The organism is Labrys sp. 22185 (genome assembly GCF_052045555.1).
GTDB lineage: Bacteria > Pseudomonadota > Alphaproteobacteria > Rhizobiales > Labraceae > Labrys > Labrys neptuniae.
Window position 1 is genome coordinate 1 of record NZ_JBQEPH010000024.1, and the last position, 56,614, is coordinate 56,614.

Below are 56,614 nucleotides of genomic sequence, written 5' to 3' on the forward strand. Positions count from 1 at the left end.
ATCTATGGACGGCTCTCCCGGTGCAAGCGATTTGAGCGGTTTCCCGGCGGACTTGGGTGCCAACATCTATCCGGCGTCGCCAGGATGTTGGCGCGCCCAAATGGGTAATCCGCACGGCGTGAGCCTCAACAACTGGGCGGCTTCGAAGAGCCATTATAAAAGTCAGGTTCCTCACGCACCGATCACGTCGGCCGGTACACTTCTCTGATCGTTCACACCTCTCCGGACGTCCGTCAGGCCGCCCGGTATTCCGTTCCCCTGTTCAACATCGCGAAGATCACACGCGCGTTCTTGTTCGCTACAGCAACGATCGTTTTGGCGGCGCCGCGTCGAACCTGAAGATCCCTGATCCAGGTGCTCTGGGCATCATCGCGAGTTGCCGATGTGCGCACTACAGCTCGTGCGCCATGGATCAGCAGGGTCCGCAAATGGCGATCTCCGCGCTTGGAGATACCGAAGAGACGCTGCCGGTTGCCGCTTGAGTGCTGCCGAGGCACGAGCCCCATCCACGCCGCAAGATGTCTGCCATTGGTAAACTCGGCTCCGTTGCCAACGGCAGCGACAAGTGCGGTCGCGGTTTTTGGACCTACCCCTCTGATTTTTGCAAGGCGGCGACAGGTCTCGCTCGAGCGGAAGATTTTCTCGATCTCTCTATCGAACCAGGCAATCTGCTTGTCGAGTGAGAGAAAGACAGCGTAGAGCTGCGCCAGCATCGACCGGAAGACAGCGCTGATCTCTGACGCACCATCCTCCAGCAAGATCCGGATCTCGCGCCGAGCGCGGGTGATGGATTGGGCAAATGCGATGCCCCTGTCGAGCAACAGGCCGCGCATCTGGGCGACCAACGCAGTTCGGTGGTTCACCAGTCGCTGTCGGCCGCGGTGAAGCGCCTGGATGTCCTGTTGCTCAAGTGTCTTGCCGGGGACGAACCTCATATGGGGTTGTCTCACGGCACGGCAAATTGCAGCGGCATCGTTGCGATCATTCTTCTGATGCTGAGCAAACGGCTTGACGTATTGCGGAGCAATAATCCGGACCCGATGCCCTGCCGCCTCGAACTGACGCTGCCAATAGAACGCACCAGTGCAAGCTTCAATCGCGATGGTGCATGGCGAGAGCGCCTGAACTTCAGCCATCAACCGATCGCGCCGGACCCGTCTTTGCAGGACTACGTTGCCTTCAGCATCTTCGCCATGCAGCTGGAAGACGTTCTTCGCCAGATCGATGCCTACGAATGCCACATCCATGTTCCATCTCCTTCTGGTTGAGGCCTACAACCTCGGGCGAATAGGGAGAGCCGTCCATCCCATTAACTGGAGAAGCGCTTAAGTGGCCCCTCAGTCTTGATATCTCCCCCGCAAGAGCCGGGAGAGGGAGGCATAGGCGCCGCGTTTCATCCTCTACTTCATCTCCTCATGACCTGACCGGTACCTGCCCGTCCGGGACGCCATGCCCCTCGAACAATCGCTTCTCCGCGGCGAGACCGTTGCCGACCAGATCGAAGAAGGCGCGGATACGGGCGGTGTTCTTGAGGTCGCCATGGGTGACGATCCACAATTCGCCCGTCAGTTCGGGCATTGGTTCGGCAAGGGCACGGGCGAGGCCGGGGTCGCCGTCACCGAGATAGCAGGGCAGCAAAGCAAGACCGAGCCCGGCCTTGGCAGCGACGGCCTGGTTGACCAGGCTGTTCGAGCGATAGGCAATGGCGTCGGTTGGCAGGTGTTGCGCCAGCCAATCGGCCGCACGGATTCCTGCCGTCCCTTCCTGCCAGCCGACAAAGGTCCGGCCGGCGAGATCGGCCGCGGCAATGGCCGGGCCGCCATTCGTCGCAACGATGGCGGGCGAACCATAGAAGGTCCAGGCCATGCCGGCGAGCTTCCTGCCCCATAGATCGCCTTCCCTCGGTCGCACCGGCCGGAAGGCGATGTCCGCCTCGCGGCGCGACAGGCTGAGCACACGGTTGTCGATGGCAAGCTCGACCACGATGCCCGGATGGACCTGGCAGAAGGCGGCGAGGTGCTGTGTCAGGCGGCTATAGGCAAGCGTTTCGGAGGACGTGACGCGCAGCCGGCCCGAGAGGCGATGGTCGCGGCCGGTGATGTCGCGGTCGAGCGCCAGCGCTTCGTCCTCCATGCGTTCGGCCGCAACGGCCATGCGCTCGCCGGCGGCCGTCGCCTGGTAGAGGCCGCCGGGCAGTCGCTCGAACAGGCGCAGGTCCAGGCGTGCTTCCAGGGCGTTGAGGCGCCGGAAGGCTGTCGAGTGATCGATTGTCAGGGCCTTCGCCGCTGCCGTGAGGCTGCCCGCGCGCTGGATTGCCAGCACCAGACGCAATTCGTTCCAGTCGTCCATGGCTTCTTCATAGCATTGCGATGGCTTGCAGTCACGCAAGCGCCACTGGTGCAATCCCAATTGGCCATGCGTACGCGCATTACCCTAACCTTTGCGTCGAACAAACCGCAGACCTGCCGGATACCGGCGGGGCGGTCGCGTCAAACCGAAGGGAAATGGAACATGAAACTCTACTACGCCACCGGTACCTGCTCGCTCTCTCCCCATATCGTGGCGAAGGAGGCCGGCATCGGGCTCGAGCTCGAACGCGTCGACCTGCGCAAGACGCCGCATGTCACCGAACGGGGGGTGGATTACACCAGCGTCAATCCCAACCATTATGTGCCCGCGCTCGAACTCGATGATGGCTCGGTCCTGACCGAAGGCGCGGCGATCAGCCAGTATCTCGCCGATCTCAAGCCCGAAAGCGGCATGGCTCCGGCCGCCGGCACGGTCGAGCGTACCCGGCTGCAGTCCTGGCTGAACTTCATCGCCTCGGAACTCCACAAGATGTATAGCCCGTGGCTGTTCCATCCCGAATATGGCACGCAAGCCCAGGATGTCGCCCGCACCAAGATCGCCGAGCGCCTCGCCACCGTCGAGCGCCATCTGGCTGAGCGCGGTCCATTTCTCCTGGGCGAGATCTTCACCGCTGCGGACGCCTATCTCTTCACCATCGTCGGCTGGTCGCCCTACACCAAGGTGGACCTTGCACCCTTCCCGGTGATCCGTGCCTTCATGGCGCGTGTCGGCGCGCGTCCGGCCGTGCAGGCCGCCATGAAGGCAGAAGGCATGAGGGTGGCGGCATGAGCAGCGAGTTCCGTCCCGCCAGGCTGACGCTCGTCAGCCATCATCTCTGCCCCTATGTGCAGCGCGCAGTGATCGCGCTGATGGAGAAGGGAGCGCCGTTCCAGCGGCGTTTCATCGATCTTGCCGCCAAGCCTGAGTGGTTCACGGCCCTGTCGCCGCTCGGCAAGGTGCCGTTGCTGCTGGTGGAGCCGGCGGGGGCGCCTCAGGCCGTGTTGTTCGAGAGCAGCGTCATCTGCGAATTCGTCGAGGAGACCGTGGAGGGGCCGAAGCTGCATCCCGACGATCCGCTGGAGCGCGCCCGGCATCGGGGATGGATGGAATTCGGCTCCACCATCCTCGCCGATCTCTGGGGCCTGGAGACGGCCACCGACGCGGCGGGCTACGAGCGTGCACGTGCCAGGATCGTGGACAAGTTCGCCCGCGTGGAGGATGTGCTCGGCAACGGACCCTATTTTGCCGGCGACGCCTTCAGCCTGGTCGACGCCGTCTTTGCGCCGATCTTCCGCTATTTCGACCTGTTCGACACGCTTGCCGATACCGCCGTTTTCGCGGCGCTGCCGCGAGTCCAGGCCTGGCGCCAGGCGCTCTCGGTTCGCCCCAGCGTGCGCGCGGCGGTCGAGCCTGACTATCCCGATCGGCTGCGCGACTTTCTCGTCCGGCACGATGCCTTCCTGCTGAAACAGGCAGCGTGAAGCGAGCGATAAAGGGTCTGTCATCCCCGGCCGAGCGTAGCGAGGGGAAGGGGATCCAGGGGCTCTGAACGCGATCTATGGCTCCTGGATCCCCTTCCCTCGGCCTTCGGCCTCGCCGGGGATGACAGATCCGTCAGCCTAGCGAAATTGGAAGGCACCGCCACGCCCGCCTCCTCACACCAGTCGGCGCGGGATCACCTCGTGGAAGCCGCGGTCAGCGATCTCGACCCAGTCCTGCAGGGCGCGGACCCGGGCGCTGATCTCGAAATTCTCGTCATCGGCGATCATGCGGGCCTCGGCCTCGATGCGGAACTCGATGCCGTCGCAGGTAAGCGTGCAATGATGCGTCACCGTCTGGCAGGCGCTGTGTGGCTCACCGTCGCGGATGGAGAATTCCCGGCGCAGCTTGTGGGCGAAATCGGTAGCAATCTCCTCGAACCGCATCGGCGCCGAGCCGAAGGCGTCGCCGTCGACCACCAGATAGGCGGTGCCTTCGATGAGGTCGAGGCTGAACTTGCGCTCGGCCTGGGGCGTGCGGCTCGCATGCACCGGGCCGGTTTCTGCCATGCTGACGGGCGGGAAGGCGAGGGCGGCATCCTCGCGCCGCGGACGGCGCACCGGCAGGATCAGGGCGGCTTCCCCGGTGCGGACCGTCAGCGTCGCCTGGTCGCGCGCCGGCCAGGCCATGGGCCAGGCCGAGGTCGCGATCGACAGGCGAACGCGGTTGCCGGCGACAAAGGCATGGGCGCAGTCATTGAGCCTAATCCTGACGGTCTCGAAGATACCTGGGGTAAGGGGCTTGGGCTCGGCATGGCCATCCCGGTGGGTGAGGTTGAGGATGGCGTAGGAGACCCGTTCGGACGAGCCGTCCGGCGCGACATCGCAAAGCCGCACATGGATCTGCGCCGTCGGCTGGTCGGAGGCGATTTCCAGCACGAGTTCGGGCGCGCCGAGGATTTCGGTGCGGTCGGCGAGCTCCTTGGAGTCGAAGACGAGGGACAGGCCGTCGTCGAGGCGCTGGTCGGCGGGCGCCTCGCCCGGCAGGCCCGAGCTCATCCATTCGCCGCTGCCGGCACCGCACCAGAGCGGTGAACGGATGGCAAGCTCCGCGGCGGGGGCCGGCCGCCACCAGAGCTGGCCGGGCGACAGGAACATCGGGCGCCGGGTGATCAGGCGCGAGGGCCAGGAGGTCTCGCCGATCCAGCGGCCGTTGCGGCCTTCGTCCGACGTGCCGCGCTCCTGCATATAGGCCCGCAGCATCGGCTCGGACATGATGCCGTTGTGCTGCCCCTTGAGCCAGTGATCCCACCAGCGCAGGGCCTCCTCCAGGAAGCCGATGGCAGGACCGGGCGTGCCCTGATGCGGATAGTGATGGGCCCAAGGGCCGATCAGGCCGAGGCGCGGGCCGGGAAGATGTTCGATGAGGCGGGGTATCGCATTGGAATAGGCGTCCGCCCAGCCGCCAACCGCGAAGACCGGCACCGCGATGGCGGACCAGTCCTCGCACACCGAGCCCTGGCGCCAATAGGCGTTGCGGTGCTGCTGGCTGGCCCAGATCGCCGGAAAGAAGGGCAGGTGGTCGAGGCGCTGCTCCCAGGCCTCGCGCCAGCCCTCGCCGTGGAGCGAAGGCGTGGGCGGCAAGGCCTGCCAGGCCATCATCGCCGAGCCCCACCACAGATTGTCCGCCAGCAGGGCGCCCCCCATGAAATGCACGTCGTCGGCATAGCGGTCATCGGTGGAGCATACGCTGATCACAGCCTTCAGGGCCGGCGGCCGGCGGGCAGCCACCTGCAGGGCGTTGAAGCCGCCCCAGCTCTTGCCGATCATGCCGACCTTGCCGTCGCACCAGGATTGCTGCGCGATCCAGGCGATCACGGCGCAGGCATCCTCCTGCTCCAGCGGCAGATATTCGTCGTCGAGCAGGCCCTCGCTGTCGCCCGAACCACGCATGTCGACCCGGATGGCGGCGTAGCCATGCGCTGCGAACCAGCCATGCATCGCTTCGTCGCGCGAACGCGTGCCGTCCCGCTTGCGATAGGGGATATATTCCAGGATGGCGGGAACAGGCTTCGTCTCCGCTCCTTCCGGCAGCCACAGGCGCGCCGCCAGCTTGACACCGTCAGGCATGGCGATCGTCAGATGTTCGATGATGCGGACGGGATTGGGCATGGTTCACTCTGGATTGGCTGGACCGTTTCTCATAGCACGGTCGGGGAACGCAGGGCGACCACGGGCATTCTGTGACTTTGATCATCACGAAAGACACAAAGCGCCCAGGATGTTTCTAGACTACGCTGGCATTGAGGAGATGGCGGCGCAGCAGCGCGGCTGCGACTTCGAAATCGGCGGCCTCCAGCCGGTCGAGTATTTCCATATGCTCGCGGCATGAAATTTCCACGCGATCCCGGCCATAGGTCCAGTCATAGTTCGACAGGCGCCGCAGCCGCGACTGGCGCCGGACCGCATGAGCGAGGTAGCGGTTGCCGGATGCGGCGCCGATGCCTTCGTGGAAGGCCGCGTTGGTTTCGAAAAAGGCGATGCTGGCCGAAGCGCTCCACTGGCCCGCCCGGGCAGCGGCGAGGGCGGCGGCATGGCGTTCGCGCATGTCTTCGGCCCATCCAGGTCTCAGCTTGAAGCCGGGCTCGAGGATGGCGGCCGGCTCCACCAGCATGCGGAAACGATAGCTTTCCTGATTGGCGCCATCGTCCTGCAGAAGATCGGCGAAATGCCAGCCATAGCCGGCCTTGCGCTCGACGATATCGAGTTCCTCGAGCCGGGCGAGGGCGTCCCGCACGCGCTGGCGGCTGACGCCGTAGCGTTTCATCAGCTCGGCTTCCGAAATGTCGACCGGCAGGCTCTGGCGTTCATGGTCGTGGGCGATGCGCACCAGCAATTCATCATCGAGGTCGGTACTGCGCGAGGGGGGAGGTGCCGGCTGCGGCGGCAGGGCGATGAGCTCGACGCCCCGGTTGGGCCGGCGACCCACGAAGCCTCCTGCGGCGAGCTGGTCGAGGGCGGCCCGGATCGGCGTGCGGGAGACACCGAGCTCCTGGGCGAGGCGGTTCTCGTTCAACCGCGCCCCCGGCTGCATCGCCTCGTCGTGGATCAGCCGCACGATGCGATCGAGCAGATCCTGCCGCAGACGGGTCGACGGCTCCTTGACATCCAACTCAGATTGTTTCATGTAATCACAAAATACAATTTATGATGCGTGGACCTGTTCAGTTCTGATGTATCAGGTCCCGCTGCGACAATGAAGGCTCGGCCTTCATCACAGGCACATGCAAAGTGGGAGACGGTGGAAAATGAGTTCGCGAAACGCTGACGGCGCGGCGTCCTATCAGCCGCGGGTTCTGCCGCTTCCCCTGATCGAGGTTGCCGGTGCTCCGCGGGAGCGAGGCCGGCAATATGGCGAGCAGGCCGCCGCACGCATCCGGCGCGGCATCGAGCATTATTCGGCCCAGTTGGAGGCGGCCAGGCTGCCCTGGCACGAGGTGGAGGGGCTGGTCTCGCGCTTCGAGCCGACCATCCGCGATTTCGCCCCGGCCTATATCGATGAAATGCGCGGCATCGCCGAGGGGGCAGGGCTGCCCTACGCGGCCATCGTGCTGCTGAATGCCCGCACCGAAATTCTCAAGCTTGCCGAAATGCGCGAGAACGGCATTGTCGCGCCGCTCGAAGCAGACGGCTGCACCGGCGCCGTCGTCCTGCCGCAGGCGACCGCCTCGGGCCGCCTGCTCCATGCCCAGAACTGGGATTGGAAGGCCGAATGCGCCGAGACCGCTATCGTCCTGAAGATCCGCAGCGAGGACGGTCCCGACATTCTTACCTTCACCGAGGCGGGCGGGCTTGCGCGCAGCGGCTTCAATTCAGCCGGCATCTCCATCACCGCCAATTATCTGGAAACGGATCGCGATTATCGCCGCCTTGGCGTCCCGCTGGCCCTGATCCGGCGCAAGGTCCTGGAGCAGAAGCGCCTGGCCCTCGCCATGCATGCCGTCTACGCCACGCCGAAATCGGCGGCCAACAACATGATCGTGGCCCAGGCCAACGGCATCGCCATTGATTTCGAATGCGCCCCCGACGAGACCTTCCAGGTACTGCCGCAGGCCGGGCTGATCGTGCATGCCAACCATTTCCAGAGCCCGGTCGCCCTGTCCAAGCTGGTGGATCGCGGCATCGCCGACACGCCGGACTCGCTCTATCGCGACCTGAGGGTGAGGGCGCTGATCGAGCCTCATCTCGGCGCAGTCACCATGGATCATGTCAAGGCGGCTTTGTTCGACGATTTCGAGACGCCCTGGGCCGTCTGCCGCCCGCCGCATCGCGAAGGCTCCACCAATCTCTCGGCGACCGTCGCCATGATTGCGATGGAGCCTGCGCTCGGCGTGATGGAAGTGGCGATGCTGCCGGCCCTCAACCGCAGTTTCGAAACCTACCGCCTCGACATGAACATCCACATGCCGAGCAGCGGCATCCTGCCCCGGCGCGCCGCCTGACCTGCCGAGGCGGCGAAGACCGCCCGGTTCATCCCACCATCCCGACGACAAATCGCATAGGGAACTGACATGACGAACTTTCGGACCCTCGCCTGCGGTCAGATCTTTACTTGCGGACTGGCAGCCCTCGGGCTGCTGGCCGTAGCGCCGGCCGTGGCCCAGCCACAGGAAGTGCTGCGCATCCAGCTCAATGCCGATATCCGTTCGACCGATCCCGGCATCAATCGCGACGCCAATTCCGACGCGGTGGTGATGAATGTGCTCGAGGGTCTGGTCGCCTTTCGCGAGGATGCCTCCGTCGGCCCCATGCTGGCGGAGAGCGTGGAGACGTCGGCGGATGGGCGCAGCTACACCTTCAAGCTGCGCAAGGGCGTCACCTTCCACGACGGCACGCCGCTGACCGCCGCGGATGTGGTGTTCGACTGGCAGCGCTACATGGCGCCGCAGAACAATTGGCGCTGCCTGCCGGAATTCGACGGTAGCGGGCGCATGAAGGTCACCGGCGTCGAGACCGTCGACCCGCTCACGGTGCGCTTCACCTTGGCCGAACCCTCGGCTCTGTTCCTCACCACGCTGGCGCGGGTCGATTGCGGCGGCACCGGCATCTATGCGCGCAGCTCCGTCGGCGCCGACGGCAAGTGGATCAAGCCGGTCGGCACCGGCCCGTTCAAGTTCGAAGCCTGGGTGCCCGGCCAATATATCGACCTTTCCCGTAACGAGGCCTATGCCCCCTTGCCCGGCAAGCCCGACGGCTATGCCGGCAACAAGACGCCCAAGGTCGCTGGCGTGCGCTTCATGATCATTCCCGATCCCTCGGCGGCCAAGGCGGCCCTGCTCTCGGGCGGCATCGACGTCATTCCCGATATCGCCGTCTCCGACATGGCCGAATTGCGTGAGAACGCAGATGTGAAGGTGCAGAGCAAGCCGACCATGGAGCTCAACGCCATCCTGTTCCAGGTCAAGGATCCGCTGCTGTCGGATCCGCGCATCCGGCAGGCGCTCGCTCTCTCGCTCGATGTGCCGCAGCTCGTCCAGGCAGTCACCGAAGGCGAAGGCAAGCCGAACCGGTCGCTGATCCCCGTCAGTTCGGCCTATTACGGCGAACCCGAGGCAAAGATGCCGGAGCGCGACCTCGACGCCGCCCGGAAATTGCTGGCCGAGGCGGGCTATAAGGGCCAGCCGATCCGGATGCTGACCTCCAAGCACTATCAATATCTCTATGACATGGCCGTGCTGGTGCAGGCGATGGCAGAGGAGGCCGGCATCAAGATCGAGCTCGAAGTGCTCGATTGGGCGACGCTGCTCGACCACTACACCAAGGGTGACTATCAGGCCGCGGCCTTCTCCTATTCGGCTCGGCTCGATCCGTCCCTGTCCTTCGACATGGTCAGCGGCGACAAGGCCAAGGCGCCGCGCAAGGTCTGGGACAATCCTGCAGCCCTCGCTTTGCTCAAGCAGAGCACGCAGATCGCCGACAAGGCCCAGAGGCAGGCGCTGATCGACCAGATGGAGGCGATGTTCCGCACCGACGTGCCGATGATCGCGCTCTACAACCCAGCGGCCAAGGGGGCGACACGCGCGAATGTCCAGGGCTTCGAGGTCTGGTCACTCAGCCAGCCCAGGGGATGGGGCGTGACGCTGAAATAACAGCCCGTCCGACACCCCCCCGCTTGGCGAGGTAGTTCAGCAATGAAAGCACTGGCTCTCTATGTCGCACGCCGGATCCTGTGGGCGATACCGACGCTCCTGCTCGTGGCCATCATGGTCTTCGTGCTCGTCCGGCTGATCCCGGGCGATCCGGCCCAGGTCGCGCTCGGCGACAATGCCAGCGAGGCGCAGCTGGAGGCGCTGCGCATCGCCATGGGGCTCGACAAGCCGATCGTGGTGCAGTTCTGGTATTGGCTCCAGCACATGCTGCAGGGCGATCTCGGGCAGTCCATCACCAATGGCCAGGCGGTGCTGCCCTTGATCGTCGATCGCTTCAAGGTCTCGGCCATCATCGTGCTGGCCGCCGTGTTCCTGGCAGCCCTGCTGGCGGTGCCGGGCGGATTGCTGGCCGCCTGGAAGCAGAATCGGGCTGCCGATCTCGCCATCGTCTCCAGCGCCACGCTGCTGCTGTCGATCCCGAGCTTCTGGCTCGGCATGATCTTCCTGCTCGTCTTCGGCTCGAAGCTGCACTGGCTGCCGGTGGTGGGCTATGTGCCCTTCTCGCAGGATGCCGGCCAGGCCCTGCTCTATGTGATCCTGCCGATCGCCACGCTCGCTTTGATCGAGACCGGTGTGCTGACCCGCATGTCCCGCGCCAGCGCCATCGAGGTGCTCAGGCTCGAATATGTCATGCATGCCCGGGCGAAGGGCTTGAAGGAAAGCCGGGTGCTGCTGCGCCACGTGCTGCCCAATGCCTTCGCACCGACCTGGACCGTGATCGGCCTCACCCTCGGCAATCTGCTCGGCGGCATCGCGGTGCTCGAGACCGTGTTCACCTTGCCGGGCCTCGGCCGGCTGATGGTGGATTCGATCTTCTCGCGCGACTACCCCGTCATCCAGGGCTGCCTTTTGATGACGGCGCTGATCTATGTGCTGGTCAATCTGGTGGTGGACCTGTGCTACCCGCTGTTCGATCCGAGGGTCTCGGCGACATGAGCATGCTTCGCATCCCCCGTTTTCGCTTCAATGCCGTGCTCGGCGGCCTCTTTCTCGGCGTCGTGGTGGCGATGGCGCTGCTGTCGCTGGTCTGGACGCCTTATCCGCCGATGAAGGTGCATTTCACGGCACTGCTCAAGCCGCCCTCGGCCGCCCACTGGTTCGGCACGGACAAATATGGCCATGACGTTCTCTCCGGCGTGATGGCCGGGGCATCGATCAGCCTGGGCATCGCCTGCCTGTCGGTCGGCTTTGCCGTGGTGCTCGGCACCGCGCTTGGTCTTCTCGCCGGCTATCTCAAGGGAACGGCCGATCGCGTCCTGATGGTGGTCAGCGATGCTCTGCTGGCCTTTCCCGGCCTGCTGCTGGCGCTCGGCGTCATCGTCATCGTCGGGCGCGACCACAGCGTTGGGGCGATCGTGCTGGCCCTGGGTCTCGCCTATACCCCCTCCGTGCTGCGAGTGGTGCGCGGCACGGTAATGTCGGTGCGCGAGCGCGAATATATCGAGGCTTCGCGCGTCATCGGCAATTCCGAATGGAAAACGATGGTCAAGCATGTGCTGCCCAACTGCCTGGCGCCGATCATCGTGCTGGCGACCTCCATGCTGGGCTGGGTGATCCTGTCGGAAAGCTCGCTCAGCTTCCTCGGCCTCGGGGCGCCGCCGGAGATGGCGAGCTGGGGCAACATGCTGGCGGCGGCCCGGCCCTATATCGAGCGGGCGGCCTGGCTCGGCATCGCGCCCGGCCTTTGCCTCGCCGTCACGCTGCTCGGCATCAACCTGATGGGCGATGCCATCCGCGACCGTTTCGATCCGCGCATGGAGGGACAGCGATGAACGAGACGATCGCAAACCCGCTGCTCAGCGTGCGCGGCCTCACCATGGAGGGGCCCGGCGGCCTGCGCATCCTCGATGACGTCAGCTTCGATGTCGGGGCCGGGGAAATCGTGGCGCTGGTCGGCGAATCCGGCAGCGGCAAGACCATGGCGGCGCGCTCCGCCTTGCGGCTGGTGCCGCCGCAGGTGCGCCGCATCGCCGGCGAGGTGCTGTTCGAGGGCCGCGACGTCGACGGCCTGAGCACGGAGGCGATGCGCCGGCTGCGCGGCGGCTCGATCGGCATGATCTTCCAGGAGCCGATGGTCTCGCTCAATCCGGCCATGACCATCGGCGCCCAGCTTGCCGAGGGCCTGATGCTGCATCGCAAGGTCAGCGCGGCCGAGGCCGACAGCCTGGCCTGCGCAATGCTGGCGCGGGTGCAGATCAAGGATCCCAAGGGCTGCCTGAGCGCCTATCCGCACCAGTTCTCCGGCGGCATGCGCCAGCGCATCATGCTGGCCTCGGTGATGCTGCTGAAGCCGAAATTGCTGATTGCCGACGAACCGACCACGGCGCTCGACACGCTGTCGCAGCGCGAGGTGCTCCGGCTGATGGTGGAACTCACGCGGACCGAGGGCACGGCGGTGCTGCTGATCACCCACAATCTCGGCCTGGTGGCGCAATATGCCCATAAGGTCGTGGTGCTGCAGCGCGGGCGGCTGGTCGAACGGGGCGGCGTGGCCGAGGTGCTGACCCGGCCGCGCCAGGCCTATACGCGGGCCCTGCTCGATGCCCTGCCGAGGCGGGAGGACAACCGTAAGCCGGTTCCCGATGTGCCGGCCCTGATCGAGGCACGCGCGGTCAGCGTGCGCTTTCCGGGGTCCGGCGGGATGTTCTCGTCGACACCGCCCAAACTGGCGGTCGACGGCGTGTCGCTGGCCGTTCGTCCCGGCGAAGCGGTGGCCGTGGTCGGCGGCTCGGGCTCCGGCAAGACCACGCTAGGGCGGGCGATGATCGGCCTGCTGCCTTTGGCTGGCGGCGCGGTCGCCTTTCGCGGCGAGCCGATGGCAGTGGCGGAGCGGCAGCGCCGGCGTGATTTCCGCCTCAACTGCCAGCTCGTCTTCCAGGATCCCTATTCTTCGCTCGATCCACGCCAGCGCATCGGCGACATCGTTGCGGAGCCGCTGGCCCATGGACCACGGCTCGGCCGGGTGGAACGGCGGGAGCAGGTGGAAGCCATCCTCGCCGAGGTGGGGCTCGCCGGTTTTGCGGAGCGCTTTCCGCATGCCCTGTCGGGCGGCCAGCGCCAGCGCGTCGCCATTGCGCGGGCCGTGATACGCAATCCCGCCTTCGTGGTCGCCGACGAACCGGTGTCGGCGCTCGACATGACCATCCAGAAGCAGGTGCTGGAGCTATTTCGGCGCCTGCAGGACAAGCATGGCTTTGCCTGTCTCTTCATCTCGCACGACATGGCGGCGGTCTCGCAGGTCGCCGACCGCATCGTGGTGATGAAGGACGGCCAGATCGTCGAGCAGGGCAGCGTCGCCGAGATCTTCGACCGGCCGCAGCACGCCTATACGCGCGCCCTGCTGGAAGCGACGCCATCGCTTGCCGTCCCGCAGGCGATGTCGGCCTGAGGTCAGCGGGGCAGCCACGCTGCCACCGCCTGTCGTGCTGTCGTCAGCAACTGCGATGGGATGGACGGCGCAGATACTCGACCTCTGCATCGGCCATCTCCGCCTGGTCGCTGCCCGTCGACCAGGCCAGCGGCGAGGCCGGTGGCTCGACGTCGAAGAAGGGCTGGCCGATCAGGGCGTTGGCGATCACAGCGCTGCGCCATGCCATCAGGCTGAGCTGCGGTTCGGCGATGCCATGGCTGATCAGCCCGGCATTCAGGGCGAAGATGCGGTTGTCGGCGGGGCCATCCCATTTCACCGAGAAATCGGCTTCCAGCCGCAGCCGGCCCGTTCCGTCGATCGCGATGCGGTCCTGGATCGGGGCGAGGCAATCGGGCAGGCGATAGCTGTAGCCCGTGGCCAGCACGATCACGTCAGCCTGGCTGAATTCGATGCCGCCGTCGAAGCCGTTGCGCATCACCAGCCGGAAGCCGGCGGTGTTCTGCTCGACATCCAGCACTTCGCGATGCGGCATCAGGCGGGCCTGGGGACCGCCGCGCTCGATATGGCGCAGTGTGTAGAGGCGGCGGTAGATCTCCGACAGCGTGGAGGCCGAAACGCCGTCACCCGCCAGTTTCTCGCGCTCCACGGTGGACAGGCGTCGCCCTTCGGCGAGATTGTGGAAGTTGCGCACGTAATGCGGCGTGAACAATTCGTTGGTGAAGGGCGTTGCATCGAGCGGCTGGAAGTTCGGGCGCAGGCTGATCCAGTCGACCGAGGCCGCGGCGGCTTCACCCGCTCCGAGCAGATGAAGCAGGATCTCCGCGCCGCTCTGGCCGCCGCCGATCACCGCCACGCGCTTGCCCGCGGCGCGGGCGAGTTCGAAGGCGGCTCGCGAGGAGTGGAAATGGTTCTGGCCGGTCAGCTTGCGTACGAAGTCGGGCTGGTAGGGCTGCAGGCCGATGCCGAGCGCGACATTGCGGGCTTCGATCGTGCCGTTGCCCGTTTGCAGGATGAAGTGGCGGCCATCGAAGTCGAGGGCCTGGACGTCCTCGCCAAAGCGCAGGCTGTCGAGGCCCTTGGCGACCCAAGCCAGGTAATTGGCGAATTCCTGGCGCGGTACGTCGGCGAATTCGGCATTGATGAAGTCATAGAAGCGCCGATGCGCGACGAGATAGGCGATGAAGCTCCACGGGCTGGTCGGATTGGTGGCCGTGACCAGATCCTTTAGAAAGGAGGTCTGTAGCGTCACGTCGGGCAGCATCATGCCCGGATGCCAGTCGAAGCGCTCGCGCTTCTCGAAGAAGGCGGCTTCGACGCCGTCGATGGCGTCGAGCTGGGCGGCGAGGCTGAGGTTGAACGGGCCGATGCCGATGCCGGCGAGGTCGAGCGGATTGCGCTGTGTCATGCCTGAACTCCTGCGGATTTGTCGGCGAAGCCGCGGTCCCGCAAGGGGCGGGATTCGCGTTCGGCGAGATGGAGGGGATTGTCGAGTTCGCTGCCCAGGCTTGGCACAGGGCGGCGATTGGCGTCGCCATAGCCGATGGCGAGCCTGACGCGGTTGATGCAGATGCGTGGCACCTTGGGCGTGAAGAGATCGAACAGCTCGAAGCGTTCCGCCAGATCGGGATGGCGCGCCTGATAGAGGCGCAGGCGCTGCGCCAGCACGCCATAGAACTCGATCTCGGGAAAACGATCGTGGCTTGCGAGCGTATCGGAAAGAAAGCGCAGCACGCTGGCGAAATGCCCGGTCTGCAGATGCTGCAGGAGATGGGCAGCCGGCCGCTTCAGCAGGGTGTCGCGGATGGCAGGCTCGAGGTCGGCGGCCTCTTCGAAGGCCTGGTCGACGAGGTCGACATCGCCCTGCAGATCCTTCAGCGCGACGCCGCAGGGGATGGCGCCGTCGAGCAGTACGGTGATGTTCTGGCCGTGGGCGATGAAACCCACGCCGTAGCGGCAGAGGAAGTGGTAGAGCGGCAGGACCACGGCATCGAACAGGCGCGCCAGCCATTCGGCATGTGACAGCCCTGATGCTGCGATCAGGGCGCTGGCGAGCGGCACGCCGGCACAGTCGCTCTTGATGAGGGCACCGAGCATCAGCGGGCGCTGCCCGGCGGCGAGGCCGGCTTCCGGGCTCTCGCGCCAGATCACGCCCAGCATCTCGCGGAACTGGTAGGGAGCATCCGCGACGCGCTCATAGAGGGGGTGGGGGTAGAAGGCACCCGCGCATTCGCGCAGCACCAGCGCGTTGGCAAGCTCGGGATCCTGCCTGGCTTTGTCGGCGAGCCAGTTCGAGAAGGCGGGGCCGATCGCCATGTATTTGCCGGGCACGCCCCGCCAGGCCGAGGTGTTTAGAATGGTAAGCGAGAGCTTGAGGTGGAGCTTGGTCGGCGAAGTTGTATTGGCCAGGGTGCGCAGTGACTGCAGAGGACGGTAGGCGTCACCGAAAAGCCCGAGTGGCACGATGCGCCTGGCCGCGATCTCGCCGGCGAACTGTGCCACGATCATGTTGTCCCACTGCCAGGGATGCACCGGCAGGAGCATGAAGCGCGCTGGGTCGAGGCCCGCCGCCTTGCAGGCGGCCTGCAGCCTCTCGCGCTCGTCCTCGCCAAGGGAGGCGGCGAGCAGCGCCTCCTCGTCGATGTCCCCGGCCAGGCTAAGGCGGCAGCGGCTGCGGTCCGCGGCCAGCCAGAACAGCTGGAAGGTCGGCTGGAACTCGGGCGCGTAACGGGAGAAGTCGCTCAGGCCCCAGCCGATCCGGCCCTTGCTGGCCGGCGCCTTGGGGTGGCCGTCGAGATAGGCCTGGACCTGATCATCCGGCAGGGTCAGCAGATGTTCGCATTCGCCGGATCCGGCCATGGTCGCGATGCGGGCATCCGCCAGCAAGGTGCTGAACAGCTCCTTGGCGTAGATGCACAGCGTGTCCGGCTCGATATCCAGGGTTTCGCGGGCATCGAGCATGAAGCCGGCGGCATCGTCGGCCGGGCACAGCGCGGCGCCGTCCTGCCGCATCAGGCTGGCGGCGTCGATCGACAGATTACCCCAGATGCGGCGCACGGCCTTGAAGCGATAGGCGACCCCTCCGGCAAAGCGCAGGATCCACTGGGTTCCCTCGGCATTGGCGGGCTCGGGTGCCAGGCCCTCCTCGAAGGCGAGTTCGCTAATCGCCTTGGCGATGACGGCCCGGTTCAGCGCCAGCCAGAGCCCGGCATCGATCGGGCTGCCGTCGGGCAGGGGGCCAAGGGTTGGCGTGCCCTGGCTCATAGCACCACCTCCCGGAAGAAGCGCTCACGCTGGCAGCACACCAGCGCCGCGCGCTTATGCGGGAAGTCGAATTCCTTCACCTTGTCATAGGCGGTCTGGGCGCAATAGCTCAGCATCTTCTGGTGCGAGGCGCGGGGCTCGCCGACCACCCGGCGCGTGCGTGGCTCGTCGAGGAACAGGCTATGGGTCACCGAGCGGAACCAGGTGCCGGTCCTGGCGCGGCCGAGGTGGCGGGAATTGCCGATCAACCCGTGCCAGCCGCGATCATAGTCTTCCGCGTCGTAGAAGGGGCCGAGCCGGTCTTCCTTGGCCCAGTAGAATTCGAAATAGCCGGAGGGCTCGTCGCCCAGGCTGCCGATCACGCCGAAAATGTGCGGGTCGGCTTCCTGCTCGGCGAGATAGCGGTCGAGCTCGGCCTCGCTCTGGGCCAGCTCCCAGAAGAAGGCGACGCGGGGCTGGTTCATCCAGCCATGGAAGAGCTTGAGATCGCGGCGGCGATCGATGGCCCGCATCGACAACGTGGTGCCGAGTTCCGGAATCCAGCGCCGATAGAAGATGCCGGTCGGCTGCGGCGGCCGCAGGGGCGGCAGGCGATCCTGCGGGCCGATGGCGGAGCGGATCTCGGGAAAGGCCCGCAGCCCTTCCGGCCGGTGCCAGAGCAAAGGCAGCTGGTAGAAATGCTCGCGGGCGATGCGCACGGCGCTCGTACTGGTCGCGTCGTCCGTCACGGTCTGCGCAGTGAGGGGCAGCAGGGCCGGTTTGCCGGCGACATCGGGCAGGTGCAGGGCAACCATGGCAGGAAAAAGCTGGAAAGCGGCTTCCACCAGGATGGCAATGACATGGATATCGCCGGGATGGGTCGCATCGGGCTGGTGGATGACCAGAATGCCCGGGCCATCTCCTTCGGGCGCGCGCAGCCCGGCACGTCCGATCGTCGCCGAGCCGGCCTGCGCCGTCAGCTCAAGGCTGCCATCCGCCTGCAGGCGGCTCTCGATAACGGCTTCGCCGTCGAGGCGAAGGGGCCAATGCTGGCTGGGGGCGGGGGGAGCGGCGACTTCGGCGGGAGCGATCTTCATCTGCAGGGTCATGCCACGGCCTCCGCGATGGGGTTGCTCAGGGGTACATAGCCGGCAAGGGGATCGGTCACTTCGGTGTTTTCATTGATGTTGCGGAAGCAGATCATGAAGTTTCCTTTGCTGCCGAGCGTCGGCGCGGTGAGGAGGTAGGTGAGGCAGGCCTTGTCGGCGAGCGGCAGGGCGGCGAGCTCCTCGAGGAAGGCCCGCAGATCGCCGATCAGGACGTCCTCGGCGATGAGGCGCGAGGTGCCGAGCGCGCCGATCACCGCGAAGACCGAATTGACGAGGAGGTAGTAGCCCACGAGCTGGGCCGCTTCGTCCGAGTTGAAGATATGGCCTGCCTTCATCGGGCTGCCGGGAGCCTTCCTGGCGAGCTCGGGCAGGAACTCGCGGATATAGCCGGTGCCCTGGCAGTCACGGAAATGCACGGCCACCGGCCAGCCTTCGGCAAGTTCCACCACGATGTTCTGCTGATGCGCACCGAAGAGGAGGCCGATATCGGCCTGGATCAACAGGAAGGGCGCGACGACCTTGTCGAGGAACTGGCGGAACCAGCGGCGTGCCACCGCAGCGGGATCGGCCGGCTCCTGCCCGGCAATGCGCCGGATGATGGTGGCAAGGGCGCTGTCATGCCCGTCGGGATAGATCTCGCAAAGAGCGGCCAGCACGGCGGCTGGCGGCTGGCTTGCTCCCTTGAACGGGTTTTCGCGCAGGATCACCGTGGTCTGCGGCAGGGCCTTGCCGTCGGCATCCTGCAGCAGGAGATAAGCGGGTTCGCCCATCACCCTGAAGCTCGGGAAACGCCGGGCGATGGTCCGGCCGACTTCACCGGCCAGGAGGCGGTCGATCTCGATGCCGCGCTCGCATTCGCGGGTTTCGATGACCCGGCGCGAATTGGTGAGGCGCAGGCTCAGCGAGAATTTCAGCATCCAGTCGGCGTGCGGGGCATGGATGGCGCGCAGCGAGGAGGTCGCTTGCCAAAGCGAGCCGGCATGGCCGAGATCCTTCAGCAGGCCGCGACGGAACAGCCCGTCAATGGCCGGGTCGAGCGCCAGCTGGGCGGCCTGCCAGGGATGCATCGGCAAAAGAACGCGGCCCTTGGCGGACTGCACGACCTCCGGATCCATCGCAGGATCGCCGGCGGCCAGGTTCTGGCAGAGCTCGGCCGCGGTCTGGGTGCGCGAACTGTCCTGAAGCACCAGAGCCGGATCGGCAGCCCACCAGCGCAAGGCGAATCCTTGCCGATATTCGGGGGCGAAGCGCCGGGAATCCTCCAGGGTGAACTGGTCCCGGCTGCGCGGCGTGGGATGCACGGCATGGCCGAAGCGCAGCGAGCCCTCCGCCTCGGCGAAGCTGGGGTCGCGCTGCGCGAAATAAGCATCGGGGGACGGGACGCGTGCCGCCACATCCTCGATGTTCCGGATGCTGTCGAGCACCCGCGACAGGAAGGTCAGGCTCCTGTCCTTGTCGCCGCTGCCGACGATGTCCGGTTCGCTGGCGAGCAGGAAGACGAACTCCTGGAAGCTGATCGGGCGCGGCGGCGCGGTGCCCGAGAATTCCAGGAAGGGCGGACGGAAGCCGTGATAGGCCGCCCGCGATCGATGCGTCATCTCGATGGCGACATGGCCGCCCCGGCGCGGCAGGGGAAAGCGGGCAAGAAGGCGACCGCGCCCGGCGCTGCTCTCTTCATGTTCCACGGTCCAGCCCTGCCATTCGCGCATCAGGCTGTTCAGGAAGGCGCGCGTGGAGACGTCGTGGGCGGTATCGATGGATCGTCTGATCAGGTCGATGGCGTTCATGGTGTTCCTTTTCGGAAGAACTCCAAATTGCAAAGAAGTTACATAAATAACTACTTGTACAATTTATAATATTTTTACAAGTTTTCTAAAATTACTGTTGAATTACCTAGAGTTTGTTTTTAGTTGGATCAAGGAAATTGTTTGGAGAAAAGCATGGCCTCCGATGCCGCCCTCTCTGTTTCGCGCGCGGACAGCCTTCGCCTGACGCTGATCGCGGCCTCGTCGGGCTTCGGCCAGTCGGCCCTGCTGGCGCTGGTACCGATCGTCACGGAAAGGACGGGGCTGGCTTCGCCGCAGATCGGCGCCGTCGCCTTCCTGGGCGCAGCGGTTTTCCTGGTGGCGGCTCCGCTCTGGGGGCATCACGGCGCGGCCTGGCGGATCAGGCCGTTCTTCGCCGGGCTCGCCTGCCTGATGATTGCAGGCCAGGGCCTGTTCCTGGGGGCGCTCTATGTCGGTGTGCCTGCAGCCGCGCTCGGGCTGCTCCTGGTCTCGCGCCTGCTCTACAGTGTCGGTGCTGCCGGGGTGATGCCACACGCTCAGGCCGCCATCGTGCAGCGTAGCGTCGCCGAGCGTCGGCCGGCCGCGCTTGCCAATCTCAGCGCCGGCCTGAATGTCGGCCGCATCGCCGGTTCCCTGGTGACGCTGGGCGCGGGAGCCGGCGTCATCGTGCCCGTCGTCATGATGGTTGTCAGCCCGGTGCTGCTGCTGTGCGCGCCGAACCTGCCGGCGGCTCCCGCAGTCGGCAAGAAAGGCGAAACCTCGAGCAGGCGTGCCGATATCCGGCGTGTCCTGCCGTTGCTTGCCGTCGGCTTTGCGCTGACCTTCGGCTTCGGCCAGATCCAGCTCGTCCTCGGCCTGTTCCTGCAGCATCGCTTCGGCCTCGATGCCATTGCCGCCGCGGGCCTGGGAGGCGCGACCTATGCCGCGGTTGCAGTCGCCATGATCGCGACGCAGATCCTGCTCGTGCCGCGCCTTGCCTTCAAACTGGGGCGCAACATGCGCTGGGGCGTTGCGGGCTTCGCACTGGGGTGCCTGGCCATTATCCTGGCACCGCTGCCCTGGCTGGTGCCGGCCGCCGCGGTCTGGGCCGGCATCGGGTTGGCGGTCGCGACGCCCGCCTATACCGCCTGCCTTAGCCAGCGTGTTACGGCGCATCGCCAGGCGGGGGCCGCCGGCTGGCTCGCCAGCACCCATGCCGCCGGGCAGGGTCTGGGCGCGCTCTGCGGCGGCGCGGCCTTCGCCTTGTCGCCGGAGCTGCCCTTCGCGATGGCCGTCGGCATTGCGATCGCAACCTGCCTCGCTTTGCCGCTTCTGGATGACCGCGCCGAGGACGAGATGCCCCGGGATGAGGTATCTCGGGATCATGGCGTGGCTCCCTGAGGGCGGGCCACATTCGCCAGCAACCTGATGGTGGCGAGAACGGCGATGGCCGAAAGGGCGGTGGCCAGGCCGAAGAGCGCGCCATAGCCCATGAGGTCGGCGAGCTTGCCCGAGATCAGCGACCCGACGAGATAGACCACCATCTGGGCGCAGGCCAGGATGGTGAAGTCGGTGCCGGGCTGGTCCGATGACGTCACCGTCATGAACAGGCTGTAGAGCGCGACGATCTCCATGTAGCGGATGAAGGTCTGGAAGCCTGCGGCGCCGAACAGCGGCCAGGCCCCGGTGACCACGCCGAGCGCATGAGCGGCGAAGAGGGCGAAGCACAAGGTGCGCAAGCCGCCGAGCAGGCCGAGCGTGGCGGCGGTGCCGCAGCGCTTGACCAGGAGGGCAGCGATCGCCGATCCGGCAAGGCCCGCCGTCGCCGCCGATACGCCTGAAAGATAGCCGATACGGTCGAGCGGTACGCCGGCATCGACGAGATAGGGGCCTTCCATCGCCTTCACCAGGCCCTCGCTCATCCGGTAGATCAGCGCGATCCACAGCACGGTGCGGATTTCCGGGCGTCGGAGGAAGCCCATGATGGAGGGGCGCGTCAGCCGGTCGGACGGCGAGGCGGGGGCCTCCCACATGGCGAAGGCGGCGATCAGCGGCAGGGCCGAAAAGGCGGCGATGACCAGAAGCATGCCGGCCCAGCCGATATGGTGGTAGAGCACCAGGCCGAGCGTGCCGCCTATCACCACGCCGAAGGCCACCGAGCCGCCCTGGATGGCGTTGCCGATGGCGCGGTCCTCCGGCGCCAGATATTTGGCGGCATAGCCGTCGGTAGCGATGTCCTGGGTCGAGACCAGCAGCGCGGTGACCAGGCCGATTCCCAGAATGCCGCCGACATGGGTTGGGCCAAGCGGCAGCAACGCCAGGATGGAGGCGATCACGCCGAGTTGGGTAAGGATCACCCATCCTGCCCGATGCGCCCGGGCGAAGGGCCGGATGCGATCGACCAGGGGCGCCCACAGGAATTTTAGCACCAGCGGCAGGAAGAGCAGGCTGAGATAGCCGATCGCCGTGCGCGAGACCCCTGCCTCGCGCATGATGGGGGGCAGGGCGGCGGCGATCAGGTAGGAGGGAATGGCCTGGGCCAGATAGAGGCCGCCGAGGACCGCGAACAGGCGCAGGCGGCCGGGCCTGGAGGCAGGGATATCCTGGGCAAGCGCCGTCATGCCGTCTCCATATGCTGCGTGATGAAGCGCCTGGCCGCCTGTTCGTCGCAAGTCGCGGTCAGCGGCATCGACCACAGGCGCTGGAAGGTCTCGATCATGCGCGGGTTCGCGTCCGGCCGGACGATCGCCAGCGCGAGGCAATGGCGTTCGAAGCGCTCCCGCGTTGCCTTGAACCAAAGGGCCTGCTCGCGTTCGCCGGCCTGGGAGAGCCCGCCGCCGCCGGCGAAGACGGCCAGCAGGGCAAAGGTGCTGTCCCTGCGGCCGATTTCGATCAGCGCATCGAGATAGGCGCGCTCGTCGCGATCCTCGTAGGGCGGCAGGTAGCGCAGGATCAGGAGCGCGCCGTGCTTGTCGAGTTCCACCATGATCAGAACGTCTTGCGGTAGCCGAGCGTCACCGTACGGCCCCAGGAATAGACCGGGAGGTTGCGCACGGAAGTCGCGGTGGGATTCTGGAAGCGGGTGTCGAACAGATTGTCGACGGACACATAGGCCTCGCCGCCCTTCACCGGTGCTGACAGGGCTACGTTCATGGTGGCGCCCGGCTTGATCTTGTAACGGGTGCCCTTGAGGTCGATCGCCTTGTCGCGGCCGGAGAAGCCCTCGCCCTCCACGCGCACCGACACGCCATTGTCGAAGACGTAGCTGGCATAGAGCGTGCCGCGGAAGGGGGTGGCGATGCGGTTGTTGGGCAGCCAGCTGTCGAGCTTGCCGTCCTTGTTGGAATCGTAGCGCCCCTCGCGATAGCCGAGCACGGTGCCGATGGTCAGCTGGTCCGTCGCCGCATATTCGCCGGTGAACTCGCCGCCATAGATGAATTCCTTCTGCTGCGAGATGGTGTTGGTGATGGGATCGAAGGTCACGCCCTGGCTGGAGGTGGAGATGAAGCCCGTCAGGCTGCCCTTGAAGCGGTCACGGCTGCCGCGGATGCCGAGTTCGTAGTTGTTGACGATCTGGGCCTCGGGACTGATGGAGGCATAGGAAACACTCGCGCCGGCGGGAAGGCAGTTCGGCCGGGCAATCGGGCAGGCATAGGCCGTCGACAGGCCGGCGCGGCGGGTATAGGCGCCGACGTCGGGCAGGGCGAAGCCCTGCGAGAAGCCGCCGAAGATCTCGCTGGTTTCGGTGAGCTTGAAGGTGCCGCCGATATTGAAGGTCGGCTTGGAATAGGTGAAGCTCCCACCGGTGACGCGCAGTGCCGGCAGCACGTATTGTCTGGAGGCGACGACGGTATAGGCGGCCGGGCGGGTGAAATCGTCGACGTCGAGGGCGAAATGCTCGAAGCGCACCCCGCCGCGCACGGTAAGGCGATCGGTCAGCGGCACTTGCAACTGGCCGAAGGCCGCGGTGGTGACCTGCTGCAGCGGCGTGAAGACATCCTGGCCGTTGGTCAGGGTCTGATGGGTCTTTTCAAAGATGAGATCGCTGCCCCAGGTGAGCTTGGCGCCCTGCCAGATGGTATCGAGGGGCGTGTCGATGGTCAGGTTGACGCCGCCGCGGTCCGAATAGAGCGTGGTCTGATTATAGGGGCTCGTCGGGTCGGCTGGATTGAAGGAATAGTAGACCGGATTGTTGTATATCGGATCGAAAGTTGAATAATTGAAGCGCTTCTTGATGTTGTTGTAGAATCCGACGATGTTGAGGCTGCCAAGCGCGAAATCCTTGTCGCTATAGCGCAGCGACAGGGACTTGGTGTCTTCGAGTACGCTCTCTCCCGTATAGGGCCGGGCAAAGTCCGGGCGAGCATAGGGCGGAGAATAGGCGGTCAGATAGCGCGGCGTCTGGTTGAAGTAGTACCAGCCTGCCGAGAATTCGAGCCGCTTGCCGGCGTCGAAGTCATAGCCGAACTTGGCGAGAAGATTGACCCGGCCGAAACGGTCGCCGCCGCCCTGGCCCAGCATGGCGTCGGATGGCAATTCCCGCCCGGAACCGTCATAGGTGCGACGCCCGAGATAGCCGCTGCCGCTCAGGACATAATCGAGCCCATTCTCGGCCTTGCCGGAGATGCTGGCGGACAGTTCCGGCGCCACCGAATCCACGGCATTCGCCGTGAAGGCGCGCAGGGCCGTGTTCACGGTGATGCGGGGCTTGCCGGGTTCAGCCTTCTTGGTGATGAAATTGACGGTACCGCCGGTGGCGCCAGCCCCATAGAGGCTGGACGCGCCGGCCACCATCTCGATGCGCTCGATCGAGTTGAGGTCGATCAGGGACAGGATGCGCGAAACGTCCCGCAGCGGGGTGCTGAGGGGAACGCCGTCGACCAGCACGAGCAGGTCACGGCCGCGATAGCTTTCGGAAGCGCCCGAGACCGTCTGGTTGGAAACCGAAAAGCCCGGCACCAGCTTGGCCAGGGCCGCCGACGCGCTCGAGCTTTGCTGGAGCTGCTTGTCGATTTCCTGCCTGTCGATCACCTGGACCGATTGCGGAATATCGGAGACGGATCTTTCGGCGCGAGAGGCGGTAACGGTAACCGGATCGAGCTCAATCGGCTGCTCCTGCGACTGTTGTGCCAGTGCAGGCGAAACAACCGATAGAAACATGACCGCCGATACGGATATCTTGCCCATGATGAATTTTTAGACCTCCAGCCACTCTCGATCCGAAACTAAGTTATATTTGGCGATTCCAGACGAATTCCTGTTGTATATTCATAGTACATTCCCAGTTTATAACGATTATAATCTGGGTTTGGATGGCATATACTTCTGGATATCCGACCTTTCGCGCTCTATATTGATGAGCGGTCTTACTTGTCGAGTTGTTTGATTTCTTGGACTTGGGCGCATTGATTGATGGACTGAAGCGAACTGGAGGCGCGGATCACGCCGTTTTGACGCCGCGAGAGCCCTTTGCGGGAAGGCTGCGGCCTGTCTGGCTGCTTGGGCACGGGCTGACGAGCGAGGAACTGGCGCTGGTCGAACTGCGGGCCAGCGGACGCTTGGCTGCGCAGCGCAGGCTCGGTCCATCGGATCCGGTCTTGCTCGGCGCCCGGGCATTGCTGCGCCTCGATCCCGATATCGGTCCGATCTCCTGCTTCTCGCCGCTCCAGGACAGCGAACTCGTCCTCGATGCCGCGGGTCTGGATAGCACCGAAGCCGGCGCAGGCGGCATGCTGTTGCGTCCCTCCAACGGCCGAATGGAGGTGGTGCGGGACGGGCAGCGCACCGTCGTCTCGGCCAGGGAGGCGATCTTCCTGGCGGGAGGCAGGCCTGCAAGCGTCTGGCTGAGGCATGTCGACCGCGTCGATTGCCTGATCCTGGCGAGCGAACGCATCACCGCGAACATGCTCGAATGCTCGGCCAGTCTGCGGGTCTTCCCGCAAAACAACGACACGCTGGTTCTGCTCGGCAACTACGGCGCGGCGCTGATGCGCGGCCTGCTGCCGATGAGCGGTCCGGTGCTGCTGCAGCATGCCTGCGCCTATATGGGCGATCTCGTCGACATCCTGTGCGGCGAGGCGGAGGCGCAGACGCCGCATACCGTGCAGGATCGCGCAGCCGCGCGGCTGAACGCCATCAAGTCGGATATCGAGGCCCATCTCGACGACCAGGCGCTCAATGCCAGCCAGATCGCCCTACGGCACGGCATCAGCACACGCTATCTCCAGAAGCTGTTCGAGGGAGAACGCGAGACCTTTTCGGAATTCGTGCTGCAGCGCCGGCTCGACAGGGCGATGCGCCGCCTGCAGTCGCCGGACGAGCGCAAGCGTTCGATCAGCGAGATCGCTTTCGATGTGGGTTTCGGCGACCTGTCCTATTTCAATCGCACCTTCCGCAGGCGCTTCGACACCTCACCGCGCTTGGTGCGCGCCAAGCACCGCTCCGTGCTCGCCCCCCCAGCGGGGAGCGAATTGCCGGATGCGGGCAGCGCTTGAGCGTGGACTGTCCCGGTTCGCGACCATCCATATCGACGGCCTCGAACCACCGGCCGGAATCGGCCGTCTTGTCGCGCCTTGTTTCAGTGGGCCGTCGCGGAGGGGGGCTTCATCCGGGTCATGGTGTCCAGGGCGCAGGGGCTGACGGGTGCGATGAACAGCCCGACCCTTGCGAGAGCCTTGGCAAGAGCGGTGGTGGCATCGAGCGCCCGGTGCAGGCCATCGCTCTTCAACAGGTAGGAGGCGGCGTGGAGCAGCTGGACCCTGTCGTCGCGCTGCGCCGCATCGACCATGGCAAGCACCAGGCATTCGTCGCGGCACAGGGCACGGCAGGCGGCCGGCCGCCAGCCGATCTCATTGTCGGCCGTTGCCCGCAGCGTGCGCACGAAATGGTGGAACTCGCCGAACAGCGGCTTGGCGTTTTCTTCCGGCATCTCGCGCGCCAGCCCTTCCCAGGCGATATCCCAGCAGGCGGCATCGCCGGTGGCATAGCCCGCCATCCAGCAGCGGAAGACGGAAAAGAGCAGGTTCTCGGCCGGAGCGTCGATATGATAGCCGACGGGGCGTGCGACGTCGGGGCTTGGCAGGGTCATGATGGTGTCCTTCAATCCGCGGGGTTCAAGGTCCCGGCATTGGCAACGGCGCGCATAGGACCACACCGAGCTGACTTGTTCAAGAAAATCTCTTTTTATTTCAATAGTTTATAGAAGTTCCAGGGTGCACGGCCGACTGCACGCCCTCGGGCGCTGGAGCAGCAGCGATCAGTCGCGCCGGGTTGCTCCGGCTGCCGGGAGTTCGCGCTTCTCGCGGCTGCGGACCTCAGCCGTCTGCGCGAGGATCCAGTCCCGGAACACTCTGATCTTGGGCGTCGTGCGCCGCGCTTCGGCGTGCACCAGCCAGTAGCCATCGCCATCAGACCCGGTGACGTCGAAGGGCTGGATCAACTGGCCCTTGTCGAGGAAGGCCGCGTAGAGGTTGTGCGTAAGCATCGCCGCGCCCTGGTCGGTGATCGCTGCAGTCGCCTCATAGGCCTGGGTGCCGAAGGTCGGGCCGGGAATCACCCGATCCGGCTCGAATCGTGCTCCCGCTGCCTTGAACCAGACCTCCCACCAGGGATCCTGCGGGCAGCACAGGGGAACCTTGTAGAGGTCCTCGGGCGCACGGATACCACCGACCTTCTCCGCCAGTGCAGGGCTGAGCATCGGCGAATAGTCGGCCTTGAACAGGTAGTGCGCCGATAGTCCGGGCCATTTTCCGGCGCCGACACGGATGCCGACATCCACGTTTTCGCGAGCGATATCGAGGGAGCGGGATGTGACGTCCATCTTCACGGCAAGATCGGGATACATCAACTGGAATGTTCCAAGGCGGACGGCAAGCCAGTTCGACGCGAAGGTATCGATTGTCGTGACCGAGAGCACGCCGGAGGCGCCGCCCTTGGTTGCAAACCAGGCGTCCGACAGGGTTGAAAACGCATTCGAAACCAGGGGGGCGAGCTGCTCACCCGCTTCGGTCAACGCGATCTGCCTGGTTTTTCTGATGAAAAGCGGTGTTCCGGCGCGTTCCTCGAGAACCTTGATCTGATAGCTGGCAGCCGATTGGGTCATGCCGAGCTCCTCGGCCGCCTTGGTGAAGCTGCCGAGCCGCGCGGCGGCTTCGAAGACTCTGATGGCGCCCAGAGGCGGCAAATCCCACGGCATAATGCATCAATCCAGTTGATGCATACTACGCGACGTTCGATTGGAATCCAAGGCTCGGCGGCGGCAGGATGTCTCCATCGCTCTAGCCTAAAAGGACCATGAACATGACGAAACACATCAAGCGCCACAGGTTTTCGATCCTCGACTTTTTCGCCGCGCCGTTCCGGTCGCGTGCCCACCGCCTGCTCGATCCCCGCGACCTCTGCGACGACCTGAAGCGCGACCTTGGCCTGGTCGACGGAAACCGGGTTGTCGGCGGTGTCCGCTGGCGCTGACCCGCATTGCCGACGCGATGCGACAGGATGGGGGAAGGCCCATCCGGAAGAAAGGGGAGGCCATTGTCATGAACAGGACGACCAAGGCGCTCGAACAGTGCCGCCAGACCATTCAATCCTATGAGGGCTGCGCGGATCGCTACTATGCCCGCATTCCCGAAATGCCGAATCTGCGCGACCAGACGGCATTGCGGCGCATCGCCGAAATGGCAGGACGTGGCGGATTGATCCTGGAGGTCGGGTCGGGGCCCGGCCGCGAGGCGGATTTCCTGGAGACGCTCGGCGTCACGGTGCGCCGCACCGATGCGACCCGCCGCTTTCTCGAGTTGCAGGCCACTCGCGGCAAGCATGGCGAACGGCTCGACATCGTCACGGACGATCTCGGCGGTCCCTACGATGCCGTCGTCGGCCTATGCGTGCTGATCCACGTTCCCCGCGATCGGATCGATCACGTGCTGGCCAAGGTTGCCGCGTCGCTGCGTCCCGGTGCACCTTTTCTCGTCTCGATGCGCGATGGCGACGGGGAGACCGTCGGAAACTTCCATACGGTCTATTGGCGACGCGATGCGTTTGCCTTGCGGCTCGAACAAGCTGGCCTGACCTTGCTGTGGGACGAGTTCTCCGTCGATCCGGATGGCGATCCCTGGAACACCTTCCTGGCCGTCAAGCCTTGAAACGGGCGTTGCCGGGGTGTCGCAAGGGGCTTCGCGGCGTTGACTTTCCCCATGGCCGGGCGCAGAGGCAAAGGTTCCCGCCTTTTTTCCCGGTTTGCCTGCGATGCCCAGCCATAAAGTCATCTATGATACCGATCCCGGCGTCGACGACGCCATGGCGCTGTTCTTCCTGCACTATCACCCCGACATCGAACTCATTGGCATCACCACCTGCCATGGCAATGCGCCGGTCGAGATCACCACGCGCAACGCGCTCTATCTCAAGGAACGCTTCGGCATCGATGCGCCGGTGGCGCGCGGCGCGGCGGGCCCGGTGACGGGAGATAACGCCCATCACGCCGCCGTCGTCCACGGCCATAACGGCCTCGGCGAGGTCGAGATCCCCGCCGAGATTGAGGCGCAGGCGATCGACATGCCCGCCCATCGCTTCATCATCGAGACCGTGCGCAAGCATCCCGGCGAGATCACGCTGCTGGCGGTGGGGCGCATGACCAATCTGGCCCTGGCCCTGCGCGAGGATCCCGAGATCGCGGGCCTGGTCCGCCAGGTGGTGGTGATGGGTGGCGCCTTCGGCTATCGCGGACATCTGGGCAACGTCACCCCGGCGGCCGAAGCCAACATCCATGGCGATCCGCATGCTGCCGACGAGATGTTCGCCGCAGCCTGGCCCGTTACCGTCATCGGCCTCGACGTCACCCACGAAGTGCTGATGCCGCAGGACTATCTGCGTCGGCTCGGGGAGGAGGCCGGCGAGGTCGGCCGCTTCATCTGGGACATCACCCGCTTCTACGAGAACTTCTATCTCGACAAGGGGCTGGCCGGCATTTCCGTGCATGATGCCTCGGCGGCGATCTATCTGGTGGCGCCGGACTTGTTCGAGACCCGCTCCGGCCCGGTCCGGGTGGTGTGCGAGGGGCTTGCCTTCGGGCAGACCATCCAGCGGCCCGCCGGGATCGGCTTCCCGCCCAATGACTGGGATGGCCGTCCCAGCCATGCCGTCTGCATCGAGGTCAAGGACCAGCCTCTGCTCGATCTCTACCGGGAAACCCTGCTGAGATCGGCTTAAAGAGCGGACGGGACGTCCATAGGCGCTAAGATAAGGCGAGAGGCGCGAGGCCGGCCCCCCCTTCGCCCCGTTTACGGGGAGAAGGTAAGGATGAGGGGCGGCGCGACCTCACAAACTGACGCCTTCCGTAGCCCCTCACCTCCATCCTCTCCCCGTAAACGGGGCGAGGGGGCTCATATGTCGAGCTCGATCTCCAACCGCCTCATCTCGCCCAACCCCTTATCTTAGTGCCTATGGACGGGACGTCCGCGGTCCCAGCCCTACCGCTTCCAGCGCGAATCTTGCAGGCCTTGTCCGGGAAACGCCGCGGCTGGGACCGCGGACGTCTTGTCCGCCCCTACCTGGCGGCCAGCCAGGTTTCGATGCCCTTCGCCGCCGCCACGCCGGTGGCGAAGCAGGCCTGCAGCAGGTAGCCCCCGGTCGGCGCCTCCCAGTCCAGCATCTCGCCGGCGACGAAGACACCGGGAAGCTTTCGCAGCATGAAATGGCCGTCGACCTCGTCGAGCACGATACCGCCGGCGCTGGAGATCGCGCGTTCGAGGCCGCGCTGCGCCGTCACCTTCAAGCGAACATGCTTGATCAGACGGGCCAAGGGGACGGGATCGCGCGGCAGCATGTTGCCGGTGGCCTCGCGCAGCAGGCCGATGGCCGCCGGCGCCAGCTTGGCGGCCTTGCGCAGATAGGTGGAAAGGGACTGGCTGCCCTGAGGCCGGTCGAGCAGGCGAGCTAGCGCCGTCTCATCGAGATCGGGACGCAGGTCGATCTCGATCTCGGCATGGCCGTGCGTGGCGATCGAACTGCGGATGAGGGGAGAGAGGGCATAGATCGCGCCGCCCTCGAGCCCCTGTTCGGTGACGATGGCCTCGCCGCGGCGCGTGGTGCCGGCGATGGAAACGGCAATGCGCTTCAGCGGCTCGCCAGCCGATTTCTCCGAATAGGCCGGGCTCCAGGCGATTTCGGCGCCGCTGTTCGACGGTGCAAGCTCGGCGACGGTGACGCCGCGGTCGCGCAGCAGCCGGACCCAGCCGCCATCCGAACCCAGGCGCGGCCAGGAGGCGCCACCGAGGGCGAGCAGCGTCGCAGCGGCTTTGCGATGAAGAGGCTTGTTGTCCGGACCCAGGAAGACGGGCTTTCCCCCATCGTCCCATCCTGTCCAGCAATGGCGGGTGTGCAGGGTTACACCCAGGCGAGTGAGCCGGGCCAGCCAGGCCCGCAACAAAGGCGAAGCCTTGAAGCTCTCGGGAAAGATGCGGCCGCTCGAACCGACAAAGGTCTTTTCGCCCAGCCCTTCGGCCCAGGCGACCAGATCGCTCGGCGCGAAGGCGCGCAATGCGGGTTCGAGGATGCTGCGGGCCGGCCCGTAGCGGGTGAGGAAGCGCTCGAAATCCTCGCCATGTGTAAGGTTGAGCCCGCCGCGGCCTGCCATCAGGAATTTGCGGGCGGGCGAGGGCATGCGCTCATAAATCGCGACGCTTCGGCCGGCCTGCGCCAATTTCTCGGCGGCGATCAGCCCGGCCGGTCCTGCGCCGATGATGACGATGTCGCTCAAGTCCGCCACGTCCGTCTTTATTTCCAATTCGCATTGTGCTCACTGCCCTCATGGCATTCTCCTTCCGGCAAATCCAATATTTCGTGGCGGTGGCCGAGAACGGAGCGGTGTCGCGCGCCTCGCACGAGCTCTCCATCTCGCAATCGACGGTGACGGAGGCCATACGCGAGCTCGAAGGCGATCTCGGCTTTTCCCTGTTCGACCGGCGCGCCCATGGCGTCGAGCTCACGCTGAAGGGGCACCAGTTCCTGCGCCATGCCCGCAAGATCCTCTCCGAGATCGCCGATGCCCGCCGTGCCTTGCGCTCGGAAACGGCACCGATCGAGGGGCGCCTTGCGGTCGGGGTGACGCCTTTGGTGGCCGCCTATGTGCTGCCCGATCTGCTGGCCCGCTTCCGCCGCGCCTTCCCGCATGTCGCGGTCGAGATCATCGAGGATACCAGGGACTATCTCGACCATCTGCTGGTGGGCGGTGAACTCGACGTTGCCGTGATGGTGGCGGGCACCGAGCGCAGCTCCGCCGCCCTGCATGTGGAGACGATGGAAGCCTCGCCCTATCGTCTCTGGCTGCCGATCGGCCATCGCCTGGCGGAGGCCGAGAGCATCGGCATCGTGGATCTTGCGGAGGAACCCTTCGTGCTCCTGATGCTCGACGAGATCGCCGAGGCCGCTGAATATGCCTGGCGGCGGGCCGGTGTGCGGCCGCCGGTCGCCATCCGCACCCGCTCGGTGGAGGCCGCCCGCAGCCTGGTGGCGACGGGGGCCGGCGTCGCCATCCTGCCCGACCTCACCTACCGGCCCTGGTCGCTCGAAGGCGACAAGATCGAGGCGCGTGACCTTGCCGAAGCCCTGTCGCCGGTGGAAGTCGTGATCGGCTGGCGGCGTGGCTCGCCTCTCGATGCGATCGCCACGCAATTCGTCGCCGTGGCTCGTACCTATCGGGCGGGGAGAGGGCGCAGCTAGGGCGTTTTGCGGCGGCGGCGCGTCGAGAAGCGCCAGGACGCATCAGGCAAGGAGCTAAGGAGACGGGCATTTCGGACGAAGCGGCTTTGCTCAAGGCAGCCGGAATGCAGCGAAACGATCACTCGGCGATGATATCGGAAAAACCGATATCATCGATCTCCCGAATGGTGTGGCGCCTGTGGCTTTTCCAAGGCATGCTCGCCGCAATCAAGAATTCGCCCTGTATTCGAACGGACGGCAACCAGAGGAAAAGCATCATGTTCAGGCTTAGATGGGTTGTGGCGTTGGCGGGTATTACGGCAGTAGCCGTACCGGCGCTCGCCAAGGAGATCGGCAAGGGGGAGGGCCAGCTCAACATCGTGGCCTGGCCCGGCTATATCGAGCGGGGCGACACCGACAAGAGCTATGACTGGGTCACCGATTTCGAGAAGAAGACCAGCTGCAAGGTCAATGTGAAGACCGCCAGCACCTCCGACGAGATGGTCGCCCTGATGAATGAGGGAGGCTACGATCTCGTCACCGCTTCGGGTGACTCCTCCCTGCGCCTGGTCGCCGGCAAGCGCGTGCAGGAGATCGATACCTCGCTGATCCCGAGCTGGAAAACCGTCGACGAGCGCCTCCAGAACGCGCCATGGCATACTGTCGACGGCAAGCATTACGGCGTGCCCTATCAGTGGGGCCCCAATGTGCTGATGTACAACAGCGACGTGTTCAAGGAAGCGCCCAAGAGCTGGAGCGTGGTGTTCGAGCCGCAGAACCTGCCGGACGGCAAGCCCAACAAAGGCCGCATCCAGGCCTATGACGGCGCCATCTACCTCGCCGACGCCGCGCTCTATTTGATGAGCAAGAAGCCCGAGCTCGGCATCAAGGATCCCTATGAGCTCAACGAGGACCAGTACAAGGCGGTGCTCGAGCTGGTGCGCCAGCAGCATGCCCTGATCCAGCGTTATTGGCACGACGCCAACATCCAGGTCGACGACTTCAAGAATGAAGGCGTGGTCGCGTCCGGTTCCTGGCCCTTCCAGGTCAATCTGATGCAGGCCGACAAGAAGCCGATCGCCTCCACCGTGCCGGAAGAAGGGGCGACGGGCTGGGCCGATACCACCATGATGGCCGCCGATGCCGCCAATCCCAATTGCGCCTATATGTGGCTCGAACATTCGATCCAGCCCAAGGTTCAGGGCGATGTCGCCGCCTGGTTCGGCTCGCTTCCCTCCGTTCCGGCGGCCTGCAAGGGCAATGCGCTGCTGACCGATACGGGCTGCGCCACCAACGGTTTCGACAATTTCCCCAAGATCAAGTTCTGGCGCACCCCGGTGGCCAAATGCACCACGCAGAGCGCCTGCGTGCCCTATTACCGCTGGGTCACGGATTATATCGCCGTGATCGGCGGGCGTTGAGGCAAGCACGCGCGACGAAGGCGCTTATTCGGAAATACTCGAAGTGCTACCTTTGTCATGCCCGGACTTGATCCGGGCATCCAGCGGCCCCGCCCACAGCGCTCGGTGGGGGCTGGATTGCCGGGTCGAGCCCGGCAATGACAAAGGTCGAGCGGAAATCGCACTTTCTCCAGGGTATGCCGATCTGAAGATCGGCGTACCAGCGCTTCGCCTTTGTGCCCATGCGGGCCATGAAATTTTCGTCCAGACAGAGGCGGCTGAACCAGCCCAGGTTGTGTCCCCCGTCCTCGAGGTATCCTCATGGCTGAAACCAGCACCACTCCTGCCGTCTCGTTCCGCGGCGTCCAGCGACATTTCGGCAGCGTGAAGGCGGTCGACGGCGTCGATCTCGACATCGCGCCCGGCGAATTCTTCGCCATGCTGGGGCCGTCCGGCTCGGGCAAGACCACCTGCCTGCGCCTGATCGCGGGCTTCGAGCAGCCGACCGGAGGCCATATCGAGATCTTCGGTGAGGCGGTGGAGGGCATGCCGGCTTATCGGCGCCCGGTCAATACCGTCTTCCAGGACTATGCCCTCTTTCCGCATTTCAACATTCTCGACAATGTCTGCTACGGCCTGATGATCCGCGGCGTCGCCCGGCAGGAGCGCTATCGCCAGGGACGCGAGGCCCTTGCCATGGTCAAGCTCGCGGGCAAGGAAGACCGCCGGCCCGGCCAGCTTTCGGGCGGCCAGCGTCAGCGCGTGGCACTCGCCCGCGCCTTGGTGGTCAGGCCCAAGGTTCTCTTGCTCGACGAACCGCTCGGCGCCCTCGACCTCAAGCTACGCGAGGAGATGCAAAGCGAACTCAAAGCGCTGCAGCGCTCCCTCGGCCTCAGCTTCGTCTTCGTCACCCACGACCAGGGCGAGGCCCTGTCCATGGCCGATCGCGTCGCCGTGTTCAACGAGGGGCGCATCGCCCAGGTCGGCAGTCCGCAGGACATCTATGAGCGGCCGCGTACCCGCTTCGTCGCCGATTTCGTCGGATCTTCCAATGTGATCGAGCCGGGCCAGACGCAGGGCTGGATCGGTGTGCGCAGCGCGGCCAGCCTGCGGCCGGAAAAGATCACCTTGCTGCCCCAGGGCGTGGGCGCCGCCGGCGATGCCGTGGTGGTGCCGGGCACCGTGACCCAGGTGCTCTATCATGGCGCCGTCAATCGCCTGGAACTGCGCACCAATGACGGCGCCCGCCTCAGCGCCGCCATTCCCGCCGCCATCGGCACGCCGCCGGAACAGGGAGCGGCCGTGCGCGTCAGCTTTCCCCGCCAGGCGCTGCACCTGATGGAGGACGCGTGATGAGCCTCGCCACCCTTCAGGCCCCACGGGACGGCCTTCTGCGGCGCATCTCGGATGTGCTGGTTGCCCGGCGTGGGCTCTATCTCCTGCTCCTGTTGGTGCCGCCGCTGCTCTGGCTCGGCATCGTCTATCTCGGTTCGCTCTTTGCCCTCTTGGCGCAGAGCTTCTTTTCGATCGACGAGTTCTCCGGCACCATCGTGCGCAAGCCCTCGCTCAAGACCTATGGCGAATTGCTGTCGCCCTCCAATCTCGACATCATCATCCGCACGGTGAGCCTTTCGGCGGTGGTGACGCTGCTCTCCGCCGTGATCGCCTTCCCGATCGCCTATTATGCCGCCCGCTATGCCCGCGGGCGCATCAAGGCGCTGTTCTATATCGCGGTGATGATGCCGCTGTGGTCGAGCTATCTGGTCAAGGTCTATGCCTGGAAGCTGCTTTTGGCCAAGGAAGGCGTGATCGGCTGGATCATGGCCAAGCTGGGCCTTGCATGGCTGCTGGAGGCCTGGCTGTCGCTGCCCATCCTTGGCGGCCCCTCGCTCTCGGTGAGCTATACCGGCATGGTGCTGGTGTTCCTCTATCTGTGGACGCCCTTCATGATCCTGCCGGTGCAGGCGGCGCTGGAGCGCGTGCCCGGCTCGCTGATCGAGGCCTCCGGCGATCTCGGCGCCAGCCCGGGCCAGACCTTTCGCAAGGTCATTCTGCCGCTGGCCTTTCCCGGCGTGGTGGCTGGGGCGATCTTCACCTTCTCGCTCACCCTCGGCGACTACATCGTGCCGCAGATCGTCGGACCGTCCTCGCTGATCCTCGGCCAGGTCGTCTACACCCAGCAGGGCACCGCAGGGAATATCCCGCTGGCCGCAGCCTTTTCGGTGGTGCCGGTGCTGATCATGGGCATCTTCCTCACCGTCGCCAAACGATTGGGGGCCTTCGATGCGCTGTGATCGCAAAGAGAGCGCGGGTATCGTGCCCAAGAATGATAACTCACGGCGCAAAGACGCAACGTCAGCCACCCCTTCTCCCCGTAAGAACGGGGCGAGGGGACTCCTATGTCGCGCTCTTTTGTCAGGCCCATCATCTCGTACGACCGGCGTATCGGTGCCCGCCGGCATTCGGCCTGCGGCAACTCTGTCGCCAGCTATCGGCGTTCCGGCGAGGGCACCATGACCGAGAACCGCTCACCGCTGGGCCTGCGTCTCGCCGCTGCCGCCGGCCTGCTCTTCCTGCACCTGCCGCTTCTCTTCATCATCCTCTATGCCTTCACCACCGAGGAGCGCAGCTTCGAGTTCCCGCCGCCGGGCTACACGCTGAAGTGGTTCGGTGTCGCCTGGAACCGGCCCGATGTCTGGGCCGCGCTGGGGCTCTCGGTGAAGGTCGCGCTGGTCTCGACGATCCTCGCCATCATTCTCGGCACGCTGGCGGCGGCGGCCTTGTCGCGCACCAGGTTCTTCGGCCGGGAAGCCATTTCGCTGCTGCTGATCCTGCCGATCGCCCTGCCGGGCATCATCACCGGCATTGCGCTGCGTGCCGCCTTCAACCTGGCCGACATACCCTTCTCCTATTGGACGATCGTGCTCGGCCACGCGACCTTCTGCATCGTGGTCGTCTATAATAATGCCGTGGCGCGTTTCCGCCGCTTGTCGCCTTCGCTGATGGAGGCCTCGATGGATCTTGGAGCCGACGGCTTCCAGACCTTCCGCCATGTCGTGCTGCCTTCGATCGGCACGGCCCTGCTGGCAGGCGGCATGCTGGCCTTCGCCCTGTCCTTCGACGAGGTGATCGTCACCACCTTCACCGCCGGCCAGCAGCAGACCCTGCCGATCTGGATGCTGTCGGAATTGATCCGGCCGCGTCAGCGCCCGGTCACCAATGTGGTGGCGGTGATCGTCATCCTTGTCACCGCCCTGCCGATCCTGGCCGCCTATTACTTCACCCGTGAGGGCGAAAACGTCGCCGGCTCCGGCAAATGACCAGGCCTCTTGAGCAAGGTGCGATCTCTCAATCGCACCTTGCTCAAACTCTTTGTTTTGACACGTTTTCTTAAGCGAAAAGTCCGTCGACTTTTCTGGAAAACGCTTCTGGAATGCCCAAGGAGATTGCCATGCTCGATACCAAAATGCTGATCGGTTCGAAATTCGTGCCCGGCACCGAGGCGCCGGAAAAGGTGCTCAATCCCAAGACCGAGGAGACGCTGGTCGACCTTCCCGAAGCTTCCGTCGAACAGGTCGACGAGGCCGTGGAGGCGGCAGCTGCGGCTTTCGCCGGCTGGTCGCGCACCACCCCGGCCGAGCGCTCGGCCCTGCTGCTCAAGCTGGCCGATGCGATCGAGAAGGATGCCGAGGCCTATGCCACGCTGGAGGCGCTCAATTGCGGCAAGCCGCGCATCCGCGTGCTGCAGGACGAGATCCCCGGCGTCGTCGATTGCTTCCGCTTCTTCGCCGGCGCCGTGCGCAACATGCACGGGCTGGTCGCCGGGGAATATCTGGCCGGGCACACCTCGATGATCCGGCGCGATGCCGTCGGCGTGGTCGGCTCGATCGCACCCTGGAACTATCCCCTGATGATGGCAGCCTGGAAACTGGCGCCGGCCCTGGCGGGCGGCAATACCATCGTGATCAAGCCGTCCGAGCAGACGCCGCTGACCCTGCTCAAGCTCGCCACCAGCATTGCGGAGATCTTTCCGGAAGGCGTGGTCAATGTCGTGGTCGGGCGCGGCGAGAGCGTCGGCAATGCCCTGATCCATCATCCCAAGGTCGCGATGGTGTCGCTGACGGGTGATATCGCCACCGGCAAGAAGGTGCTGCAGGCGGCCGCCAAGACGGTCAAGCGCACCCATCTCGAGCTCGGCGGCAAGGCGCCGGTGATCGTGTTCGACGATGCCGATCTCGAGGCCGTGGTGGAGGGCGTGAAGCTGTTCGGCTATTACAATGCCGGCCAGGATTGCACCGCGGCCTGCCGCATCTATGCCGGCAGCAAGATCTACGACAATCTGGTGTCCGAGCTCGCCGGTGCGGTGAAAGGGCTGAAATACAACCAGCCCAACGATGACGAGAACGATATCGGCCCGCTGATCTCGGCGCGCCAGCGCTCGCGCGTCGCCTCCTTCGTCGAGCGGGCCACCGAGCACAAGCATATCGAGATCGCCACGGGCGGCCACCAGGCGGCCGGCAAGGGCTTCTTCTATGAACCCACCGTGGTCGCCGGGGCCCTGCAGAGCGACGAGATCGTGCGGCGCGAGGTGTTCGGGCCGGTGGTCTCGGTAACCCGCTTCGACGATGTCGAGGAAGCTCTCGGCTGGGCCAATGATTCCGACTACGGCCTGGCCTCCTCGGTGTGGACCCGCGACATTTCCAGGGGCATGCAGATGGCTTCGCGCCTGCAATATGGCTGCACCTGGGTGAACTGCCACTTCATGCTGGTGAGCGAGATGCCACATGGCGGCGTCAAGTCCTCCGGCTATGGCAAGGACCTGTCGATGTATGCCCTGGAGGACTACACCGTGGCGCGCCACGTCATGGTGAAGATGGGCTGACGCTCGCTTTCGCAAACCGAGCGGGGATGGGTCTGTCGCCGGGCGAGACCCATCCCTTGCTTTTGGACAGCAATGCCAAGTTCGGGCATGGTCTGGTGTTGTGCATGGAACAGCCTGCGCAAGCCATTGATTTCATCATGCCTTTTTCATGAACGAGGTGATTGCCATGGAGCTCGGGAAACGGCTGATCCCGGCAGCGATACTGGTCGGTGCCTTGTGGGCAATGCCGACGATCGCGCCAGCCAGGACGGCGCCGGCCGCCGTCGAGGCGCTCTGGCAGAGTTGCCGGGCCATCGGGAAGGATCCGGCAGGCAGCGTCAAAGCCTGCACGCAGTTTCTCGATCTGCCCGAAGGACGGCGAGAGCAGTTTCGCACCTATGCCTTTTCCAACCGTGGCAACGCCTATGTCAGCCTGCAGCGCTATGACGAGGCGCTGGCCGATTTCGTCGAGGCGCTGCGCCTCGATGCGAGGAACGAGACGGCCTATGTCGGCCGTGGCAACGTGCATTTCTGGCGCGGCGAAAACGATCTCGCCCTCCAGGATTTCGGACAGGCCATCAAGCTCGATCCGCGCGATGCCAATCCCCATCACGGCCGCGGCAACGTCTATTTCAACCAGGGCCGCTACGAGGAGGCGATGAAGAGCTATAGCGAGGCGATCCGCATCAACCCGAAATTCTTCAACGCCTATAGCGGCCGCTCCAACGTCTACGCCGAACTCAAGCAGACCGACCGGGCGATTTCGGATCTCTCCCAGGCGCTCAAGCTCAATCCCACCTATGTCAATGCCCTCGTCAATCGCGGCAACAACTACGTACTCGCCAAGCGCTTCGACGAAGCGATCGCCGACTACGACCGTGCTCTGGCCCTCCAGCCGGATACCGTCCTCGCCTGGAGCGGGCGGGCCGGCGCCTATGGCCTGAAAAAGGACTATGAGCACGCAATCGCCGATTTCACCAAGGCGCTGGACCTCGATCCCTCCTATCTCAACGCGCGTTACGGCAGGGGCCAGGCCTACAAGGAACTCGGCAAGCTCGATCTGGCCGCGGCGGATTTCCGTAACATCCTTGCCCAGAAATCCGATTTCCTGAACACGCGCGACCTGCTGGCCGATGTCGAGAAGTCCGGCGCAGCGGCACCCGTTCCGCCGTCCGGCGCCAATGTGGCACCCATGGCCGGCGCGCTCGCGGCCATCAAGGCGCAGCGTCGCGTTGCCCTGGTGATCGGCAACGCCGCCTATCCGCAGGCTCCCCTTGCCAATCCCCACAACGATGCCGCCGATGTCAGCGCTCGCCTGAGCCAGCTCGGCTTCGAGGTCGTGACCGGCTACGACCTCACTCTCGCGGGCTTTTCCGATACGGTGGAGCGCTTCGTCGCCAAGGCGCAGGGCGCCGATGTCGCCGTCTTCTACTATTCCGGCCACGCCATGCAGGTGGATGGCGAGAACTGGCTGCTGCCTGTCGATACCAGGGTGCGCAGCCTGTTCGATGTCCAGCAGTTCAACGTGTCGCTGCAGCGTCTGCTGCAGACCGTGGATACGCAGGCCAAGACCACGCTGGTCTTTCTGGACGGCTGCCGCAACAATCCGTTTGCCGATGCCCTCAAGGCTCAGCTGAAGGCGCGGAATCGGTCCTATGCGGAGACGCGCGGGCTTGCCCGCATCACGGTCGATTCGCCCGATACGCTGGTGGTGTTCGCCACCCAGCCCAATGACGTGGCGGCGGACGGCACCGGGCGCAACTCTCCCTTCACCCGCGCCTTTCTCGACAATGTCGGCGCGCCGGGTGTGGAGGTCGAAACCCTGATGAAGAGGGTGACGGCCGAGGTGAAGGAGGCGACGGGGGACAAGCAGCGTCCGGAGCGCCTGTCGGGCTTGACCACGGAATTCTACTTCGTTCCCCCGAATTAATGTGCGTCCGTTTCGAGCCAGCTTGCCCGACGCGACAATTCCGTCATGATATCGTCAACCATAAACGGATTGGGAGGAATCATGACGGCGGTTTCGTCTGAGCAAAGGCCATGGTTGGCGGCCTATGACGGAGACATGAAACCGCATGTCGGGGAGGTGCCCTACAGATTGCTGGGCGACATGATCGTCCAGAGTGCGCGCGAGACCCCGCGCAAGACCGCCTACACCTGCGTCATGCCCAACGGAATGCATGGCTCGCTGAGCTTTGCCGAGGCCGATCGACTGTCGGATCAGTTCGCCGCCTATCTCCACGCCGAGCTGAAACTGCCGCCGGGCTCGCGCGTGGCCATCCAGGCGCCCAATGGGCTTGCCTATCCGGTGGTCGCTTTCGGCGTGTTCAAGGCAGGCTGCGTACTGGTCAACGTGAACCCGCTCTACCTGGCCGAGGAGGCGGGCGCTGTCTTCGCCGATGGCGGCATTTCGGTGCTGGTGGTGATCGACATGTTCGCCGACCGCACCGCCAAGACCCTCGCAACGGTGAAGGTGCCGCATGTGGTCCTGATCGGCGCGGCCGAATTCTTCCCGGGCTGGCCGCGTACCGTGATCGGCCTGGTGCAGAAACATGTACGCAAGGAGATTCCCGCCGCGACTTTCCCGCATATCCGCCTCAGGCAGGCCCTGGCACTCGGCCAGGCCAAGCTCGCGCGTGGCTTGAAGGTCGCGGACATCACCGCCGGCATGGACGCCTCGGCCACGGCCTGCCTGCAATATACCGGCGGCACCACCGGGGTGAGCAAGGGTGCCATGCTTACCCACCGCAACCTGGTCATGAATGTCCTGCAGGTGCTGGCCTTCGGGGGCGGCGCCTTCACGCGGGACGATGTGATCATGACGGCGCTGCCGCTCTATCACATCTTCGCCTTCACCGTGAATTTCCTCACCTTCACGGCGCGCGGCGCCCATGTGCTGATGGTGCCCAATCCGCGTCCCCTGAGCAATCTGCGCAAGGCTTTCGAGAAATATCCGGTCAGCTACATCACCGGCGTCAACACGCTCTATAACGGCCTGCTGAACGAGGCCTGGTTCACCGCCATGCCCAAGCCCCATCTCAGGGTTTGCATCGCCGGCGGCACGGCCCTGCAGGCTGCGGTGGCCGAGCGCTGGCACAAGGCCGTCGGCGTGCCGGTGGGGGAGGGCTACGGTCTGACCGAAACGTCGCCCGTCGTCTGCTTCAACCCGTTCGGGTCGGGGCATAATGGGGCTGTCGGCGTTCCCTTGCCGGATACCGATGTCAAATGTGTCGATGACGATTTCAACGAGGTGGCGCTCGGAATGCCCGGCGAACTCGCCGTGCGCGGGCCGCAGGTGATGGCCGGCTATTGGCGCCGCCCGGACGAGACGGCCAAGGTGATGCGCGGCGATTGGATCCTCACCGGCGACATCGCCGTGATGGATCAAGCGGGCTATTTCCGCATCGTCGACCGGCGCAAGGACATGATCCTGGTTTCGGGCTTCAACGTCTTCCCCAATGAGGTGGAGGATGTGCTGGCCAAGATGCCGGGTATCAAGGAAGCAGCGGTGATCGGCGTGCCAGACGGCGCGGCCGGCGAAGCACCCAAGGCCTTCGTGGTCAGGAGCGATCCCGCTTTGACGGTCGAGGCGGTGCGCGCCTATGCCAAGCAGCATCTCACCGGCTACAAGGTACCGAAATTCGTGGAATTCAGGGACGACCTGCCGAAATCCAATGTCGGCAAGATCCTGCGCAAGGACCTGCGAGGCTAGCAACAAGCGTTTCGGTCCAAATGCGGTTTGCTCCAACTGGGGAATTCGACTGCCTCTGGCGTTGCAGCCCGGCGACATCAGTAATCTCGACGAATGATCTCCGGCCTCGTCGTACGGAATGTCGGGCGACCGCGCTTCCAGCCTCGTATCACGCGGCTGTTCTCACGTATCGCCTGTTCGGGCGTCACGCAGTCGATCAGTACGATGTCGGCTGCCGCTCCAACCGATAGGCCGGATGCGCGCCGCATTCCGCGCGCTGCAAGGGGACCGATCATGTCGAATACGAGCCGCAGATGCTCGGTGCGCGAAAGTTGAACGACATTGGCATAGAGGTTCGCCATGCGGAGGAGTGAGGCATCGCCAAATGGCGTGAAGGGGTTGAGAATATTGTTGGTGGCGATCGAGGCATTCACGCCCCTCAAGGCCAGAATATGAGTCGGAGCGACCCCACGCGGCACCAGTCGCTCATACTCGCGGCCATTTAGGAACAGGTCGGTGGCTGGTAGGGCCACCACTGCAATACCGGCCTCCCGGAGCCCTGTCGCGATCGCTTCAACCTCATGCGACGGCCGCGCCGAAAGGCTCGTCATGTGTCCGAGCGAAACGCGCCCCTGCCAACCGCGTCGTATCGTTTCCTTCAGGACGACGGGCAGATTGCTCTTTTCGGGTGCGAGATCGAAATCGAGATGGAAGTCGGCAGCGACGCCGTGCGCTTGCGCGAGGTCGAAGATCAGGCTGATTTGTCCAGCCGGATCGGGATCGGTGTAGGGAGCGCCACCCACCAGATCCGCTCCGCCCGCCAGGGCCTCGTTCAACAGACCTAGCGTTTCCGGCTCGTTGGTGAGCCCTTCCTGCACGAAGGCGCAGATCTCGATATCGATGGCGAACGCGTAATCCCGGCGAACGCGTTTGACGGCTTCGAAGGAGCGCAAGCCGGCGCGCGGATCGACCTCGACGAAGCTGCGCATCGCCATGGTGCCTTGTATGATGGCCTGCTCGACGACGCGAGCGGCCCGTGCATAGACATCCGCCTCGGTGAAGGACGCCTTGGCTCTTGCCGTCTCGCGCACCGCCTCCGCCAAGGTACCCTCGCAGATGCGGCAGCGATCGAGGATACAGGCCTTGTCCAGATGGATGTGGCTGTCGACGAAGCCGCCGCAAGCCAGCGCACCTTCAGCGTCGACAATTTCAACCGCTTCACAGCGAAGTTCTCGCCCGATCGCGGCGATCGCCTCATCCCGTATCGCCAAGTGGACCGGTTCCTCACTGGTCGGCAGGCGGGCATTGCGGATAAGCAGGTCGGCTGGGAGAATGTTCATCGTCAAAGACCGATCGCCCCGCCATCGCTGCGCGGATCATGTGCAGCGATGATCGTCCCGTCGGGGCGGAGGCGAATGATGCCGGCATGTCCGCCGAGTTGGCTGAAGGGTTCGATCCGGCCCACCTGATGTCCCCTGTCCGCAAGCTCGGCAAGGAGCGAGCCTCCGGCATGGGCCTCTATCTTCAGGCTGTCGCGACTGTCCGAGAAGGTGCGTCCCAGAAGGAAACGCGGCCGGGATAGCGCCGCAAGCGGATCGAGCCCGTGGTCGATCAGCAGCGACAGCAGCAGAGCGAGGGTCTGCGGCTGTCCGTCGGCGCCTTGAGTGCCGTAGAGCAGGCAAGGACGCCCGTCCTTCAAGGCGATACCGGGGTTCAACGTGTAGAAGGGACGCTTGCCGGCCCTGATGCAGTTCGGGCTCGCCGGATCGAGGCTGAAGGCCGCGCCGCGGTTCTGCCACAGGATGCCGGTGTCGCCGGCGACGACGCCGCTGCCCCAGTCGAAATAAAGGCTCTGCAGCATGGCGACGCTCCTGCCCGCGCTGTCCGTCGCCGCCAGGAAGGCCGTGTCGGCGGTCTGGAACGGTTGCGGCCAAGGCAACGCCCTGTCGAGCTCGATCGAGCGTGCCTTCGCAGCCAACCGGCGCCCATCGAGCAACCGCGCGATATTCACATCCGTGAAGGTGGGATCGGCGATCGATGGGCGATCGAGGAAAGCCCGTTTCACGGCTTCCACGAGGAGGTGATAGAATTCGGCCGAGGCAGGGTCGAGCCGGCCCAGATCGAAGGAAGACAAGACGCCCATGATGGCAAGCGTCGTCGCGCCTTGCGTCGGCGGCGGCGGCGCAAGAAGGGTCACGTCGCGATAGCGTTGCATAAGCGGCTGCTCACGGAGTGTGCGGGTGCTGGTGAGATCCGCGGCAGTCAGGGGTGAACCGGCGGCCCGGAGGCCCGACGCGATGCGCGCGCCCAGCTCGCCTTCGTAAAACTCGCGCACGCCGCGATCGGCTATGGCGCGCAGCGAACTCGCCAAAGCCGGCTGGCGCTGTATGCCGTCCCGGGAGAAGATCTCTTGGAAGCCAGGCCATTGCGTGACCTCGCTTGCGCGGAAACGATGCCAGAATTCTTGAGAAGGACTGACGTCGAAGCCGTCCTGTGCCAGCGCGACGGCGTCGTCGAGCAGGCCGGTGATGGACAATCGGCCCTGCCAGTGGCTGTGGGAGTAGTCGAGGACTTGTCCCCAACTGTCGACGAGGCACGCCGTCGTCATGGCCGAAAGCGGCCCGCGGAGCGGGATGGCAGGCAGATCGGGGATGAACCTCGCCGCCTGGCCAATACCCAGGAAGACGGTGGCAGAGCCCGCGCGATCGGCAACAAGCCAAACCGCGTCTCCGCCGAGACCACAAAAATGTGGATAGAGGACCGAGAGTGCCGCACTCGCGGCAACCAGCGCCTCGATGGCATTGCCCCCCTGTTCGAGGACCTTTGCCCCGGCCTCTGTGGCGAGCCAGTGCGGCGCGACGACCATGCCCCCGCTCGACGTCGCGTTCACGCTAGGCCTTTGCCGTGGGACGGTCTTCATGCAATCGCCGCGATTGTGTGAACAGACCTCCAGTCAAGCAAGTTCCGGGCCATCTCTGGCGTAGGCGCGTCCGAACTCTTCCAGGCCCCGACGTCGGTGCACCGGCGGAAATCCCGGCGATGGGCAGACGACAGCGAAGCGTTCGCAGCGCTGGACAGGCCAACCCAAGGCGTTCGGACGTTGTCTATTCGTGGCGTCCGTCCTCGCTTCCGATCGGCCGGCCTGAGCGCTTTAAAGAGCGGGCGAGGACGCCAGCGTTTCCAGGAAGGCCATGTCCAGGAAGGTCATGCTTCGCCCGGTCGGCATCGTCGAGCCTTGGTATGACGCCAAGACCCTTTGTGCGGGGAGCATGAACCCGATCTCGCAGATCAACAGGCTATTATAGGCCGTGGAGATGTGGCGCGCCGCGCGACAAAAAAGAGCAGATTGCGGCTTTTGATCATCGCAACCTGCTCTTGGACTGTCGTATCCGCAGCAAGCGGAAAGAGCAGGCCGGAAGGCCTGATCCCGAGTCTACTGACGATAATGCTGGATGCGCGTGGTACGCAAACCCGCCAGGCCGTGGCGGTCGATCGAGGCCTGCCAGGACAGGAATTCCTCGGTGGTCAGCACATAGCGGTTGCAGGCCTCCTCGAGGCTCAGAAGTCCGCCGCGCACGGCGGCCACCACTTCTGCCTTGCGCCGGATCACCCAGCGCTGGGTACCGGGAGGCGGCAGGTCCGCAACGGTCAGGGGGCTGCCGTCGGGGCCAATGACATATTTCACCCGAGGGCGAAGAGTTTCGGTCATGGGTACGCTCACACAATTCGAATGACCATGTGAGCTGCAGGCTAGGAGGCCCCGCTTAAAAATTGTTGAAGGAAATTCAGAAAAGTCATTGATCTCGCTTCGATCATTACAATTCGGCAACAAGCTGAATCAGGCCTTAACTTCATTGTCGTCTGTCCGGTTGCCAGGCGCCAGGAAGGGCTTGGCCAGGGCGTGGTAGAGCTTTTCCCGGCAGATGAGGGCCGAGACCCCGTCGGCAATGATGGCGGCCGCGAGCAGGGGCAGCACCATGGCGCGGCTGTCCGACATTTCCGAAATGATGATGACGGCGGTGAGCGGAGCCCTGACCACACCGACGAAATAGCCGATCATGCCGAGAAGCACGATGGCGCCGAGCGGCTGATCGGGAAAGGCGAGGGCGATCAGATTGCCGACCCCCGCACCCGTGGCGAGCGAGGGTGCGAAAATCCCGCCCGGCACGCCGGACAGCACGGTGATCAGGCTCGAGAGGAACTTGGCCGGCCCGAACCAGAGGGGCTCGGCGTGGGATTCCACCAGCCGGCGGGCGACCTCATAGCCCGTGCCCCAGGTCGCGCCCTGGCTGAGAACGCCGAGGATCGCAACCAGGAGGCCGCAGACCAGGGCAAGGCGGATAGGGCGACGACGTAGCGCTGCAATCGGGGCGAGCGCCGTGGCGCCGAAGGCCAGGATCGCCCGCGAGAACAGGCCGCCGGTGATGCCGCCGATCACGCCGGCCAGCGGCGCGATGAGCAGGGCGGCGCCGAGCGGCAGCGCTTCGTGCACGGACCCGAAATAGATGTAGTCGCCGGCAATGCCCAGACTGACCAGGCCCGAGATCATCACGGCCGCCATGGCCAGCAGAGCGAGGCGCTGGTGGTAGGAGGCCGCGAGTTCCTCGATGGCGAAGGCGATGCCGGCGAGCGGTGTGTTGAAGGCAGCGGAAACCCCTGCCGCCCCACCGGCAATGATCACCGCGGGCGACAGGTCGATCTTCAGCAGGCGATGCATGAATGCCATGATTGCGGCGCTGATCTGCACCGTTGGTCCCTCGCGACCGACCGAAGCGCCGACCAGGATGGCGCCGACCGTCGCCGCGAATTTGAAGACGGCGACCTTCATGGAGATCAGGCCGGTTGCAACGGCATGACGGGGATCGCGGGCGCCGGCACTTATCTGGGGAATGCCGGAGCCCCGCGCTGCGGGCGCGAAACGACGTGTGAGCCAGGCCAGGAGAGCGAGCCCGAGGGGCGTCACCACCAGTGGCGCATAGGGAGCTTTGGCGACCATCAGCTCGAACAGCTTCGCGGCCTGGTCGGCTGTCCAGGTGAAGGCAAGGGCGACGAGGCCGAGAACGACGGCACCGATGGTCGTGGCGGTGCGGCGACGCAGCAATATTGGAAGATCGTCAGGAATCATCGGGAAAGCAAAGTCCTTTGCGTCCCTTCTACACCGCCGGGGCCTTGCGACGGCAAGCAAGAATGGCGGATCGTTCTGCAAGGCGCCCTGGCTGGCGCGGGCTGGGGGCAAATTGCCCCTCACCCTGTCATTTCCACTAATCCCTCGCCCGTTCGGCGCTGATGATCCAGGCGCGCGAGTCGAAAAGCACGCCCTCGGCCGTCATATGGGCGTCCAGCAGATCTCGAAGTCGCTGCAGGGGCTGGTCCGGTGGTTCGTCGGTGCGCGCAAGCGTGTCCTTCACCAGATAGAGGCCAGTGATGGCATCGAAGGCGGCGTCGACATTCGGCCCGTAGAAGACCGGTTCTTTCACTTCGGTGAAATCGATCGAGGTAAAGCCGGCGGTGTCGAGAAGCGCCGTGGCCACGGCAGGGTCGCCGAGTGAAAACGGCTTGCCGGCATCGACGGAAATCGCCCCTCCCGGAGCCAGCGCCTGCCTGATGGCGCCCGACCAGGTGTTGCGCTCCTGACTCTGCCACACCATCCACGCAAGGCGCGCGCCGGGGCGCAGGGCCCGCGCGATATTGGCAAAGGCTGCGGCCGGATCGGCAAAGAACATCACACCGAACCGGCTGATGCACAAATCGAAGCCGGCAGCCGGAAAGGCATGGTGCTGGGCGTCGCCCTGTTCGAACGCGACGTTCCTCAGGCCCGCTTCCAGGCAGCGTTGTCGCGCTATCGCGAGCATCTCGGCAGACGTATCGACGCCGACAACGCCCGCTTCCACCGCGATACCGGCGGCTTCGCGCGTAGTCTGGCCGGCGCCGCAACCGATATCGAGCACCCGGTCGCCTGGCCCGACCCTGGCAGCGTCCCGTAAATGGCGATTATGCCGGGACAATTCCGCATCGTAGAAATCGGCACAGTCCAACGCCATGAGGTCCATCCGGTTCTGTCGTGGCTATGAGAAGCCCATCCCACCGCCGAATTGTCCGGTCAGCCCGACGGCTGGAGCATACCGGGTCCTTCGTCACAAACTGATTGCATAATAGGATCAGATATGCAATGTCGAATCCAGTTGCGATGTGCAAGCAGAAGGATCGTGTTCATGGAATGGGCTGGATCATCCCACGTCACCGAGAAATCGGTCGAAGTCAAAGGCGCGCAGCTTCAGACGCAGGCTTTCGGCACGCCGTCCAGCCCGCCCATCGTGCTGGTCATGGGGATGATGTCCTCGATGCTGTGGTGGCCGGAGAGATTCTGCCGGGAACTGGCCGCCCAGGGGCGTTACGTGATCCGATACGACCAGCGCGATACCGGCCTCGCCACCCACTATCCGCAAGGCGAACCCGGTTACTCTTCCAGCGATCTGGCCGACGACGTCATGGCGGTTCTCGACGGCTATGGCCTGGAAGCGGCGCATCTGGTCGGCATGTCGATGGGTGGTTTCGTCGCGCAGGAGACCGCATTGCGCCATTCCCGCCGCGTGCTTACGCTCACGCTGATCAGCACCTCGCCGCTCGCGGTCGAGGGACTGCCACCTTCGACCAAAGCCTATCGGGAGCATTCCGCGGCGGGCGAGGCAGTCGACTGGTCCGATCTCGGGGCCATCGCCGATTTCCTGCGCCGCGATGCTGCCATGCTCGCCGGCACCAGGCATCCGCATGATGCCGAATCCGTCAGTGCGCTGATTGCGCGCGACATGGCTCGGGCGCCGTCATTTGCAAGCGCCACCAACCATTTCGCGCTGGTGGGCGGGGAGGAACCCGCAAGGCTGAAAGCCTCCGATCTCACGATAGCGGTTCTTGCGATCCACGGTACGGCCGATCCCTTGTTTCCCATTGCCCATGGAGAGGCCTTCACCAAGGCCGTGCCGAATGCGCGGTTGCACCGGATCGAAGGCGGCGGGCACGAAATCCACGACCGGGACATCGACGAGATGGTGCAAGCTATCGCCCATCATGCGACATAACGCATGTCCGGGAGGGCAGTCGCACCCATCTTTCACGCGTTGAATTCGTAGTAAATTTCGTACAGCGAACCGTGCTGATCGAATACAGCTTGGCGGGCTATTTCACGCTGGCAAAAATAAACTGAAAAGGGCAGGGTGGTCGGAGTCTTTCTCATGTCATCGGAAGAATTCGGCGATGCCTATATGTCACCAGGGTAGTAAAGTTCGCTCTCGGTTGCGGCATTCGCTGATGACAGCCGTCGTCGCCGGTTCGACGATGCTGTCGGCTATGGCGGTCGCTCAGTCGCTCAAGCCTGAAATCGGGCCGTCGCCGCCCGAAGATGCCATGCCGCTCTACAAGGGCGGCGTCGAGAAGGCGATCGCCGGCTTGCCTGAGATCGTTCGTGAGGTCAGGGCTCAGTCACATGTCCCCGGTATCGCCGTGGCGGTCGTGCACGGCGGCAAGACCGTGTTCGCAAAGGGATACGGCGAACGCGTCAAGGACGACAAAACCCAGCTGGTCGATGAATTCACGGTGTTCCAGGTCGCGTCGGTCTCCAAGTCCATTTCCGCCACGATCGCCGCGATCGCGATGACCAAGGGCACCATGGCCGGCAAGGCCATCAGTTGGGACGATCGCGTCCGCACCTATCTGCCCGACTTCCTGCTTGGCAACGACTATGTCTCGAATCAGGCCACCATAGGGGATTTCTTCGCCCATCGTTCGGGCCTGCCGGAAGCGGCCGGGGACGATCTGGAGGATCTTGGCTTTGAGCGGAGGGACATCATCCCGCGACTCCGGCTGATGCCGCTCGACCCCTTCCGGACCTCCTATCATTACGCCAATTACGGTACGACGATCGGGGCCGAGGCAGTCGCCGCCGCCATGGGCGAGCGCTGGGAGGCCCTGGCCGATCGGCTGCTCTTCCAGCCTCTGGGCATGCGGTCGACCAGCTATCTTCACAAGGATTTCCTGGCACAACGGAACCGTGCCGTTCTGCATGCCTTCGAGGGTGGTGAGTTCAAGGCCCGCTATGATCGCGATCCCGACCAGCAGGCGCCGGCGGGCGGGGTTTCCTCCAATGTCACGGAACTGGCGAAGTGGCTGCAATTGCTGCTCGCGGGCGGCAAATATGGCGGCGAAACGCTGATGGCGCCCAAGGCCATCCTGCCGGCGCTGACGCCCCAGGCGGTGGGCGGGCGCGGCGAGACGCTCGATGCGCGCACCAGCTTCTACGGCTATGGCTTCAATGTGAACGTCAATGCCAATGGTCGGACCTCCATGGGCCATTCGGGCGCGTTCCTGCTCGGGGCGGGCACCACCTTCCAGATCCTGCCTTCGGCCGATGTCGGCATCGTGGTCCTGACAAATGGCGCGCCGGTCGGCGCCGCCGAGGCCATCGCGGCCCGCTTCATGGACATCGTGCAATATGGCGAGGAAACGCGGGACTGGTATGCCCTCGCGCATCGGCACATGATGGGCTTTTTCAAGCCGATCGGCGACCTCGTGGGCAAGACGCCGCCAGCCCATCCCAGACCTGCCAGGCCGCTTGCCAGTTACGCCGGCGCCTATGCAAGCCCTTATTTCGAGGTTGGTACGGTACAGGTCGAGGGTGACCATCTGGTGCTGCTGCTCGGCCCGCGCCCGATGAAATTCCCTCTCCGCCACTGGGATGGCGATGTCTTTGCCTTAAAGCCCGACGGCGAGAATGCGCCGGAGGGTTCCTTGTCTTCAGTCAAGTTCCAGGGCGAGGGAAGTGGCCCGAGGACGATGGTGGTCAACTACCTGAATGCCGAGGGCCAGGGCAGTTTCAGCCGATGATCGTCTCTCCGTTCCCGCTCTGACCGCCCCAAAAAGCCCGCTCGACAGCGGGCCTATACCGTTTTGCTCTGGAGCATCGTCCCGAAAAGTGGACACCGGTGTTCGGCAGGACCGATGCGACAACAAGAAACGACAGCATCAGACTCGATTCCGAAATCGAGTCTGATGCTGTCGGTACGAAAATCACGCTTTCCGGGGCATACCGCCGCGGGGGAAGCGGCGGGATCGTGTCGGCCATGGCGCGCGCATCAGGCATAACGCTTGGCGCCGGCGACGCAGATCACCACGCCGGCGGCCACGGCCCACACCGCTAGGCCGACCTGTTCGTGCAGCAGCAAGGCCGCGAGAGCCAGCGACATGAAGGGCTGCAGCAATTGCAACTGGCCAACAGCGGCGATGCCACCCTGGGCAAGGCCACGATACCAGAACACGAAGCCGATCAGCATGGAGAACAGCGAGACATAGACGAGGGCCGAAAGGGCCGGCCAGCCGATGGCGCCGAGATCGGCAGGCAGCCACCAGATCGCCAGCGGCAGCATCACCGGCAGCGACAGGATGAGAGCATAGGAGATCACCTGCCAGCCGCCGAGATCGCGCGACAGCCGGGCGCCTTCGGCATAGCCGAGGCCGCACACCAGGATGGAGGCCACCATCAGCCCATCGCCCCAGGCATTGCCGGCGGCACCCTGGCTCAACGCATAGGCGGCCACCATGGCGGCCCCGGCGATCGAGAACACCCAGAAGCCCAGGCGAGGACGCTCACCACCCCGCAGCACGCCGAAAATGGCGGTGGCGAGCGGCAGGAGCCCGATGAAGACGGTGGCGCGCGAGGAGGTGATGCTTTGCAGGGCAAGCGCGGTCAGCAGGGGAAAGCCGACCACGCAGCCGATGGCGACCAGGCTCAAGGAACCCAGTTGCGAGGCACGTGGCCATTTCTGCTTGAGGACGACGAGGAGGGCGATGCCAAGGAGGCCGGCGATGGCGGCGCGGGCCGTGGTCAGGAAGAGCGGCGTCAGGTCATGCACCGCGACGCGGGTGGCCGGCAGCGATCCGGAGAAGATTGCCACGCCCAGGAAGCCGTTGAGCCAGCCTGCCGACTTGTCGTCCATTTTTGTTTCTTTCGTATTTCGTTTCGTCAGCCGGCAATGCCGCGGACATAGAATTTCGTGTCGACCGCCATGATCGGGAAGCTGGCGGGCAGATGGTGCCGGGCGATCTCGGCAAAGCCGTTCTTCTCGTAGAATCGGTGGGCAGCCAGGAATTTAGCCGTGGTTCCCAGGAAGACTTCCTCGACGCCGCGTTCGCGCGCTTCGGCCAGGAGATGGTCGAGCAGGCGCGAGGCCACGCCGTGAGGCCGGCCGCGATAGGGGGCGGCCACGAACATCTTGCGCAACGCGGCCTGTGGCCTGTCTGCCCGCCCTAGGTCGACATCCTTCATGCCGATATCCTTCATGCCGATATCCTTCAAGCCGATCGTGCCGATGACGGCTCCCTCATGCTCGGCGACCCAGAACCCGCCGCAGCCGGTCTGATAGAAGGCGTCGATCCCCAGCAGATCCGGCTGGTCGCCCGCCGTGATCTCGATGCCGAATTCCTCTCGCTGAATGGGGAGGATGACGCCGAGCACGCCATCCTGTCGGCCAGCTCGAATTGTCTGATCCTGATGGCAGTCGTCATGGGGAAACCTTCGAATATTTCGGTTTCTTGTCCCAGAACTGCGCTGGCGCCGACAGAGACAGGCCGGTACAATCGATCTGAACTGTACTGGGTCATGGAGAGGTACGGATGCTGGACCAAATCGGTGGTTCGACCCTGATCGAGGCGACGATGGCGGAGATACGCCGGCTGATTGCCATGGCGCCCGGCGCGCGCCTGCCTTCCATCCGCCGGCTGGCCGAACGGCAGGGCGTATCGAAATCGACCGTCGTCGAGGCCTATGACCGGCTGGTCGCGCAGGGCGCCGTGGCGGCGCGGCCGGGCTCGGGCTTTTTTGCTGCCGGTCGCATCCGCCCCTTCGCCTTGGTGGAGAGCGGACCGAGCCTTGACCGTGCCATCGATCCGCTCTGGATCTACCGGCAGTCCCTGACCCAGCAGACGAGTGCGCTGCATCCCGGCTGCGGTTGGCTGCCCGATTCCTGGCTGCCCGAGGACATGGTGCGGCGCGGGCTTCGTGCCGTGGCGCGCGACGAGAGCGCCAATATCTCGACCTATAGCGTGCCCCAGGGGCTGCGGCCGCTCCGCGAGCATCTGGCCCGCCGTTTCACGGAGCGGGGCCTGGAAGTGGAGCCTGCCGCCATTCTGCTGACCGATTCGGGCTCGCGCGCCATCGACCTGGTCTGCCGTTTCCTGATCCAGCCCGGCGACGTCGTGCTGGTGGACGATCCTTGCTATTTCAACTTCCAATCGCTGCTGCAGGCGCAGCGTGCCCGCATTATCGGTGTGCCCTACACCCGCCAGGGTCCCGATCTCGAGTATTTCGCCAGCCTGTGCGCCGAGCATCGTCCCAAGCTCTATCTGACCAATGCCGTCCTCCATAATCCCACCGGCGCGACGGTGAGCGTGGGAACCGCCCACCGCCTCTTAAAACTGGCCGAGCAGCATGATTTCATCCTGGTCGAGGACAATATCTTCGCCGATTTCGAAGCCCGGCCTTCACCGAGCCTGGCGGCGCTCGACGGTTTCGAGCGCGTCATCCATCTCGGCAGCTTCTCAAAGACGCTGACGGCGGCCTTGCGCTGCGGCTATATCGTGGCACGGGCCGACTGGATCGAAGGACTGACGGATCTGGCGCTCGCCACCGGCATCGGCTGCAGCGATGTCGCGGCCCAGACCACGCTGCGCCTGCTGACCGATGGCAGCTACCGTCGCCATCTCGACAGTCTGCGCCCGCGGCTGGCCAAGGCAATGGCCGCAACGGCGGAAAGACTGGAGGGCTGCGGGCTGCGCCTGTGGCTCGAGCCGCAGGCCGGCATGTTCCTGTGGGCCGAACTGCCCGAGGGCTTGGATTCGGCGGTGATCGCACGCAAGGCCCTGGAGCGGGACGTGGTGATGGCCCCCGGCAACGTCTTCAGCGTCTCGCGCAACGCCGCTCGCTTCCTGCGCTTCAACGTGGCCCAGTCGGCTGACAAGCGCATTTTCGATGTCCTCGCCGCAGTGATGGAGAAGACGGCAACACTGTCCGGGGGTGCGTGATCTCCTGTTCAGCGCCCGCGCTTGCGTGCCACAAGCCCCGCAGCGAGATAGGCGAGCGCTCCCAAGGCCGTGATCCAGAAACTGGTCGGCCAATCGGTATAGAAGGCCAGAATCAGGCCGATCCAGGCGATGGCGACCGCCAGGACCACGGAGATAATCAACCCTTGGCGGACCCGATGACTGATCCGCAATGCCGCCGCCGCAGGGGCGACCATCAGCGCGAAGACCAGCAGGACGCCGACGATCTGCATCGCCTCGGCGGTGGCCAGGGCGACGACCACCATGAAGAGGGCGGATATCAGGGATGTCGACACGCCCTTGGCCTCGGCGAGTTCGGGTTGCAGGCTGGCGAACAGGAGGGGCCGCCCGATGACGGCAAGACCGACCAGGCAGAGGAGGCCGAGGCTGGCCAGGATCCAGACCGTGGCGAGGCTGACGCCGAGTACATTGCCGAACAGCAGATTGGTCACCGCCCCGGCATAGGCCTTGTAGAAATACAGGAAGAGCAAGCCGATGCCGAGCGAGAGGGTGAGCACGATGCCGATGGCGACGTCGCGATGGGCGCGTTCCCCCAGCAGGCCGATGCCGATGCCGGCCAGGACGGTGAAGACGGTGAAGCCCACAAAGGGCGAGAGGCCGAGCAGCGCGGCGCCGGTCGCCCCGGGGAAGCCGACATGCGCCAGGGCATGGCCGGCGAAGGTCTCGCCGCGCAGCACCAGGAAATAGCCCACGATACCGGCGACGATCCCCACGATCGTGCAGGCCATGAAGGCGTTGCGCATGAACTCATACTCGAACATCGTGGGGCTTCTTTCCTGGGACCGCCGGCTTCCAGCCGGCTCATGGAACCGTATCGGTCAGGGGGTGGGAAGAGCCGGCTGGAAGCCGGCGGTCCCGGGAGGATGCCCGTGCTCCCAGGCGTCACCCATCATGCACGTGGCTTTCCAGCTCGCCTTCCTCGGCCATCACGAAGATGCGGCCATTGACGCGGGCGACGTGAATGGGCGTGCGATAGAGATCGGACAGGACATGGCGGTTGACGACTTCGTCGACGGTACCGATCGCGGCGCGGCCATGGCCGAGATAGAGCACCTGGTCGACGGCGTTGAGCAGCGGGTTGATCTCATGGGCGCAGAACAGCACCGCGATGCCGCGCTCCGAGGCGACCTCCTTGATCAGCTCGACGATACCGCGCTGATGGGCCGGGTCGAGACTGGCGAGTGGTTCGTCCATCAAGAGGAGCCTGGGATCGCCGATCAGGGTCTGGGCGATAAGCAGGCGCTGGCGCTCGCCGCCGGAAAGCTGGGAGATCGGCCGGCGGGCGAGATCGGCGGCGCCAACGCGCTCGATAGCGGCCCAGGCCGCTTCCTTGTCGGCCGCGGACGCGAAGGGCCAACCCCAGCGCGTGCCTTCGATGGCACCGAGCACGAGTTCGTAGCCGCTGAGGCCTGACAGCGCTGCGCTGCGCCGCATCTGCGGCATGTAGCCGATCTTGGGGTTGCCGCGCCGCGGCGCTTCGCCGAGCACGCTGATCCGCCCGGCCTGCGGGCTGACCAGGCCGAGTACGGCTCGCATCAGCGTGGTCTTGCCGGCACCGTTGGGGCCGAGCAGGCCGACGAAGCGGCCTTCGGCAATGGAAAAGGAGACGCTGGACAGGATCCGGCGCCTCCCGAGGGTCAGGCTGACTTTTTCGAAACCGACAGCACTCACTGCGTCAAACCGGAAAGGGCCAGATCGACCTGGCCGAGCTGTCCGTCGAACCAGGCCTGGATAGCGGTGCCAGCCGGCATGGTTTCGGTGACGCCCACCACCGCGACCTTGTGATCCCTGGCGATCTGCAGGAGCCGCTTCGTGGTCTCGTCGGTGACCTGATTGTTGTAGAACAGGATCTTGGCCGAGCCGTCCTTGAGACTGTTCTCGAAGGCGGCGACCTGGCTGGGGCTCGGCTCGCTGTCATTCATGATCGCGGTCTGGAAATCCTGGTTGAGCATCTTGAGGCCAAGGGCCTCCGCCATATAGCCGAAAACCGGCTCGGTGGCAGTCACCTGCGTGTCCTTGTACTTGGTCTTGATCGCATCGACCTGTTTCGTCAACTCGGAGAAGGAGGCTTCGAACTTGGCGAGATTGGCCTTGTAGTCGGCGGCGTGGCCAGCATCGCGCTTTTCGAGCTCGGCGGCCAGCGCCGTGGCCACGGCGGGGAACGTCTTCAGTTCGTACCACAGATGGGGATTGTCGCCCGCTTTGTGTCCGGTGAGCTCGGCGGCGACGATCGCTTTGCGATCGGGATTGGCGGAGGCGGAAAGCAGCTTGTCCATCCACGGATCATAGTCGGCGCCATTATAGACCACGATCGCGGCGGTCGAGAGCGCGCGC

General features: G+C 64.9%; 48 protein-coding genes (1 of these 48 cut by a window edge). 24 read left to right on the forward strand and 24 right to left on the reverse strand.

What is annotated here, in order from left to right:
• Nucleotides 1-208 (forward strand): hypothetical protein (locus ACTJKX_RS29565; protein WP_440727440.1); only part of this gene is annotated, 208 nt, incomplete at its 5' end.
• A 25-nt stretch (nucleotides 209-233) separates the two neighbouring features.
• Here the strand turns inward: ACTJKX_RS29565 and ACTJKX_RS29570 are convergent.
• On the reverse strand, nucleotides 234-1,247 hold the full coding sequence (locus tag ACTJKX_RS29570; protein WP_440725573.1) for an IS110 family transposase: 1,014 nt from the start codon (nucleotides 1,245-1,247) through the stop codon (nucleotides 234-236).
• Between the two features lie 166 nt (nucleotides 1,248-1,413).
• Entirely contained in the window at nucleotides 1,414-2,349 is a 936-nt protein-coding gene (locus ACTJKX_RS29575; protein WP_440727441.1) for a LysR family transcriptional regulator, read from the reverse strand.
• 162 nt (nucleotides 2,350-2,511) lie between these two features.
• On the opposite strand from ACTJKX_RS29575, the gene gstA reads away from it, so the two are divergent.
• Complete coding sequence (gene gstA, locus ACTJKX_RS29580) at nucleotides 2,512-3,138, forward strand: glutathione transferase GstA (RefSeq protein WP_440727442.1); 627 nt, start codon at nucleotides 2,512-2,514, stop codon at nucleotides 3,136-3,138.
• Nucleotides 3,135-3,830: a glutathione S-transferase family protein gene (locus ACTJKX_RS29585; RefSeq protein ID WP_440727443.1), complete on the forward strand. Its 696-nt coding sequence runs from the start codon at nucleotides 3,135-3,137 to the stop codon at nucleotides 3,828-3,830. Before gstA ends, ACTJKX_RS29585 begins: the two co-directional genes overlap by 4 nt.
• Before the next feature lie 174 nt (nucleotides 3,831-4,004).
• Here ACTJKX_RS29585 and ACTJKX_RS29590 read toward each other — a convergent pair whose 3' ends face one another.
• On the reverse strand, nucleotides 4,005-5,999 hold the full coding sequence (locus ACTJKX_RS29590) for a CocE/NonD family hydrolase (protein ID WP_440727444.1): 1,995 nt from the start codon (nucleotides 5,997-5,999) through the stop codon (nucleotides 4,005-4,007).
• Between the two features lie 115 nt (nucleotides 6,000-6,114).
• On the reverse strand, nucleotides 6,115-7,014 hold the full coding sequence (locus ACTJKX_RS29595; RefSeq protein ID WP_440727445.1) for a GntR family transcriptional regulator: 900 nt from the start codon (nucleotides 7,012-7,014) through the stop codon (nucleotides 6,115-6,117).
• A 121-nt stretch (nucleotides 7,015-7,135) separates the two neighbouring features.
• Here ACTJKX_RS29595 and ACTJKX_RS29600 point away from each other — a divergent pair, with 121 nt between their 5' ends.
• The 5 genes from ACTJKX_RS29600 (at nucleotide 7,136) to ACTJKX_RS29620 (ending at nucleotide 13,424) form a co-directional block, all read left to right on the forward strand.
• The gene (locus ACTJKX_RS29600; protein WP_440727446.1) at nucleotides 7,136-8,329 is read left to right on the forward strand and encodes a C45 family autoproteolytic acyltransferase/hydolase; all 1,194 of its coding nucleotides are present in this window, start codon (nucleotides 7,136-7,138) and stop codon (nucleotides 8,327-8,329) included.
• A 69-nt stretch (nucleotides 8,330-8,398) separates the two neighbouring features.
• A complete protein-coding gene (locus ACTJKX_RS29605; protein WP_440727447.1) occupies nucleotides 8,399-9,976 on the forward strand; it encodes an ABC transporter substrate-binding protein in 1,578 nt (525 codons plus the stop codon).
• Nucleotides 9,977-10,018: 42 nt separating this feature from the next.
• Nucleotides 10,019-10,972 carry an ABC transporter permease gene (locus ACTJKX_RS29610; RefSeq protein ID WP_440727448.1) on the forward strand — a complete coding sequence of 318 codons (954 nt, stop codon included), beginning with the start codon at nucleotides 10,019-10,021 and terminating at the stop codon, nucleotides 10,970-10,972.
• A complete protein-coding gene (locus ACTJKX_RS29615) occupies nucleotides 10,969-11,808 on the forward strand; it encodes an ABC transporter permease (protein WP_440727449.1) in 840 nt (279 codons plus the stop codon). The genes ACTJKX_RS29610 and ACTJKX_RS29615 overlap by 4 nt, the downstream gene beginning before the upstream one ends.
• Nucleotides 11,805-13,424 (forward strand): ABC transporter ATP-binding protein, encoded by a 1,620-nt coding sequence (locus ACTJKX_RS29620; protein ID WP_440727450.1) that lies wholly within the window; start codon nucleotides 11,805-11,807, stop codon nucleotides 13,422-13,424. The genes ACTJKX_RS29615 and ACTJKX_RS29620 overlap by 4 nt, the downstream gene beginning before the upstream one ends.
• 43 nt (nucleotides 13,425-13,467) lie before the next feature.
• On the opposite strand, the gene ACTJKX_RS29625 is transcribed toward ACTJKX_RS29620, so the two are convergent.
• From ACTJKX_RS29625 to ACTJKX_RS29640, 4 genes are read right to left on the reverse strand one after another with little or no spacing between them, the layout of a single operon-like run.
• Entirely contained in the window at nucleotides 13,468-14,811 is a 1,344-nt protein-coding gene (locus tag ACTJKX_RS29625; RefSeq protein WP_440727451.1) for a lysine N(6)-hydroxylase/L-ornithine N(5)-oxygenase family protein, read from the reverse strand.
• Nucleotides 14,808-16,667: an IucA/IucC family protein gene (locus ACTJKX_RS29630; RefSeq protein WP_440727452.1), complete on the reverse strand. Its 1,860-nt coding sequence runs from the start codon at nucleotides 16,665-16,667 to the stop codon at nucleotides 14,808-14,810. Before ACTJKX_RS29630 ends, ACTJKX_RS29625 begins: the two co-directional genes overlap by 4 nt.
• Nucleotides 16,664-17,755 carry a GNAT family N-acetyltransferase gene (locus ACTJKX_RS29635; RefSeq protein WP_440727453.1) on the reverse strand — a complete coding sequence of 364 codons (1,092 nt, stop codon included), beginning with the start codon at nucleotides 17,753-17,755 and terminating at the stop codon, nucleotides 16,664-16,666. The genes ACTJKX_RS29630 and ACTJKX_RS29635 overlap by 4 nt, the downstream gene beginning before the upstream one ends.
• The gene (locus ACTJKX_RS29640) at nucleotides 17,752-19,542 is read right to left on the reverse strand and encodes an IucA/IucC family protein (RefSeq protein ID WP_440727454.1); all 1,791 of its coding nucleotides are present in this window, start codon (nucleotides 19,540-19,542) and stop codon (nucleotides 17,752-17,754) included. Before ACTJKX_RS29640 ends, ACTJKX_RS29635 begins: the two co-directional genes overlap by 4 nt.
• A 153-nt stretch (nucleotides 19,543-19,695) precedes the next feature.
• Between ACTJKX_RS29640 and ACTJKX_RS29645 the strand changes: the two genes are divergently transcribed.
• Nucleotides 19,696-20,922 (forward strand): MFS transporter, encoded by a 1,227-nt coding sequence (locus ACTJKX_RS29645; protein WP_440727455.1) that lies wholly within the window; start codon nucleotides 19,696-19,698, stop codon nucleotides 20,920-20,922.
• Here ACTJKX_RS29645 and ACTJKX_RS29650 read toward each other — a convergent pair.
• The 3 genes from ACTJKX_RS29650 to ACTJKX_RS29660 are packed head-to-tail and all read right to left on the reverse strand — an operon-like array spanning nucleotide 20,904 to nucleotide 24,681.
• Nucleotides 20,904-22,142 carry an MFS transporter gene (locus tag ACTJKX_RS29650; RefSeq protein ID WP_367625075.1) on the reverse strand — a complete coding sequence of 413 codons (1,239 nt, stop codon included), beginning with the start codon at nucleotides 22,140-22,142 and terminating at the stop codon, nucleotides 20,904-20,906. The two genes, ACTJKX_RS29645 and ACTJKX_RS29650, sit on opposite strands and share 19 nt — an antisense overlap.
• Nucleotides 22,139-22,507, reverse strand: a complete 369-nt coding sequence (locus ACTJKX_RS29655; protein WP_440727456.1) for a hypothetical protein — start codon at nucleotides 22,505-22,507, stop codon at nucleotides 22,139-22,141. Before ACTJKX_RS29655 ends, ACTJKX_RS29650 begins: the two co-directional genes overlap by 4 nt.
• Nucleotides 22,508-22,509: 2 nt before the next feature.
• Nucleotides 22,510-24,681, reverse strand: coding sequence for a TonB-dependent receptor (locus ACTJKX_RS29660; RefSeq protein WP_440727457.1), 2,172 nt, complete (start codon nucleotides 24,679-24,681; stop codon nucleotides 22,510-22,512).
• Nucleotides 24,682-24,971: 290 nt separating this feature from the next.
• On the opposite strand from ACTJKX_RS29660, the gene ACTJKX_RS29665 reads away from it, so the two are divergent.
• Nucleotides 24,972-26,015 (forward strand): helix-turn-helix transcriptional regulator, encoded by a 1,044-nt coding sequence (locus ACTJKX_RS29665; protein WP_440727458.1) that lies wholly within the window; start codon nucleotides 24,972-24,974, stop codon nucleotides 26,013-26,015.
• 83 nt (nucleotides 26,016-26,098) lie between these two features.
• Here ACTJKX_RS29665 and ACTJKX_RS29670 read toward each other — a convergent pair whose 3' ends face one another.
• Together ACTJKX_RS29670 and ACTJKX_RS29675 are read right to left on the reverse strand one after the other, a co-directional pair.
• On the reverse strand, nucleotides 26,099-26,608 hold the full coding sequence (locus ACTJKX_RS29670; RefSeq protein ID WP_156771783.1) for a hypothetical protein: 510 nt from the start codon (nucleotides 26,606-26,608) through the stop codon (nucleotides 26,099-26,101).
• Between the two features lie 168 nt (nucleotides 26,609-26,776).
• On the reverse strand, nucleotides 26,777-27,715 hold the full coding sequence (locus tag ACTJKX_RS29675) for a LysR family transcriptional regulator (protein WP_394314575.1): 939 nt from the start codon (nucleotides 27,713-27,715) through the stop codon (nucleotides 26,777-26,779).
• A gap of 104 nt (nucleotides 27,716-27,819) precedes the next feature.
• On the opposite strand from ACTJKX_RS29675, the gene ACTJKX_RS29680 reads away from it, so the two are divergent.
• From ACTJKX_RS29680 to ACTJKX_RS29690, 3 genes are all read left to right on the forward strand, one after another.
• Nucleotides 27,820-27,990, forward strand: a complete 171-nt coding sequence (locus ACTJKX_RS29680; protein WP_394314576.1) for a hypothetical protein — start codon at nucleotides 27,820-27,822, stop codon at nucleotides 27,988-27,990.
• Between the two features lie 68 nt (nucleotides 27,991-28,058).
• Nucleotides 28,059-28,664 carry a class I SAM-dependent methyltransferase gene (locus tag ACTJKX_RS29685; protein ID WP_440727459.1) on the forward strand — a complete coding sequence of 202 codons (606 nt, stop codon included), beginning with the start codon at nucleotides 28,059-28,061 and terminating at the stop codon, nucleotides 28,662-28,664.
• 103 nt (nucleotides 28,665-28,767) lie between these two features.
• Nucleotides 28,768-29,730: a nucleoside hydrolase gene (locus ACTJKX_RS29690; RefSeq protein ID WP_394314578.1), complete on the forward strand. Its 963-nt coding sequence runs from the start codon at nucleotides 28,768-28,770 to the stop codon at nucleotides 29,728-29,730.
• Nucleotides 29,731-30,067: 337 nt separating this feature from the next.
• On the opposite strand, the gene ACTJKX_RS29695 is transcribed toward ACTJKX_RS29690, so the two are convergent.
• Nucleotides 30,068-31,288: an NAD(P)/FAD-dependent oxidoreductase gene (locus ACTJKX_RS29695; RefSeq protein ID WP_440727460.1), complete on the reverse strand. Its 1,221-nt coding sequence runs from the start codon at nucleotides 31,286-31,288 to the stop codon at nucleotides 30,068-30,070.
• Between the two features lie 41 nt (nucleotides 31,289-31,329).
• Here ACTJKX_RS29695 and ACTJKX_RS29700 point away from each other — a divergent pair, with 41 nt between their 5' ends.
• The 8 genes from ACTJKX_RS29700 to ACTJKX_RS29735 all read left to right on the forward strand — a co-directional run bounded on the left by ACTJKX_RS29700 (nucleotide 31,330) and on the right by ACTJKX_RS29735 (nucleotide 42,193).
• Nucleotides 31,330-32,241 carry a LysR substrate-binding domain-containing protein gene (locus ACTJKX_RS29700; protein WP_440727461.1) on the forward strand — a complete coding sequence of 304 codons (912 nt, stop codon included), beginning with the start codon at nucleotides 31,330-31,332 and terminating at the stop codon, nucleotides 32,239-32,241.
• Nucleotides 32,242-32,498: 257 nt separating this feature from the next.
• Complete coding sequence (locus ACTJKX_RS29705; RefSeq protein WP_440727462.1) at nucleotides 32,499-33,641, forward strand: ABC transporter substrate-binding protein; 1,143 nt, start codon at nucleotides 32,499-32,501, stop codon at nucleotides 33,639-33,641.
• A 300-nt stretch (nucleotides 33,642-33,941) separates the two neighbouring features.
• The gene (locus ACTJKX_RS29710) at nucleotides 33,942-34,973 is read left to right on the forward strand and encodes an ABC transporter ATP-binding protein (RefSeq protein ID WP_440727463.1); all 1,032 of its coding nucleotides are present in this window, start codon (nucleotides 33,942-33,944) and stop codon (nucleotides 34,971-34,973) included.
• Complete coding sequence (locus ACTJKX_RS29715; RefSeq protein ID WP_440727464.1) at nucleotides 34,973-35,914, forward strand: ABC transporter permease; 942 nt, start codon at nucleotides 34,973-34,975, stop codon at nucleotides 35,912-35,914. The genes ACTJKX_RS29710 and ACTJKX_RS29715 overlap by 1 nt, the downstream gene beginning before the upstream one ends.
• A 219-nt stretch (nucleotides 35,915-36,133) precedes the next feature.
• Nucleotides 36,134-36,940, forward strand: coding sequence for an ABC transporter permease (locus ACTJKX_RS29720; RefSeq protein WP_440727483.1), 807 nt, complete (start codon nucleotides 36,134-36,136; stop codon nucleotides 36,938-36,940).
• Between the two features lie 131 nt (nucleotides 36,941-37,071).
• A complete protein-coding gene (locus ACTJKX_RS29725) occupies nucleotides 37,072-38,502 on the forward strand; it encodes a gamma-aminobutyraldehyde dehydrogenase (RefSeq protein ID WP_394314583.1) in 1,431 nt (476 codons plus the stop codon).
• A gap of 166 nt (nucleotides 38,503-38,668) precedes the next feature.
• The gene (locus tag ACTJKX_RS29730) at nucleotides 38,669-40,411 is read left to right on the forward strand and encodes a tetratricopeptide repeat protein (RefSeq protein WP_440727465.1); all 1,743 of its coding nucleotides are present in this window, start codon (nucleotides 38,669-38,671) and stop codon (nucleotides 40,409-40,411) included.
• A gap of 135 nt (nucleotides 40,412-40,546) precedes the next feature.
• Complete coding sequence (locus tag ACTJKX_RS29735; protein WP_367625087.1) at nucleotides 40,547-42,193, forward strand: AMP-binding protein; 1,647 nt, start codon at nucleotides 40,547-40,549, stop codon at nucleotides 42,191-42,193.
• A gap of 77 nt (nucleotides 42,194-42,270) precedes the next feature.
• On the opposite strand, the gene ACTJKX_RS29740 is transcribed toward ACTJKX_RS29735, so the two are convergent.
• The 5 genes from ACTJKX_RS29740 to ACTJKX_RS29760 all read right to left on the reverse strand — a co-directional run bounded on the left by ACTJKX_RS29740 (nucleotide 42,271) and on the right by ACTJKX_RS29760 (nucleotide 48,213).
• Nucleotides 42,271-43,512 (reverse strand): amidohydrolase family protein, encoded by a 1,242-nt coding sequence (locus ACTJKX_RS29740; protein ID WP_394314585.1) that lies wholly within the window; start codon nucleotides 43,510-43,512, stop codon nucleotides 42,271-42,273.
• Between the two features lie 2 nt (nucleotides 43,513-43,514).
• Entirely contained in the window at nucleotides 43,515-45,038 is a 1,524-nt protein-coding gene (locus tag ACTJKX_RS29745; RefSeq protein WP_440727466.1) for a gamma-glutamyltransferase family protein, read from the reverse strand.
• Nucleotides 45,039-45,605: 567 nt separating this feature from the next.
• Entirely contained in the window at nucleotides 45,606-45,881 is a 276-nt protein-coding gene (sciP, locus tag ACTJKX_RS29750) for a CtrA inhibitor SciP (protein WP_068297942.1), read from the reverse strand.
• 129 nt (nucleotides 45,882-46,010) lie between these two features.
• Nucleotides 46,011-47,297 (reverse strand): chloride channel protein, encoded by a 1,287-nt coding sequence (locus ACTJKX_RS29755; RefSeq protein ID WP_415085038.1) that lies wholly within the window; start codon nucleotides 47,295-47,297, stop codon nucleotides 46,011-46,013.
• 136 nt (nucleotides 47,298-47,433) lie between these two features.
• A complete protein-coding gene (locus ACTJKX_RS29760; RefSeq protein WP_440727467.1) occupies nucleotides 47,434-48,213 on the reverse strand; it encodes a class I SAM-dependent methyltransferase in 780 nt (259 codons plus the stop codon).
• A gap of 171 nt (nucleotides 48,214-48,384) precedes the next feature.
• Between ACTJKX_RS29760 and ACTJKX_RS29765 the strand changes: the two genes are divergently transcribed.
• Entirely contained in the window at nucleotides 48,385-49,248 is an 864-nt protein-coding gene (locus ACTJKX_RS29765; protein WP_394314589.1) for an alpha/beta fold hydrolase, read from the forward strand.
• A gap of 229 nt (nucleotides 49,249-49,477) precedes the next feature.
• Nucleotides 49,478-51,049, forward strand: coding sequence for a serine hydrolase (locus ACTJKX_RS29770; protein ID WP_440727468.1), 1,572 nt, complete (start codon nucleotides 49,478-49,480; stop codon nucleotides 51,047-51,049).
• A gap of 248 nt (nucleotides 51,050-51,297) precedes the next feature.
• Here the strand turns inward: ACTJKX_RS29770 and ACTJKX_RS29775 are convergent, their stop codons facing one another.
• The gene (locus tag ACTJKX_RS29775; protein ID WP_367625095.1) at nucleotides 51,298-52,158 is read right to left on the reverse strand and encodes a DMT family transporter; all 861 of its coding nucleotides are present in this window, start codon (nucleotides 52,156-52,158) and stop codon (nucleotides 51,298-51,300) included.
• Between the two features lie 26 nt (nucleotides 52,159-52,184).
• On the reverse strand, nucleotides 52,185-52,742 hold the full coding sequence (locus ACTJKX_RS29780; protein ID WP_440727484.1) for a GNAT family N-acetyltransferase: 558 nt from the start codon (nucleotides 52,740-52,742) through the stop codon (nucleotides 52,185-52,187).
• Nucleotides 52,743-52,834: 92 nt separating this feature from the next.
• Here ACTJKX_RS29780 and ACTJKX_RS29785 point away from each other — a divergent pair, with 92 nt between their 5' ends.
• Entirely contained in the window at nucleotides 52,835-54,241 is a 1,407-nt protein-coding gene (locus ACTJKX_RS29785) for a PLP-dependent aminotransferase family protein (RefSeq protein WP_440727469.1), read from the forward strand.
• An 8-nt stretch (nucleotides 54,242-54,249) separates the two neighbouring features.
• Here ACTJKX_RS29785 and ACTJKX_RS29790 read toward each other — a convergent pair whose 3' ends face one another.
• From ACTJKX_RS29790 to ACTJKX_RS29800, 3 genes are all read right to left on the reverse strand, one after another.
• Nucleotides 54,250-55,041, reverse strand: a complete 792-nt coding sequence (locus ACTJKX_RS29790) for a metal ABC transporter permease (RefSeq protein ID WP_440727470.1) — start codon at nucleotides 55,039-55,041, stop codon at nucleotides 54,250-54,252.
• A gap of 121 nt (nucleotides 55,042-55,162) precedes the next feature.
• The gene (locus ACTJKX_RS29795; protein WP_367625099.1) at nucleotides 55,163-55,951 is read right to left on the reverse strand and encodes a metal ABC transporter ATP-binding protein; all 789 of its coding nucleotides are present in this window, start codon (nucleotides 55,949-55,951) and stop codon (nucleotides 55,163-55,165) included.
• Nucleotides 55,948-56,614: the 3' portion of a metal ABC transporter solute-binding protein, Zn/Mn family gene (locus ACTJKX_RS29800; RefSeq protein WP_440727471.1), read on the reverse strand. Its footprint extends 212 nt past the window's final position; the window shows 667 of its 879 coding nt (coding positions 213-879); the start codon falls outside the window, past its right edge; its stop codon occupies nucleotides 55,948-55,950. The genes ACTJKX_RS29795 and ACTJKX_RS29800 overlap by 4 nt, the downstream gene beginning before the upstream one ends.

Excerpts from the sequence above, each read along its gene's own strand:
- ACTJKX_RS29760 (WP_440727467.1), bottom strand. The coding sequence starts at position 48,213 with ATGGCGTTGGACTGTGCCGATTTCTACGATGCGGAATTGTCCCGGCAT.
- ACTJKX_RS29685 (WP_440727459.1), top strand. The coding sequence starts at position 28,059 with ATGAACAGGACGACCAAGGCGCTCGAACAGTGCCGCCAGACCATTCAA.
- ACTJKX_RS29785 (WP_440727469.1), top strand. The coding sequence starts at position 52,835 with ATGCTGGACCAAATCGGTGGTTCGACCCTGATCGAGGCGACGATGGCG.
- ACTJKX_RS29660 (WP_440727457.1), bottom strand. The coding sequence starts at position 24,681 with ATGTTTCTATCGGTTGTTTCGCCTGCACTGGCACAACAGTCGCAGGAG.
- ACTJKX_RS29585 (WP_440727443.1), top strand. The coding sequence starts at position 3,135 with ATGAGCAGCGAGTTCCGTCCCGCCAGGCTGACGCTCGTCAGCCATCAT.
- ACTJKX_RS29725 (WP_394314583.1), top strand. The coding sequence starts at position 37,072 with ATGCTCGATACCAAAATGCTGATCGGTTCGAAATTCGTGCCCGGCACC.
- ACTJKX_RS29690 (WP_394314578.1), top strand. The coding sequence starts at position 28,768 with ATGCCCAGCCATAAAGTCATCTATGATACCGATCCCGGCGTCGACGAC.
- ACTJKX_RS29630 (WP_440727452.1), bottom strand. The coding sequence starts at position 16,667 with ATGAGCCAGGGCACGCCAACCCTTGGCCCCCTGCCCGACGGCAGCCCG.
- ACTJKX_RS29645 (WP_440727455.1), top strand. The coding sequence starts at position 19,696 with ATGGCCTCCGATGCCGCCCTCTCTGTTTCGCGCGCGGACAGCCTTCGC.
- ACTJKX_RS29640 (WP_440727454.1), bottom strand. The coding sequence starts at position 19,542 with ATGAACGCCATCGACCTGATCAGACGATCCATCGATACCGCCCACGAC.
- ACTJKX_RS29715 (WP_440727464.1), top strand. The coding sequence starts at position 34,973 with ATGAGCCTCGCCACCCTTCAGGCCCCACGGGACGGCCTTCTGCGGCGC.
- ACTJKX_RS29790 (WP_440727470.1), bottom strand. The coding sequence starts at position 55,041 with ATGTTCGAGTATGAGTTCATGCGCAACGCCTTCATGGCCTGCACGATC.
- sciP (WP_068297942.1), bottom strand. The coding sequence starts at position 45,881 with ATGACCGAAACTCTTCGCCCTCGGGTGAAATATGTCATTGGCCCCGAC.
- ACTJKX_RS29735 (WP_367625087.1), top strand. The coding sequence starts at position 40,547 with ATGAAACCGCATGTCGGGGAGGTGCCCTACAGATTGCTGGGCGACATG.
- ACTJKX_RS29670 (WP_156771783.1), bottom strand. The coding sequence starts at position 26,608 with ATGACCCTGCCAAGCCCCGACGTCGCACGCCCCGTCGGCTATCATATC.
- ACTJKX_RS29575 (WP_440727441.1), bottom strand. The coding sequence starts at position 2,349 with ATGGACGACTGGAACGAATTGCGTCTGGTGCTGGCAATCCAGCGCGCG.
- ACTJKX_RS29605 (WP_440727447.1), top strand. The coding sequence starts at position 8,399 with ATGACGAACTTTCGGACCCTCGCCTGCGGTCAGATCTTTACTTGCGGA.
- ACTJKX_RS29745 (WP_440727466.1), bottom strand. The coding sequence starts at position 45,038 with ATGGTCGTCGCGCCGCACTGGCTCGCCACAGAGGCCGGGGCAAAGGTC.
- ACTJKX_RS29680 (WP_394314576.1), top strand. The coding sequence starts at position 27,820 with ATGACGAAACACATCAAGCGCCACAGGTTTTCGATCCTCGACTTTTTC.
- ACTJKX_RS29635 (WP_440727453.1), bottom strand. The coding sequence starts at position 17,755 with ATGACCCTGCAGATGAAGATCGCTCCCGCCGAAGTCGCCGCTCCCCCC.
- ACTJKX_RS29730 (WP_440727465.1), top strand. The coding sequence starts at position 38,669 with ATGGAGCTCGGGAAACGGCTGATCCCGGCAGCGATACTGGTCGGTGCC.
- ACTJKX_RS29755 (WP_415085038.1), bottom strand. The coding sequence starts at position 47,297 with ATGATTCCTGACGATCTTCCAATATTGCTGCGTCGCCGCACCGCCACG.
- ACTJKX_RS29705 (WP_440727462.1), top strand. The coding sequence starts at position 32,499 with ATGTTCAGGCTTAGATGGGTTGTGGCGTTGGCGGGTATTACGGCAGTA.
- ACTJKX_RS29700 (WP_440727461.1), top strand. The coding sequence starts at position 31,330 with ATGGCATTCTCCTTCCGGCAAATCCAATATTTCGTGGCGGTGGCCGAG.
- ACTJKX_RS29600 (WP_440727446.1), top strand. The coding sequence starts at position 7,136 with ATGAGTTCGCGAAACGCTGACGGCGCGGCGTCCTATCAGCCGCGGGTT.
- ACTJKX_RS29590 (WP_440727444.1), bottom strand. The coding sequence starts at position 5,999 with ATGCCCAATCCCGTCCGCATCATCGAACATCTGACGATCGCCATGCCT.
- ACTJKX_RS29650 (WP_367625075.1), bottom strand. The coding sequence starts at position 22,142 with ATGACGGCGCTTGCCCAGGATATCCCTGCCTCCAGGCCCGGCCGCCTG.
- ACTJKX_RS29625 (WP_440727451.1), bottom strand. The coding sequence starts at position 14,811 with ATGACACAGCGCAATCCGCTCGACCTCGCCGGCATCGGCATCGGCCCG.
- ACTJKX_RS29710 (WP_440727463.1), top strand. The coding sequence starts at position 33,942 with ATGGCTGAAACCAGCACCACTCCTGCCGTCTCGTTCCGCGGCGTCCAG.
- ACTJKX_RS29720 (WP_440727483.1), top strand. The coding sequence starts at position 36,134 with ATGACCGAGAACCGCTCACCGCTGGGCCTGCGTCTCGCCGCTGCCGCC.
- ACTJKX_RS29765 (WP_394314589.1), top strand. The coding sequence starts at position 48,385 with ATGGAATGGGCTGGATCATCCCACGTCACCGAGAAATCGGTCGAAGTC.
- ACTJKX_RS29615 (WP_440727449.1), top strand. The coding sequence starts at position 10,969 with ATGAGCATGCTTCGCATCCCCCGTTTTCGCTTCAATGCCGTGCTCGGC.
- ACTJKX_RS29775 (WP_367625095.1), bottom strand. The coding sequence starts at position 52,158 with ATGGACGACAAGTCGGCAGGCTGGCTCAACGGCTTCCTGGGCGTGGCA.
- ACTJKX_RS29595 (WP_440727445.1), bottom strand. The coding sequence starts at position 7,014 with ATGAAACAATCTGAGTTGGATGTCAAGGAGCCGTCGACCCGTCTGCGG.
- ACTJKX_RS29570 (WP_440725573.1), bottom strand. The coding sequence starts at position 1,247 with ATGGATGTGGCATTCGTAGGCATCGATCTGGCGAAGAACGTCTTCCAG.
- ACTJKX_RS29620 (WP_440727450.1), top strand. The coding sequence starts at position 11,805 with ATGAACGAGACGATCGCAAACCCGCTGCTCAGCGTGCGCGGCCTCACC.
- ACTJKX_RS29740 (WP_394314585.1), bottom strand. The coding sequence starts at position 43,512 with ATGAACATTCTCCCAGCCGACCTGCTTATCCGCAATGCCCGCCTGCCG.
- gstA (WP_440727442.1), top strand. The coding sequence starts at position 2,512 with ATGAAACTCTACTACGCCACCGGTACCTGCTCGCTCTCTCCCCATATC.
- ACTJKX_RS29675 (WP_394314575.1), bottom strand. The coding sequence starts at position 27,715 with ATGCCGTGGGATTTGCCGCCTCTGGGCGCCATCAGAGTCTTCGAAGCC.
- ACTJKX_RS29655 (WP_440727456.1), bottom strand. The coding sequence starts at position 22,507 with ATGGTGGAACTCGACAAGCACGGCGCGCTCCTGATCCTGCGCTACCTG.
- ACTJKX_RS29770 (WP_440727468.1), top strand. The coding sequence starts at position 49,478 with ATGACAGCCGTCGTCGCCGGTTCGACGATGCTGTCGGCTATGGCGGTC.
- ACTJKX_RS29610 (WP_440727448.1), top strand. The coding sequence starts at position 10,019 with ATGAAAGCACTGGCTCTCTATGTCGCACGCCGGATCCTGTGGGCGATA.